This is a genomic window from Rhizobium mongolense USDA 1844 (assembly GCF_000419765.1).
GTDB lineage: Bacteria > Pseudomonadota > Alphaproteobacteria > Rhizobiales > Rhizobiaceae > Rhizobium > Rhizobium mongolense.
In genome coordinates, this window is sequence record NZ_ATTQ01000009.1 from 54,469 (window position 1) to 110,076 (window position 55,608).

Here is a 55,608-nt window from a genome sequence, read left to right on the forward strand (position 1 = left end):
CATCTGCACGGCTTGCTTGGCACCCTTGATCGTAACCTTGTTGAACAATATCGTATTCGGCTTGCAGGCCAGGTTCGGGGCGATGACCGCCAGAAGTGACGTAAACCCGTCCTTGTTGTTCGTGAGCGCATTGCAAAATGCCGTTTCCACGGCGCTTCCACGCGGTCCGATCAGGAGATCGATATGCGCGACTTCATTTCCCTCGCCAACGAGTGACTCACCAACCATTACCTTGCTAATCTTTGCCACGGCCAATTCCTCCCTTGTACCGTATGGTCAAAAAAGTTTCGTCCAAAGAAGCCGTACCACACGAGACACGACGCTCGATGGACAGCTATCCTTGTTCGCAGCACCCTTGACTGGGTCGGTTGGCCAGATAGCAGCGAGTAAGATTTATTCGCCGGCCAAATTCAAACATCTAAGCTGCGATTATGCAAGCCGAACTTCATGTTGCAGACAAAAAGCGTCGCAACCGTGAGATCGGCGGAGGTCCCGGGGTTGATATCCCTGTCCTTCAGCCGCCTGTCGAAGTCCAGCAGAATCTCTTCCCGGCTCGGCAAGCGCGTCTCATCCATCACCCGGCAGCGTATTGTGTCTGCCTCTTTCGCAATTTCGGCAGAGAGGTCGGTCCCGTGTTTGCGCCCGATATGACTGTCGGGAAACGAGGACAGGAAGTAAAGATAGACGAAGATTGTCGGCCACATGTCCTCTTCGCCGCGGGCGGCCGCTTCTCTCCACGCCGACAGGCCGCCGTTGAAGATGTCTTCAAAGCCGTTCGTATATTGTCGGGCGATCATGTCGCGGTCGGCCGCCATGGCCATGGCGTTGACGAGAGACACCGTCGGCTCGTCTCTGACGTCATGTTCTTCGGCGCTGCCGAGCCCTCCCGGGTTGGTGAGGCGGATTGCGGCGAAGACGTCGCGGGCATCGCCCGCATCCATGTCATCCAATGTCTGCGTGAGGTCCTTGCGTAAATCCCAAGACGTGCTCTCGGCCGCCTTGGCAAGCGGCGCGCAAAGCAGGAGGATGCCGAGATTGGTGTTCGTTCCCACGCTTTCGCGGGTGGCGGTTACCGCACGCAAAACACGCTGACCGACCGATGCAAGCGGTTCGGTGACCGATAGCGAGCTGACGGCCGCACTTTGGAGGAATTGATCCGCCGTCATCCGGTGGCCGTCTGCGAAGCGATGCACGTTGCCCGGCTTCAAGGCATCGATCTCGGTGCGGCAGGCGTCGAGGTAGGCTGCCATGATCTCTTGCCGCGTCAGCGTCATGCTGCAGGCCTTTCCTTTACGTCCGGGCTGAGAAGCGCGACCATTGCCTGAGCGATGCAATCGGCGACGCGGACGGGGACAACGGTTTGCAGGCCGGTCCAAGCCGGCATGCTGTTGACTTCCAGTACGAGAAGATTGCCTTCGCATCCCTGTACGATATCGATGCCCGCAAAGTCGGTTGCAACAGCGGCGGCAGCGGCAAGCGCAAGTTCGGCAAGCTTCGGGCGCAGCGGCCCGACGACCGGCTCGGCTTTCGCGCCGCGGGCGATATTGGTGATCCAGCCGTCGGCGCAACGGCCCATCATGCCGAGAATTTCACCATTGCTGACGAATATCCGGTAATCGCGATAGGGCGGTCCGGCACGCAGTACAAGGCGCTGCAGGTAATAGACATTGTCGACCTCGTCCGGGTCAGGCAGATCGTCGATCGAACGAATGAGCCTTATTCCGCGTCCCTGCGATCCAAAGAGCGGTTTCAGTACCAGGAGGCCATGCGGCACCTCGCGCTTAACGACGGTCCTGGCATTGGCGGGACCTTCCACTGCGAACGTTTCCGGCGTTGGCACTCCGGCCGCCGCAAGAAGAAACGTCGTCGTCGATTTGTCGACGCAACGCTCGATTGCTTTGGCGGAGTTCCAGACCGGCACGCCAAGCTGGGTCAGCGCGTGCAAGATGCCGAGACGGCGTGTGATCGCTTCGAAGCTGCCGCCGGAGATGGAGCGGACGATCACACCGGCCGGAAGGGCTCCATCAAGCGTCGGGATGGCAATGCCTGATGGATACCGGGTATCGAACGCGATATCGGCAAGCGGGCAGAATATCGTCTCCGCGCCGAGTTTTCCGAAGGCGCGACGCAACTGTCTCACCTGGCGGTCTGGTTTGTCGGAAAGAATGAGAATTTTGTCTGAAATCACCGTCTGATCAACCAAGGGATTGCTCCAGCATTTCTCTGTTCCATTCACCGGCGCGGAAGGTGTCGCCTGTCTCGACAGCCGTAACGATCACTTCGGCCGGGCTGAAGAGATGCGGATCAATCGCGTAGAAGTCGCCGTTGAATTTCTTGAAGATTTCCGCAAAAGGCTGCCCGTAGTCGCGTGACCTGCAGCTCGGCAGCTCTTCGGCGAGCGCGCGCGCGTCTGCCGCGCTGCCTAGGACGAACAGCTGCACCAATCCGCCATAGATGATGGCATCGTTCGTCCGCCCCATGGCCTGCAGGAAGTCCGGATGAGGCGCTGGAACCGGCGCGCATCCCGTTCCGTCGACAATCGCGTCCAACGGAAAATTGAGGCTGTGGGCCTTGTGAAGAGCGACCTCCAGTGAGCGCCCGATAATCTGAACCGAGCCTGCAAGACTTTGCGTCGGCGCATAGATGAAGGTCAAAGCGTCAGGGCCCAGTCCTGTCGCCTTTGATACCTTCTCGACAACGGCTGGCGGCGGAGCCTTGTCCGTTTCAAGAAGAAGAACTGACGTCGAAGCATCGGTTTCGCTATAGGCAATTTCCTCGAAAAGCGGCTCCACGCGCGCCAGCAGACGCGCAGGGCCCGAGCCCATGGCGAAATATTTCTCGTGCGAAAGCCGCCAACCCGCATACTGGCTGCCGAGGCAGGCAAGAACCGGTTGGGAGGAATGGACGGTAACGCTCAACGGCCACTTTTCGTTATGACGATCGAGCCCCATCGAGACCGTTCCCAGGCCACCCATGCAGATTTCCGCCATCCGCAGACCCACTTCGAGGCCCCCGGGGCTTGCCGCGCCGGCGTCGATGAGATGCTCTCCAAGAGAGCCGCGGCCATATGCGACGCCAAATCTTTCGTCGTCGGCAATGATCTGATCGATGATCCGTTGCGCATTCCTGTTGAGATGGGCCATTCCGTTCTTCATTGGAATTCCTCCTTCCAATGCTGCGCTACTTGGTTGACACGGCGTTTGACAGCGCGCTCTGCTGCGGAGGCGGATCGGGCATGCGCCAAGACAGTGCAAACCGGATCGCCGGGGCTGAGCGCCGAACCCGGCCTTTGATGGTCGGCCGTCAGGTTCGGCCATTTGACATCGGGAAAACAGGAGATGGAACGAGACGTGTAGGCAATCGCCGCAGCCGCAGCCCCGCGATAGACTGGCACGTCGATCCTTTCCCCGCGCACGGCGCGCAGATGCTCAATGAGGAGGGGTACGTTGTCGGTGTCGAAGATATCCAGCGTTGCGCCAGGCCGTGGGTTGATTTCGATGAGATGAAGCCCCTCCGGCCCATCTATGAAATCGGCGCTGCAAAGACCCACAAGGCTGCAGTGGCGCGTCAGCTTGTCGAGCCAGGAACCGATTTGCATTTTCTTTTGCCGGTCAAATCGCATGAGACGGACGGCGCCGCCATAACGAAATGGTGACGTTGGCGAAGGCGAAGACCATTGCCGGCTGACGCCGATGATGCGGGCGGCACCATTTTGGGCCAGGAAAAGAGCCGAGATGCTGCGGCCGGACATGCGCTGCTGATAATAGTAGCCTGGTTCGGCAGGCATCGTTGCGACCGGTCTGACATGCGATCCGCCGGCGCCGCCGCCAAGCTTCGCGAGCCAGCCCTGCGGTTTTTCTGGTGATGAGAACTGGATCGCCGGATGCGGGATGCCCAGGTTTCGGCAAAGTTGGGACAGGTTGGCGGGGTCCTTGATCGCCCGCACGGTGTCGGCGCTGTTGCCGGCAAGCGGAAACACTCGAGCGAGTGCGTCGATGACGTCGGGCTGACGTTCGAAGCCGGAGCCGTAGACCAATGCGGCCGGTTCCTCGTCGCCCATAAGGCGCGACAATACGCCGATGATTTTCTCGCGGTCTATTCCCTCGCTAATACTGCCCGACAGGCGCGCCGTCCTCTCCGAAAGGGCGACCGTATCGCAATCGCAGAACAGATCGGCCACCAACGACCGATAGCCGGCACGGCGCGCTGCTGCGGCAAGTGACCGGCCGGAAATGGCCGCGATCAGAATCGCAGGACTATTTTTCGATGCTGCGGGCAAGGGTAAAAGCATCCTGAAAATCATAAATTACCGGTTTTTCAGCGCCGATCATCTGTTTGAACAGCCCCGATTGGGTCTTGTACTTGACATTGCCGATAGAAAGCGGACCGATGCCGACTGCGGCGGTTTGCCCGAGCGTGTCGGCTTTGGCATGGACGGCCAGACCCTCGATGCCTGCCGGCGGCACGGCGTTGACATCTGCCGCAACAAGCAGATTTGCCGCCTGGCGCAGTTGTTCGGCAGAGATCACTTGGACGCCAGCCTTGGCCGCGGCCAGCACCACTTCGGCCTGGCGCAACAATTCCGTCTTCCGGTCTTCCGTCGAACCGTCCGCCGCTGTCACAGTGACGCCGAAGCGAGCCTTGATGGCCTCGGCGATGGCTTCGACACGCGAAATTCCGTCGTGACCGACCAACGTGACGTCTGCGCCCTCCTTGGCTGAGATCACGGCGGTACAGTAGCCGACGACGCCGGTCGCGCCGAAAATGCTCACTTTCGTTCCGGCCAGCTCACGATTGTGCAGTTTTCCAAGTGTTTTCTCGACTCTGGCGACCATCGCTGCGGCGGTGGTAAACGAGCCGGCAGGATCGGCGAAGACAGAAACCTCGAAAGGGGGCACCATTGCCTGCTTTGCGGCATCGATCATGTCGAGTGCCAGGATCGTATCACGCCCGGCAATAAAAATGCCGGTGGCAACGCCTGCATCCGGCGGACGTGAGAAGACCGCATCCTGGACAAGGCCGGCGATGTCGGCGAGCGCCACGTCCGTGTAAGGAACGACATGGTCATAGCCCGCATCAAGGGCCATATTGACGTCGAACGGGCTCATCTGCCTCAATGGTGTAAGCATATGGAGAATGGTTTTCCGGCTCATTTGGCTCGCCTTCTCTAGTATGTTTCCCGACCCAGTTCGAACTGCTGCGGGGCCCTCGTTCGCGCGATCTGCGCCCCCTCATTTCTGCCGGCGACGATGCGGATTGTCGTTTGCGTGTCCATTAGCGCGGCGGAAGCGACGATCCGCTCGGCAGTCGCCTGAGATGAGGCAAAGGCAAATCCGGTCGGTCCCCAGGAACTTTGCCCGATGCCGACGGCTCCGCATTCGGCAAGCCTTGCGAGCGTTCTTTCGACCGCCGGACTGGTAAAACGGCCGCCTTGCGCCGGTGCAAAATAATCGCCCAGCGTTTGCTGGATTGCCGTCACCGCATTGCCGAAAGTCGCAATGTCCTTTTCGATCGCGGCGGGCATGATCTCCATCAGCACATGGCGGCAGATCGAAGCCGAGCCGGCTGCAGGAAACGGCGCCAGCGCGCGGAATGCCTTGATTTCGGCGTCTCCGTGAATTCCGTGGGCACGGCTGTCCAGAACGAGAATGATGCGCCACTCGCTCGGAAACGGAATGCGGGAAATGACGGTCGGGGTCAGATCGTCCCTGGCCTTGCCCGCATCGAAGATAAGACCGCCTTCCTCGAAGGCCGCGATGCCGATTCCCGATCGTGCGCCGCGCCCCAGGAAGGCCGCATCTTCGCGGATGTGGAACGGCAAATCATGCAAGCTTCGAAGCGCTGCGGAAACGGCGAGCGCCAGCTGGGTTCCAGACCCCAACCCGGCATGGGCCGGGATTGTCTCTCGAACCATCACCCGGTGATGGCCTGAAAGCTTGAGACGAGACCGCAGGGCCGTAAGGTGAGCAAAAAGCCGGGCGCTCTCGGGTCCATGGACGCTGGTCTCGGCTGCCCGCGAGATCTCCAGCCGCGTCGATATGCCGTCCAGCGGCAAACCGATACTGCCGAAACGCGAGCTGTCCTTGCCAGGGATGTCCAGGAATCCGAGGTGCAAGCGTCCAGGAACTTGAATGGAGACGGAGTCCGACATCGGTTCTATTTCTGAACTTTTTGATAATCGGGCCCTGAGTTATGTTATCGTATTTTACTACCAGCGCAAGTCTGGGTGACGAACCGGGAGAAAAGAACCAAAGGAGCAGCCGCGATGAGCGAGGAGACGGAACGGAAGCGGGAGCGCGTTTATTCCGAGGACGAAATCGTTTCGAAGCTGCAGGCGGAGCTTCCGCTTTGGCGCTACGAAAACGGCTGGATTCGCCGCAGATACAAAACGCACAATTGGAAATCCACCCTTATGGTCATCAACACGGTTGGACACCTGGCAGAGGCGGCCTGGCACCATCCCGATCTCAAGGCATCCTATGCGTGGGTGGAGGTGTTGTTGATGAACCATGCCGCCAAAGGCGTGACCGACAAGGATTTCGAACTCGCCAAAAAGATTGAGGACGTCGTCCAATGGCAGCCCGGTAAGGCGGACGGTGCTCTCGAAGGCACGCCCAATGCCGATCAGCGATTTGCTTACCTGAAATATGATAGCTGAGCCGTATTTTTCGTCGGATGGACTTCACATTTGACGAAGAACAGATAAATTCACGACGGCACCAGAAAGTTTCGGAGTGTGATGGTTGCATGGATCGGCAGCCAAACAGTTCCTTTGCCAACTGCAATTGAGCAGGTGGCAAAGCTTCTGGCAAAGAGCCGCTGCCCGGTATTTTCCATTGAATCGGATGTCCATGGCTCCCGCAGCCTGATTGCGCTGGCGGAGCGGGTCGGGGCGACCTATGACCACGTGAATGGCCGAAACCTTCTTCATGAAGTGGCACTTCACACGGATATCGGCGGTTTTTTCGCAACGGCGACGGAAGTGCGGCGCCGCGCCGACCTGATCATCATCGTGGGCGACATTGCCGCGGCTCATCACGATCTCATTTTATCGCTTGCGTCAACGGCGGCGGATCTTTCGTCGTCAAGCCGAAGGCGTTGGCTTCACATCAAAGGCAAGGCGCCGGCAGCCGCTGGCGAACCTCTGCGGCGTTTGAAGGCGATCGAAGTGGGCTCGTCCGATTTTCCCATCGATGCCGTGCTCGGAAGCCTCAGGGCGATGCTGGCTGGAAGAAAAACATCCGCCCCTCTCGCCAATATCGATGCCTTCTTAAGCGAAATGGCGAGCGCGCGTTTTCCCGTCTTCGTCTTCTCCCATCTCAACGACCCGGCCAGTCTGGTGATGCTGCAAGGCATGCTGGCAGACATTAACAGAGCCCGGCGGGCGACGGCTCTTTTCCTGCCGTCCGACGACGACGCCTGGGGCATGGTCTTGGCATCGACCTGGATGACGGGCTTTGCGCCGCGAACAAGCTTTTCGACCGGCTCACCCGTCCATGACCCGTGGCTTTTCGACATCGAACGGATGATTGCAGATAAGGAGGCGGATCTGCATATGTGGGTATCGGAGCGTGACGAGGCGCGTCCGCCGAAACGCAGCCGAGTGCCCACCGTCGCGCTGGTGAGGAGTGAACGGCCCGCCGCCGGCGCGTTGGTCACCGTTCGTATCGGCAAGGCTGGTCTTGACCATGACGGCGTCGTCTATTCGAGCCGCATCGGAACCCTAAGATCCGTTGCCGCAACGGCGCCTTCGGCTCTCCCCAGCATTTACGCAATCGTCGGGCAACTCGAGCATGCCCTGCAGGGAGAGGGGTTGCCGTCATGATGATCCGTCTTGCAGGTGGGGAAGTGGTGGATCCGGTCAATGGTCCGACCGGCAATCGCGACGTCTGGATCAAGGATGGCGTCATCATCGAAAAGCCGGTCTCAAAGAGGGCCGACAAAACCTATGACGTTTCCGGCTGCCTCGTCATGGCCGGTGCAATAGACATCCACTCGCATATCGGCGGCGGCAACGTCAATACGGCCCGACTTCTGTTGCCCGAACAACATGCCGCGCACCTCAAACGGCCGTTGCACACGCCGCTTTCAAACGCCGGGTGGTCTACTTTCAACACGGGATGCCTTTACGCTCAGATGGGTTTTACCACCGTGGTAGAGCCAGCCATGTCGCCTTCGAACGCGCTTCATACCCATATGGAGCTTGCCGACATCCCGATCATCGACAAGGCAACGCTTGCAATCCTCGGCAATGACGATTTCCTTCTGTCGATGATCAGGGACAACGCCTCGTCGGCGATGATCGACGATTACGTGGGTTGGACCGTTTCGACGGCAAGATCGCTCGGCGTGAAGGTGATCAATGCAGGCGCAGCCGCCGCCTTCAAGGAAAACATCCGCAGCTTCGCCTTCGACGACGTCGTGCCATCCTACGGTGTCACTTCCCGCAAGATCGTCGAGACGCTGCAGTCCGCCGTCGGCCGTCTGGGCATTCCTCACCCTCTCCATGTCCATGCCAATAACCTTGGCATCGCCGGTAACGCCGTAACGGCTGCTGAGACAATTCGCGCCTCGCAAGGCCAACCAATCCATCTCGCGCACCTGCAGTTTTATGGTTACGGCACCGAAGGCAAACGCGGCTTTTCCTCCGAGGCTGCCCGTCTTGCCGATCTGGTCAACAGCACGGAAAACGTGACGATCGACGTCGGCCAGGTGATGTTCGGCCAGACGGTGACAATCTCATCCGACGTCATAAGGCAGTATTCCGGAATGCGAACGGCAAGTCCGAAAAAGTCCATTCTCTTCGACGGCGACGGAAACGGCGGCGGCATTGTCCCCTATCGCTATCGCAAGGACTACTATGGTTCGCTGCAATGGGCGGTGGGGCTCGAGCTGTTCTTGCTGATCAACGACCCATGGCGGGTTTTCTTCACCACCGACCATCCGAACGGCGCCCCCTTCACGGCCTATCCGGAATTGTTCGAGTTGCTGATGCGTCGCGATGTCCGCAATGCCAAGATGGACGAGCTCGACCGCTCTGCGCTGGAACTTACCACACTCGCCTCGATCTCCCGCGAATATACGCTTGAGGAGGTTGCGGTCATGACGCGAGCAGCGCCGGCGAGGCTGCTTGGCCTCGATGACCGTGGGCACCTCGGCCCCGGCGCAATCGCGGATATCGCCGTCTACCGGAAAGGGCAGGATGTCCAAAGGATGTTCCGCGATGCGGCTCTGGTGTTCAAGAACGGCGACCTGGTCGTCGAGGACGGCGTCGTCACGCACTATCGTTGGGGAAAGACGGTGCATCTCAATTTACCGCCCGACAAGGGCATCACCAAGCGCATGCAAGCCTATCACGAAAATCGCTACGGGCTGTCGCTCGACTGGTTCACCTTTCCGGATTCAGCGATTTGTCGCGAAAACCCTTTTGCGGAGGTCGCATGCAGGAGCTGATCCGCAACGGCATTGAGATCGACGACACGTTTGCCGAGGCATTCGGAATGCGTGCGACCGCAATCATCATCACCGCGCCGAGCCTGAAGTGGGCGCGCCAGGCGGCGACCACCATGACGGGCTTTGCGACCTCCGTCATCGGCTGTGGTTGCGAGGCGGCGATCGACATCGATATTTCGGCGTCCGAGACGCCGGATGGGCGTCCGGGCTGCCGCGTGATGATCTTTGCAATGGGGACGGACGAATTGCAGAAGCAGTTGAAAACCAGGCTCGGTCAATGCGTTCTGACCTCACCCGGCAGCGCCTGTTTTTCCGGGCTCGAAGGCAGCGCCTCGCTCGATCTCGGATCATCCCTGCGCTATTTCGGTGACGGATGGCAGATCTCCAAGAAGTTCGGCGGCAAGCATTATTGGCGGGTGCCGGTCATGGATGGCGAATTTCTGTGCGAGGCGAAGACCGGTTTGACGAAAGAGGCGGTTGGCGGCGGAAACCTCTTCCTGCTCGCCACAGACGGCGAAAAGGCGCTGGCGGCCGCCGAGCGCGCCGTGGCGGCGATTGAGAAGGTTCCCGGCGCAATCATGCCTTTCCCCGGCGGCATCGTGCGCTCCGGCTCGAAAATCGGCGGCAAGTACAAGGGCATGATGGCTTCGACCAACGATGCCTATGCGCCCACACTACGGGGGGTGACCAAGAGTGCGCTCGGTCCCGACATCAATGCAATCCTTGAAATCGTCATCGACGGGGAGACGAGCGAGGCGGTGGCTGCGGCGATGCGTGCCGGGCTGAAGGCGGTCATCAATTTCGGGCCGAGGCGCGGCGCTTTGCGCATCAGCGCGGGAAACTATGGCGGCAAACTGGGCAAGTTCCATTATCATCTGAGGGATCTCCTGCCATGAAGCCGCTGACCTTCACCCTTCGCTCCGAACCGGATGAAAGGCTCGATCTGTCCGGCTTGACGCCCCAAAAGCTCAACGGCATGCAGCCTGCCGACATCGCCAGATTGCCGATCGGAACGAGCCGGCGTCCCGCCACGGTGGGCGATGTCTTCAAGGTGGCGGGCAGAGATATCTCGAGCATCGTGTTTTCAGGAGGCAGCGGGCGCTTTGACCTCGTCGGAGCGGAGATGACGACTGGACAGATCCGCGTCGAGGGCGATGTCGGCGCCCGCGCCGGTCGCCGGATGGCCGGCGGCCTCCTGAAGATCGAAGGAAAGGCCGGTTTGCAGGCGGGATCGGGGATGAGGAACGGGCGCATCGAGATCGCCGGTGATGCAGGCGACGGCCTTGGCGGGCCGATGGCGGGAGAGATCCATGGCATGACGGGCGGCCTCGTGATTGTTGGCGGCAAGGCTGGCCATCGCCCCGGCGAGAAAATGCGGCGAGGCATCATCGCGCTTTTGAAAGGATGCGGCGATTACGCCGGTCTCGGCATGACCGCCGGGACGATCGTTGCGATCGGACGCGTCGGTCTTTATCCCGGCCACTTGATGAAGCGCGGCTCGCTTCTGTTCGACCGGCGACCGGCGGCTCTTTCGCCGACGTTCATCGATTGCGGCCGCGTTGAAATCGTCTTTCCGGCGCTGTTCGACCGCTACCTGATGGAAGACAAAATCCTCGACCGGCCGCTGCTCGGCACAAAACCTTTCCGTTTCGGCGGCGACAATGCGGTCTTGGGCAAGGGCGAAATCATGTTTCCGCGAGGTTGAGCCGTGGCCGTCCGGTTTAAGATCGACCGAAGATCTTCAATCGGATTGCTGCAACATCGGGTAAAGCTTGTCGAAAAAGGGCAGGCATTGGGCTCCCCGCTCACGCAGGAACACCTGAAAGGCACTCATCGCCGGGGAGACGGTTCTGTCCGTCCGCGTGACCGAAAACCATTGCCTGCGGATCGGCATGCCGATGACGTCGAGGGTGACGAGCTTGCCGAACTCCAGTTCCATGGCGATGGTATGGGCCGAAATGAAAGCGATGCCAAGGCCCGCCATGACGGCCTGTTTGATCGTCTCGTTCGACGACATCTCGGTTCCCAGATCATCGAGCCTGCCAGGAATCTCGCCGAGAAAGATTTCCAGCGATATGCGCGTGCCCGAACCGGGTTCTCGGACAAGAAAATGTTCCCTTGCGATCTCCTCTTTGGTGATGTCCCGTTGTCCTGCCAAGGGATGGTCGGGCGATGCGACCATCACCAGCGGATGGTCGCCGAATCCCACCGAGTGCAACGGCATGTCCTTGGGCGGACGGCCCATCAGGGCGATGTCGACGTCATGGTTTTTAAGCTTTGTAATGATTTCTGCCCGGTTGCCGATTGCGAGCGAAACGGCGATCCCGGGATGGCTCTTGCGGAAGGTCGCCATCATGTTCGGCGCGAAGTATTTTGCGGTCGAGACGACGCCGAGGGCGAGGGTGCCGGTGCGCACCCCCTTGATGGCATCGACTTCGTCGTCCAGCTGGCGCAGCCTTTCTTCGATCATCTGGGCGGCATCGATGAAAGCAAGGCCTGCCGCCGTTGGACGGATTCCGTCGTTTGTCCGGTCGAAAAGGATGATGCCGGCATCCTCCTCAATCTGCTTGAGCTGGATGGTGACGGCCGAGGGGGTGAGGCCGAGCGCATTGGCGGCCCGCACGATCGTTCCGTGCCGCGCGATCTCCTGCGTTGCACGCAAATGTCGAAGCGTCAGGTTCTTCATCAGCGCAGCTTAAATTTTTTTAGCTAACTAGTAAATACAATAAATTTTACTTAGCTCGAAATTCCTGTTTCGATGTTGCCATGCCCGGGCAGTGAGGAGCGGGCGGGGAGGTAGGCTATGACTTCGTCGACGCTAGACGCCTTTTTGAATTCCCATATCGGCAGGGGTGGGCCGGATTGCGAAGCTGCCGCCGTCACGATCCGGCAGCTGGCTGCCGCAGCGGTCACGCTCTACAGCACGATCAATCAGGCTGCGCCCGGCAAGGCCTTTTCCAGAGAACGCGGGCATTGTGGTCCAGGCGGCGACATAACAAAGGATCTCGACGTCCTGGCTGACGCCCTCTTCATCGACGCGATGCGAGGAGCGCCTGTCTGCCTCTACGCCTCCGAGGAGCTCGAAGACGCAGCGCTCCTCGACCCGAAAGCTCCGCTTGCAGTCGCCATCGATCCGTTGGACGGCTCCTCGAACATCGACATAAACGTCTCCATCGGGACGATCTTCTCCATCCTCCCAGCGGCTGGTGATCCGGTCGGCGAGCCTAACGCCTCCTTCTTCCAACGGGGAGACGCCCAGCTCGCCGCCGGCTTTTTCATCTACGGTCCGCAGCTTGCGCTGGTTCTCAGCCTCGGCAGCGGCACCCACGTCTTCGTCTTTTCCTCGGCTGGCGGCGTATTCATTCAAGCCCACGAAAGCGTGGTCGTTCCACCCAGGACCCAGGAATTCGCGATCAATGCCTCCAACTATCGTCATTGGGACGAGGCCGTCAGGCTTTATGTCGATGATTGCCTGAAGGGGACGGAAGGGCCGCGTGAAAAAGAATTCAACATGCGGTGGATCGCGGCCGTTGCCGCCGATGCCTATCGCATCCTCATGCGCGGCGGCGTTTACCTCTATCCCGGCGACACGCGCAGGGGTTATGGCGAGGGCCGGCTGCGGCTGGTCTACGAGGCCAATCCCATCGCTTTGCTTATTGAGCAGGCCGGCGGGGCCGCCACCGACACGATCAGCCGTATTCTGGACCTCACGCCCACGTCACTGCACCAGCGCGTTCCGCTGGTCTTCGGCTCGGCGCGGGAGGTCATGCGCATTGGGCGTTACCACACCGAGCCGAGCAATATTGCCGAGCGAGCGCCGCTCTTCAGCAATCGCGGTCTCTTCAGGGCCTGATCGGAGAACAAGACATGTCGGCAAGGCATCCCATCATTTCGATTACCGGATCGTCGGGCGCTGGAACCACGTCGGTCAAGCGGATTTTCGAGCAGATCTTCAGGCGCGAGAAAATCGAAGCGGCCTTCATCGAGGGAGACGCATTTCACCGCTACGACCGGCAGGCCATGAAGGAAAAGGTGGCCGAGGAGGAACGGAACGGCAATCCGAATTTCACCCATTTCAACGCAGAGGCCAACGAACTGGAGACGCTCGAAGCCGTTTTCGAGGAATATGGTCGCAGCGGCACGGGCCACACAAGGACCTATATCCATGATGAACAGGAGGCCGCGCGCTTTGACGTCCCGCCGGGCAGCTTCACGCCATGGCGCGATTTTCCGAAAAGCGACCTGCTCTTTTATGAAGGGCTGCACGGATGCGCGGTGACGGACAAGGTCAATCTCGCCCGTCACGCCGACCTGAAGATCGGCGTCGTGCCTGTCATCAATCTCGAATGGATCCAGAAGATCCACCGTGATCGCGAAGCGCGCGGCTATTCCACGGAAGCGGTCATGGACGTCATCTTACGGCGCATGCCCGACTATGTACGCTACATCACGCCGCAGTTCACGCTGACCGATATCAACTTCCAGCGGGTCCCGATCGTCGACACATCCAACCCGTTCATCGCGCGCTGGATCCCGACGCCTGACGAATCGATGCTCGTCATCCGCTTCGCAAGACCGCGCGGCATCGATTTCCCCTATCTGCTGTCGATGATCCACGACTCGTTCATGTCGCGCGCCAATTCCATCGTGGTGCCGGGAAACAAGCTCGATCTCGCCATGCAGCTGATCCTGACACCCCTGATCATGCAACTGATCGAACGCAAAAACCGCGCCTCATGAGGATGAAAGCGATGAACACGCAACTCCAGCCGCAGGGCATTATCGAACCCGCTATCGTAACGGAACAAGACATGGCCGATGCCATCAGGGCGCTTGCCATGGATGGCGTTCAAAAAGCCAATTCCGGCCATCCTGGCATGCCGATGGGCATGGCCGACGTCGCAACGGTGCTGTTCAACCGCTTCATCAAGATCGATCCCTCGCACCCCGATTGGCCCGATCGCGATCGCTTCGTTCTTTCGGCCGGTCACGGTTCGATGCTGCAATATGCGCTTCACTACCTGATCGGCTATGAGGATATGACGGTTGAGGAGCTGCAGCGGTTCCGCCAGCTAGGCGCCAGGACTGCCGGGCATCCCGAGTATGGTCATGCCCTCGGCATCGAGACGACCACGGGTCCATTGGGCCAGGGTATCGCAACGGCGGTCGGCATGGCGCTTGCCGAGCGCATGTCCAATGCGCGCTATGGCGACGGGCTCGTTGATCACTATACCTATGTCATTGCCGGTGACGGATGCCTGCAGGAGGGCATCAGCCATGAAGCGATCGACCTTGCCGGCCATTTGAAGCTGTCGCGGCTGATCGTGTTCTGGGACAACAACTCCATCTCGATCGACGGTCCCACCAGCCTCTCGACCTCGATGAACCAGCTGGCACGCTTCCAGGCGGCGGGCTTCGACGTGCAGGAGATCGACGGGCACGATTTCGATGCGATCGGCCGGGCGATTTCCCGGGCAAGGGTTTCGAACAAGCCGTCGCTCGTCTCCTGCCGTACCATCATCGGAAAGGGCGCTCCAAATCTTCAGGGGTCGGAGAAGACGCATGGAGCGCCGCTCGGCGAAGCCGAAGTCGCCGCGGCAAGACACACCTTGAAATGGAGCGCGGCGCCGTTTGAGGTTCCTGAGGCTATTTTGGAACGCTGGAGCGATGCTGCCGCACGCGGGGCAGCCGAGCGGGTCAAATGGCTCAACCGCGTTGCTTCAGCTCCCGAAGGCACCGCCTTCCTGAGCACCGTAGACCGTGAGATCGACACATCACTCTTCGATGAACTTGCCGAGTTTCGTCGAACGCATCAGGCCAAGGCGACCAAGGTCGCCACGCGCAAGGCCTCGGAAATGGTTCTTGGCATCATCAACGCCGCGACGGATTTGACGATCGGCGGCTCGGCGGACCTAACCCATTCCAACCTAACACTGACCGCGGGAATGGAGCCGATCAAGCCGGGAAGTTACGCCGGCCGCTATATCCACTATGGCATTCGCGAACACGCAATGTCGGCTGCGATGAACGGCCTTGCCCTGCATGGCGGGTTCATTCCCTATGGCGGCACCTTTCTTGCCTTCTCCGACTACGCGCGCGGCGCCATCCGCCTCTCGGCACTCATGGGGCAGCAGGTCATCTACGTCATGACGCATGACTCGATCGGCCTTGGAGAAGACGGGCCGACCCATCAGCCGATCGAGCATCTGGCAATGCTGCGCGCGACACCCAACCTGAACGTCTATCGTCCGTGCGACATCGTCGAGACGGCCGAATGCTGGGAACAGGCCCTCAAGGACCACAATCGTCCGAGCCTGCTTGTGCTGTCGCGGCAGAACCTGCCGATGTGTCGCCCGGCCAACAGCGAAGAAAACCGTTCTGCGCGCGGAGCCTACATCCTGCGCGCGACCTCGGAACCATCTTCCGTCACGCTCCTCGCGACCGGTTCCGAGGTCGAAATTGCCTGCGTTGCTGCCGACATGCTTTCAGCTGAACACGGCATCGGGGCGAGGGTGGTGTCCATGCCGTGCTGGGAGCTATTCGAACAACAACCGTGCGAATACCGGGAGGCAGTGCTCGGAACTGCTCCGCGGATCGGCATCGAAGCGGCGGCGCGGCTCGGTTGGGACCGATACCTTGGAGACGGTGGCATTTTCATCGGCATGGAGGGCTTCGGTGCCAGCGCTCCTGCCGCCGCACTCTATGACCATTTCGGCATCACCCCTGGGGCCGTCGTGGAGGCGGCGCTGAGACTTGCGGCCTGAGGTCGGATCAGGCCAGCCGGACAGTTCAACGTGAAAGGAGCAGGCTGATGGCCCGCATCGCATTACGCCAGCTGCTCGATCATGCAGCGGAATACGGTTATGGCGTTCCCGCCTTCAACATCAACAATATGGAGCAGGGGCTTGCGGTTATGGAGGCTGCTGCTGCCTGTGACGCTCCCGTTATTCTCCAGGCCTCCAAGGGTGCCCGTGCCTATGCAAAGGACATCATGCTGGCGCGCATGATCGAGGCGCTTTCGGAGATTTATCCGGCCATTCCCATCTGCGTCCATCAGGACCATGGCAGCGACGAAGCGACCTGCATGACGGCGATACGCCACGGCTTCACTTCGGTGATGATGGATGGCTCTCTCGAAGCGGATGCCAAAACACCTTCGTCTTATGAGTATAATGTCGCAATCACCGAACGGGTCACGCGCATTGCCCATTGGCTGGGCGTGTCCGTCGAAGGGGAGCTGGGTGTTCTCGGTTCGCTGGAGAGCGGCACCGGAGCTGCCGAGGACGGTCATGGCGCTGTAGGTGCTCTATCACATGAGCAGCTTCTGACGGACCCTGACCAGGCCGTCGATTTCGTCGCGCGCACCGGTGTCGATGCGCTGGCGATCGCCTGCGGCACGTCTCATGGGGCCTACAAGTTCACCCGGGCGCCGGACGGCGACATTCTGGCGATGAGCGTCATCCAGGCAATTCACCTCAAGCTGCCGAACACGCATCTTGTCATGCACGGTTCATCCTCGGTCCCGCAGGAGATGCAGGACGTCATCAACCGCTTCGGAGGACGGATGCCGCAGACCTACGGCGTGCCCATCGAGGAGATCGAGCGCGGCATCCGTCATGGGGTCCGCAAGGTCAACATCGATACCGACTGTCGCATGGCGATGGCGGGGCAGTTTCGCAAGATCGCCGCAGAGCATCCGGAAGAATTCGATCCGCGAAAATTCCTGAAACCGGCAATGGATGCCTTGCGCAATCTCTGCCGTGACCGCTTCGAACGTTTCGGCACGGCGGGCAACGCCTCAAGGATCAAGGTTATTGCCTTAGATGAGATGGCGAGACGCTATGCCGCCGGCGAACTCGATCCGAAAGCCACAGCAGCCAAAGCCGCCTGATCGGCGATCCAGAAGACAACGAGAGGACCAAGTCATGGCCAATAAATCGCAAACCGTCACAGGTGCGGAACGCTACAGAGCTGGCGTGATGGAATACAAGAAAATGGGCTACTGGGAGCCTGATTACGAGCCGAAGGATACCGATATCATCGCGCTCTTCCGCATCACGCCGCAGGACGGCGTCGATCCAGTCGAGGCTGCCGCAGCCGTCGCGGGTGAATCCTCCACCGCCACCTGGACGGTCGTGTGGACCGACCGGCTGACGGCAACCGAGAAATATCGCGCAAAGGCCTACAGGCTCGATCCTGTGCCGAATGCGCAAGGCCAGTATTTCGCTTATATCGCCTATGACCTCGACCTGTTCGAGCCAGGCTCGATTGCCAACATGAGCGCATCGATCATCGGCAACGTCTTCGGCTTCAAGCCGCTGAAGGCATTGCGATTGGAGGACATGCGGTTTCCGGTCGCCTATGTGAAGACTTTTCAAGGGCCTGCGACCGGCATCGTCGTCGAGCGCGAGCGGTTGGACAAGTTCGGTCGCCCGCTGCTTGGCGCGACCGTGAAACCGAAGCTTGGCCTTTCGGGGCGCAACTACGGTCGCGTGGTCTATGAAGCGCTGAAGGGCGGGTTGGATTTCACAAAGGATGACGAGAACATCAACTCGCAGCCTTTCATGCATTGGCGCGAACGTTTCCTCTACTGCATGGAGGCGGTCAACAAGGCCCAGGCCGAGACCGGCGAAATCAAGGGAACATATTTGAACGTCACGGCAGCCACCATGGAGGACATGTACGAGCGGGCTGAATTTGCCAGGGAGCTTGGATCCGTCATCGTAATGATCGACCTCGTCATCGGCTACACGGCGATCCAATCCATGGCAAAATGGGCGCGTCGCAACGACATGATCTTGCACCTTCATCGCGCCGGGCACTCGACCTATACGCGCCAGAAGACACATGGCGTGTCCTTCCGGGTGATCGCAAAGTGGATGCGCCTTGCAGGCGTCGACCACATTCACGCCGGAACCGTTGTTGGCAAATTGGAAGGCGATCCCGCAACGACACGCGGCTACTACGACGTCTGCCGCGAAGGCTTCAATCCGATGCGTTTGGAGAACGGCATCTTCTTCGACCAGGATTGGGCCTCTCTCAACCGCATGATGCCCGTTGCTTCCGGCGGCATCCACGCAGGACAGATGCATCAGCTCCTGGACCTTCTTGGTGAAGATGTCGTGCTGCAGTTCGGCGGCGGCACCATTGGGCATCCGATGGGCATTGCCGCCGGCGCCACGGCCAACCGCGTTGCGCTCGAATGCATGGTGCTCGCCCGCAACGAGGGGAGGGACATCGTGCACGAGGGACCAGAGATCCTGCGCGAGGCGGCGCGCCACTGCCAGCCATTGCAGCAGGCCCTCGACGTCTGGAAGGACGTAACCTTCAACTACACCTCGACCGACACGCCGGATTTCGTGCCGACGGCCACAGCAGCAGAATAGGAGACCTCACATGCATATCACTCAGGGAGCATTCTCGTTCCTGCCGCCGCTGACGGACGAGCAGATCGCCCGCCAGGCGCAATACTGCATCGACAAAGGCTGGGCGACGAGCCTCGAATTCACCGATGATCCCCATCCCCGCAACACCTATTGGGACATGTGGGGTCATCCGATGTTCGACAATGCGGACGCGGCCGCGTTGATAATGGAGCTGCACGAGTGCCGGAAGGTCTATGGCGACCGCTATATCCGCCTCGTCGCATTCGACAGCAGCCACGGATGGGAGTCCGTTCGCCTCTCCTTCATCGTCAATCGTCCTGCGGAAGAGCCGGGATTCCGGCTTGAGCGGCAGGAGGCGGCCGGCAGACGGCTCCATTACACCACGCGTTCTTATGCGGCAGACCGGCCGGCGGGAGAACGTTATGGCTGATGCGGTCCCCATGAGGCCCAAGATCGATGGCGAAGAGCCATCAGCCATCGATCTGCGGGCGGAATATGTCGAGTCCGGCGTCAAGGAGCTTCTTGACGAGCTGGACAATTCTCTCATCGGCCTTGCACCGGTCAAGCAGCGGATCAAGGAGACTGCGGCCCTGCTGTTGGTTGAACGCGCGCGCAAGCGTCTCGGTCTCGCTCATGAAACGCCGACGTTGCACATGAGCTTCAGCGGCAATCCCGGGACTGGGAAAACGACTGTCGCATTGCGCATGGCCGATCTGCTCCATCGCCTCGGCTACATCCGAAAGGGGCATCTGGTATCGGTGACGCGCGACGACTTGGTGGGGCAATATATCGGCCACACGGCGCCGAAGACGAAGGAGATCCTGAAAAAGGCGATGGGTGGTGTCCTCTTCATCGACGAGGCCTATTATCTCTACAGGCAGGAAAACGAGCGCGACTACGGCCAGGAAGCGATCGAGATCCTCCTGCAGGTCATGGAGCACCAGCGTGAGGATTTCGTCGTCATACTGGCCGGTTATGCCGACCGGATGGAGCGCTTCTTCGAAAGCAATCCAGGCTTTCGCTCGCGTATCGCTCATCATATCGACTTTCCAGATTACACCGACACCGAACTGCTGCGGATCGCCGAGGCGACGCTTAACAAGCAGAACTACCGTCTCGACGCCAAGGCCCGGGCCGCCATGGAAGAATATATCGCCCTTCGGCGCCGCCAACCGCATTTTGCCAATGCGCGCTCCATCCGCAACGCCCTCGATCGCGCGCGCCTGCGTCAGGCAAACCGGCTGTTCGAGACTTCCGCCGGCCCGATTGATGCCAAGGTGTTGTCCACCATCGTTGCCGAAGACATTAAGGCCAGTCGCGTCTTCAACAGCGCAGCAAGACAAGAGGAGGCCACCTCATGAGCCGCAAAACGATCATTGCTCCGTCCATCCTTTCGGCAGATTTTTCCCGGTTGGGCGATGAGGTGGAGGAGGTCGTCAAGGCGGGCGCAGACTGGATCCATCTCGATGTCATGGATGGCCATTTCGTGCCCAACATCACCTTCGGGCCGCCGGTCGTCAAATCGATCCGCAACCGGACGGACGCCGTGTTCGACTGTCATCTCATGATTGCGCCGGTCGATCCCTATCTCGCCGCCTTCGCCGATGCCGGCTGCGATTACATGACGGTCCATGCGGAGGCCGGGCCCCACCTCGACCGAACGCTTCAGGCGATTCGCAATCTCGGCAAGAAGGCAGGCGTTGCGCTCAATCCGTCGACGCCCGAAAGCGTGATCGAATACGTGCTCGACCGGCTGGACCTCGTCCTGCTGATGACCGTCAATCCCGGCTTCGGCGGTCAGGCCTTCATTCCGGCGGTCGCCGAAAAGGTGCGCCGTGTGGCCGCGTTGATCGGTTATCGTCCGATCCATGTCGAAGTCGATGGCGGCATTACGGCCGAAACCGCGCCGCTGATCGCTGCTGCCGGTGCCGACGTCCTGGTTTCGGGCTCGGCCATATTCGCAGGCAATGACGCGTCGGCCTATGCGGGCAATATCCAAGCGATTCGCCGACAGGCAGACAAGGCGCTGGCGCAGCAGGCAGCGTAAGGCGAGCAAGCCAAGAGGATGATGAGACCGCCGGCGACAGCCGGCGGTCTTCGCCTTTATTGCTTCTTCTGGAATTGCTCGAGATAGGCGAGGAGATTGGCGATGTCGGCATCGTCCTTCAGGCCGGCAAAAGCCATCTTGGTGCCCTTCACCTTCGCCTTCGGATTGTGGAGATAGTCGCGCAACGATGCCTCGTCCCACTTCAGGCCGGCCTTGCCCGCATCGGTCATTGCCTTGGAATAAGAAAACCCGGGATGCGAGCCGGCAGCCCTGCCGATCACTCCGTTCAAAGATGGGCCGACCTTGTTCTGGTCAGTGTCGGCACTGTGACAGATCTTGCACTTGTTGAACACCGTAGCGCCTGCGTTGGCATCTCCCTCCTGAGCATTGACCCCGCAGGCAGAAAAGATCGCAACTGATACACCGATCAGAAGGATATGATAGTTCATGATATTTCCTCATTTCGCCAAGGGTGCCCTTTGACGAAGGCAGGCGCTGCTGTTCCTCCACCGGCGCCAGCCATTTTGGATCGCATGGCCTTCGCCATGGTGGCGGCAGACTCGCGATCCGGCAAAAAGTTACCTGCCAGCGAATGTAAGTCAACCCGTTGATAGGCCATTGAACCCTGATCGTTCGCGCAGGACGGACGTCGCGATTGACGGGCCGGGGTGAAGCTCTTAGCCTCTTCATACCCTTAGCTCTTCCAGCACCGCGGGGCGCGGCTGGTTGGCGGTCGCAGCTGCGGCGCCTGAGAGGAAAAAATGGTTGCGGCGAGGCGTCGTTGGTCGAAAGGTGCGACATGTTATTTATCGAACTCGTCCTGACAATTTGTGTTGCGGACAGGCCCTCGAGCTGCCGGGACGAACATCTTCATTTCGAAAACAGGGGAAGCTTGATGGCCTGCATGGTCCAGGCGCCTCCTGAGATTGCCAGGTGGTCCGAGGAGCATCCGAACTTGCGCGTCGTGAGATGGCGGTGCGAATATCCACCGAAGGGTACAGCGATCTAAGAGGAAAATCCGACAATCGGCCACGATTGGGGCATCCGCTGGAAAGGCGCAAAAAACGTCGCGCAGGGGAGGGCTCCTTTCGGGACCGGACCATGCATAGAAACCTGCGGCTGCCGGGAAAAGAAGGGTTGCGCATTGGTGGGTTTTCGGCTCTTCCTCCTGGAGGACGGCTGAGAATATGTGAGCCTGGCCCCACTCAAAACCGCGCATGCGAGACCCTCGATCCAGCTGTTCGACGCCCTCGTCTGCCTTGAGGCGAGCGAAAGCAACTTTTTCAGCCGTCGCTCCCGAGGCCTGTGTTGATGGCGAGGCACGGTTTCGCGATGCAGTGATGCTGACCGATCGGATCGTCGTTTTCTCGCCGCCAGTTTCATGTCCCGGCTTCGCCATCGCGCCTTCACCGAATTCAGTTGTATTGAGAATGGGAAGAGCGCATGGTCCGTTCGTCAGCGGTCTTTATTAAGGGGCTGCTGATCGTGGGCCGCCACACCCTAGCCTTCCAAAGGAGGACAGAATGTCTTCCGTGCTCGATTTTTCATACATGTCTTCATCCGAGCTCAACATGTTTCGGGCGCCACTCCAATAGGCTGGCCGGCCCATGGAGCTCCTACGCGGGACCTCCAAATACTTGTCGCGGGATCGTTCAACGAGGACAGCGAAATCGTCGTATCGGAATGTTGTGGATCTGTCCTCACACATCAATTCTAACTTCAAAAAGGATCGCACCAATGGCTAAAGGACAAGTTAGAGGCAACCGCGAAACGCGCAAACCGAAACAGCAGAAGTCGCCGATAAAGGTGGAGAGTACGTTCGCCAATCAGATCAAGGCCGCAACGAAAAGCACCCCACAGGGCGGCAAACATAAGAGCTGAACGCGATAGGAGAGCGAGCCGTGCCGCTCGCCAGTCTTCCACCGAGCGGTCACGAAAGGCAATGTTCCAGAAAGTCAGGAGGTGCAACAACGATGCCTCTTCACGCCATCTATCGGTTTGGCTACCCTCTGTTTCTCAATCAGATCGGCGGTCGTGATAGGGTTGCGCGATACGGGCAGAGCCAATTGGGCATCAAAACTCTGGCGCCAACAATGATGGACGCGATGTTTTCCACTCCATAGCTGACCATCTTATTGCGATGAGCGTCGAGGTGCCTTCTTCAAGGCATCGAGCAAGGCGGACATGCCATCGTTTGCCGCCAGTGCCAGCATATGATTGTCGGCAAGATCCAAGACGGCGACAATCGCCTCACGCTCGTTCCAGCCGACGGCAACGGCGGCCGCTATCAGGTCGAGGAAGGCGAACTGCAACGCCTCCTGGCAGCGTATGTGCCTTTCGAGATTGTCGTCGGTAGCGAACGGCCGTGGGATATCGCGCATAGACCGATAGTGTCCGATTCCCTTTGGCGAGACTACGGCATTTTAACAATTGCTGATGAAGTCCACAGGATGCAGGAGCCGCATCAATCTGCTCTCCTTCGATGGTCATGCTTGCCCGAGATCAGCTACCGCCGGCCGGCATTGTTCGTGCAGAAGAAGTGAGGGCTCGAACCTTTTTCCAAGCGCGAGGGTTCTTAGGCGGCTTAGCGTAGCCTTCCCCTGAAGTTATCGTTCGGCGCAGTGTTGGCAACTCAAGGTGGTTTCACTTGCCACCAAACTACCATCCAGTGGCAGCTAGAGCTCCCGGCGGTTTTTAGGCGGCAGCGTCTTTGGGTCTCGGGCCAGGCGTGTGGGAGACTATGTCAGAAGCGCCACACAGCAGTTCAAAAACATATGCGTGTACGGCGAAATCTTGCGCTCTGACCGCGAAAGGTTCCGGCTCGGTCCAGGAACCGAGATTCGCTTCAAAAGCATCGTATGTCTGCTTCGGCCTGGGCTCTTCTCAGCTCCGCCGTCGCAGCCTTTGCGGGAGCGCTTTCGCGGAATAACGCGCCGTTTTCTCCGGTGAGGAGCCCCATTTGCTTAAAGGTGGAGGCCGTCTCGTAGCGTTCGTAGGGCAGAATGGATTCGATGACGTCGATCGAACACGAGCAACGGTCGAGGATCGCCCGATTTTCTCCGTTCGCCTTCATGCAGGCATAGACATATTCTGCAACGACGTTGGTCGGATAGCGTGTTCCCGCCGCCACCGGATGCGTGAAGCTGATTGCTGCAATTGCGAAGGTCACGATCCCAAGAGTCTTAAGCGCAGTCATGGCGGTTCCTTTCATGCAGCGCAGTTTTTTGCCTGGCGAAGATGATGTGCAGTGTTATTATAGCATAATTTCAATGACGTCGATACATTTGAAGTAGTTTTACAGTAACCTGACGATATTAATATTGCATCGCACAAGACTAATGCTGCAATGCAGCGAACATTGCTAACAAACACGCTTGCAGAAAGCAAATCTATCTCTTATGGTCTATTTGTTTCCGGCTTCAAGGACGTTACCGTCAAGGGAGTGGTGACTGTCTTCGTAGGCCAAGCGGGTGGGCGGTAACGGTGCCCTCCGCGCGCCTGGCTTAGGTCGTGACACGCTGCCGGAAATACTTCCCACACGCTGAACCGATGACGCGGGTCGCTGAACAGGCGCCGTTTTAACTCGTCATCCTTGCGAACTTAGGGAGGACTAAATGCGTGTACGTGCAAACTTCATAAAATCGGCATTGGTGACGACTGCGGTATCTTTGTCATTGGCGGGAGGAGTTACTGCCAACGACGAGGTCCAAAAATTGATCTCCGATTCCAAAAACTGGGCGATTCCGACGGGTGACTATGCCAATACCCGGTTTTCGAAATTGAACCAGATCAACAAGGACAATGTGAAGAAACTCCAGGTCAAATGGACATTCTCGACCGGCGTGCTACGCGGTCATGAAGGTGGACCTCTGGTGATCGGCGACGTGATGTATGTCCATGCGCCGTTCCCAAATACCGTTTATGCTCTCGATCTCAACAATGACGGCAAGATCCTCTGGAAGTATGAGCCCAAGCAGGATGCGAACGTCATCCCGATCATGTGCTGCGACACGGTCAATCGTGGCGTTGCCTATGGCGATGGCAAGGTCATCCTCAACCAGGCAGACACGACAGTCGTTGCGCTCGACGCCAAGACCGGCAAGGTCATGTGGTCGGTGAAGAACGGCGAGGATACGGCCGGCGGCAAGGGAGAGAGCGGAACGAGCGCACCCATGGTCTTCAAGGACAAGGTGCTGGTCGGCATATCGGGCGGCGAGTTCGGTGTGCGTGGCCATGTGACCGCCTATAATCTGAAGGACGGTTCGGTTGCCTGGAAGGCATATTCGACCGGTCCTGACGCGGAAACCTTGATGGATGGGGAAAAGACCACTCATCTCGGCAAGCCGGTCGGCAAGGATTCGGGCGTCAGCAGCTGGGAAGGCGAGCAGTGGAAGCAGGGTGGCGGAACGACCTGGGGCTGGTATGCCTTCGATCCGAAGCTCAACCTGGTCTACTACGGGACCGGCAACCCGTCGACCTGGAACCCGGTTCAGCGACCGGGCGACAATAAATGGTCGATGACCATATTCGCACGTGATGCGGATACAGGCATGGCCAAGTGGGTCTACCAGATGACCCCGCATGACGAATGGGACTTCGATGGCGTCAACGAGATGATCCTCGTCGACGGCATGGACATCAGCGGCCAGAAACGCGACGTGCTGGTGCACTTCGATCGCAACGGCTTCGCCTATACGATGGATCGCGGAAACGGCGAGTTGCTCGTTGCCAAGAAATACGATCCGGCCGTCAACTGGGCGACGGAAGTCGTCATGGATCCGAAGAGCAAGGAGTATGGCCGCCCGCAGGTGGTTGCCAAGTACTCGACGCAGCAGAACGGCGAGGACACCAATACGACGGGCGTCTGCCCGGCCGCACTTGGAACGAAAGACCAGCAGCCAGCCACTTACTCGCCGAAGACCGGGTTGTTCTACGTGCCGACCAACCATGTCTGCATGGACTATGAGCCTTACCAGGTCGGCTATACCGCCGGTCAGCCCTATGTAGGGGCAACGGTATCGATGTACCCGGCTCCCAACAGCCATGGCGGCATGGGTAACTTCATCGCCTGGGATGCCGCCAAGGGTGAGATCGTCTGGTCGAAGCCCGAGCAGTTCTCTGTGTGGTCGGGTGCACTGTCGACCGATGGCGACGTCATCTTCTACGGCACGCTGGAAGGCTACATCAAGGCTGTCGATAAGGACGGTAAGGAACTCTACAAGTTCAAGACCCCGTCCGGCATTATCGGCAACATCAACACCTTCGAGCACAAGGGCAAGCAGTATGTTGCCGTGCTGTCGGGTGTTGGCGGATGGGCCGGCATCGGACTTGCCGGTGGTCTTTTGGGTGCGGAAGGTGCTGCAGCCTGGCAGCAGGCCGTTGCCGGTCAGAAGGCTCCGACCGAGGAAGAAAAGTCGATCTCGACGGCAGGTCTCGGCGCTGTCGGCGGCTATGCCGCTCTTGCCGACTACACGACGCTGGGCGGTCAGCTCACCGTCTTCGGTCTCCCGGATTGATCTGCGGGAACCCATAGCACGCCGACCTCTTGGTTGAGGCGGCTGGTAGAGAAGCGAGGGCCCGGAGGACCGGGATTTCCCCGGCGGGCCCTCGAATTCGCCACGCAAACCACAACTCTCCTGTCAACGCCGCATCGCGACAGCAAGGCTGTATTGGTGGCGAATGAGAAAGAGGTCCGAATGTCAGTGCGCAAAACAGTCTTAGTGCTTGCGATGTCTCTTATTGGTTCCAGCGTCATCCTTGCCGCCGACGACAAGCAGAAAGCCGCAGCCGTCAGCGATCAGGATGGCAAATATGTCGATGCGGAAGGCAATCCAACATTCAAGATCCAGGATGACGGGACGGTCGACTGGTATACCTTCAGCGGCTACCGGCGCTATCATTCGGACTGTCATGTCTGCCATGGACCGGACGGCGTCGGCTCGAGCTATGCGCCTGCGCTCGCCAACACCATGAAAAACATGGACTACGGAACCTTCCTGTCGATCGTCGCGGAAGGTCGCAAGAATGTCGGCGGCGGCAAGGAAAACGTCATGCCGGCGTTCGGCGAAAACAAGAACGTCTACTGCTACCTCGACGACATCTACGTCTATCTGCGCGCGCGGGCCGTCGGCGACGCGCCGCGCGGTCGTCCGCCCAAGAAGGCTGACAAGCCGCAAGCGGCGAAAGACCACGAAAAATCCTGTATGGGGAGCTGATCTAATGTCGCCAGGCAAATTGTGCGGTCGTCATGTTCTGTTTGTGGTCGCGGTCGTTGCCGCGATCCCGACTGCGGTATTTGCGCAAGGTGCCGGGATCGGCGCGGCGGGCGAACTGGTCGATCCGGACGTGCTGCGCGTTTGTGCCGATCCCTCAAACATGCCGTTTACGGATGAAAGCGGCGAAGGCTTCGAAAACAAGCTGGCTGAACTGGTGGCTGCCAAAACCCAACGCAAATCGGTCTCCTATACCTGGTATCCGATGGCGACCGGCTTTGTCCGCAATACGCTGAGAGCCAACCGGTGCGATGTCATCATGGGTTATGCCCAAGGCGACGAACTGGTGCAGAACACCAACGCCTATTACCGATCCACCTATGTCATGATCTTCAAGAAGAGTAGCGGTCTGGAAGGCTTGGAAAGCCTCGAGGATCCCAAAATGGCCGACAAGCGGATCGGGATCGTCGCGGGAACGCCGCCGAGCGCCAACCTGGCGAGGGCCAAGCTGATGCGCAACGCCAAGCCCTACCCGTTGATGGTGGATACGCGCTCGACACCGTCCATGGCCGAGGTCATGTTGAAGGACCTTGAAAAGGACGTCATCGACGTCGCTATCCTCTGGGGACCGATGGCCGGCTATTACGTCAAGGAGATTAATCCGGACCTTGTCGTCGTGCCGCTTCTCAAAGAAAAGGCCGGTCGTATGTCCTATCGCATCACCATGGGCGTGCGTCCGTCCGATCAGGAGTGGAAACGGACGCTGAACAAGGTGATCCGGGAGAACCAATCGGAAATAAATCGGATTCTGCTGCAATATCAGGTCCCGCTCATCGACGAAGCCGGTAACCAGATCAAGGGCTAGCAGCGACGGCATTCGGATTTTCTGCAAAATGGCAGGTGCGAATGTCGTTGAGATTTCAGAGCTTGCGCCGAAGGCGCACGATGCCGGGAGGAGATCAATGGTTGATCTCGGGCAGAGTAAAGAGGAGAAGCTTATGAAGAAAAGCTGGAAGAAGCCGACGACATGCGTCGTGTGCGTCGGAATGGAAATGTCACGTTACCGTTCCGCCGAACTCAAGGCTAAGAAATAAGCGCATCTACCGCTCCATGCGGCTTGTCTGCGTGGAGCGGCTGCCGTCGGAAGGAAGCACCATCACATGCGGCTGAAGATCCTCGGCTCCGCGGCAGGAGGCGGATTCCCACAATGGAACTGCAACTATCGGCTGAGCCGCGCCGTCCGCAACGGTGAAGGCGGGTTTCGGCGCCGGACCCAATCGAGTCTTGGCGTATCCGCCGATGGCAAGGACTGGATTGTCTTCAACGCATCCCCGGACATTCGCGAACAGATTGCCGCCGCTCCGGAGCTGCAGCCGATGGAGGAGGGCCCCTTGCGGGCTTCGCCCATCCAGGCTGTTGTCCTGACCAATGCCGATGTCGACCATATAGCCGGACTATTGAGCCTGCGCGAGCGGCATTGCTTTGTCATTTATGCAACCGCCCGGGTGCTTCGGGTGATCGAGGAAAACAGCATTTTCAATGTTCTCGACAGGCAACTGGTCGAACGCCGGGAACTTTTGCTCAACGTGCCGACCCCCCTTGCGGACTGGCAGGGCAAGCCGACATCCATCGTGGTCGAAGCCTTTCCAGTTCCGGGCAAGATTGCGCTGTTTCTTGAAGATGCGGGCCGGGCGCAGGAGCGGTTCGGCACGCAAGAGGGCGATACAGTAGGGGTGCGTATTGTTCAGGAGGGCTGTCATTCCTCGACGTTGTATATTCCTGGTTGTGCGAGCGTCGACGCCGACCTGAAAAAGACGATTGCCGCGGCGTCGTGTCTGCTGTTCGACGGTACGGTCTACACGGATGATGAGATGCTGAGTGCCGGCGTCGGGACCAAGACCGGTCGGCGCATGGGACATCTGCACATCGCCGGCGCCGACGGCTCCATGGCCCTACTTGCCGATGTCGCGCCAGCGCGCTGCGTCTATGTTCATATCAATAATACCAATCCGATCCTTGATGAGCGCTCTCCCGAAGCAGCAGCTGTGAGGGCAGGGGGATGGGAGATCGGCTACGACGGGATGGAGATCGACATATGAGCGAGTTTGCAGACGCGGCGCGAAACGGATTGACGCCCGCCGCACTCGAAGCAACCCTGCGTCAGGTGGGAGAGGAGCGATACCACAACAAGCACCCGTTCCATCACCGAATGATGGCAGGCGCATTGACCAAGGCCGAGCTTCAGGCATGGGCGCTCAACCGGTACTGTTATCAGGCCATGATCCCGCGCAAGGACGCGATGATTGTCAGCCGCGCGGAGGACCCGGAATTGCGCGCGGAATGGCGCCGAAGGATCGAAGATCATGATGGGGTAACCGGTTGGGATGGCGGCATCGCTCGCTGGCTCAAGCTGGCAAGCGGGCTGGGGCTCAACGAGGAGCTGGTGAAGAGCGAGCGCCGCGCTCTGCCCGCGACCCGCTTTGCCGTGGGAGCTTATTTGTCCTTCTGCACCAATCGCAGTCTTTTAGAAGCCGTCGCCTCGTCCCTGACGGAGTTGTTCGCCCCTGTGATCATCGGCGAGCGCGTCCCGGCCATGCTGGCAAAATACAGCTACGTGACCGAAGATATCCTGGCCTATTTCACACCGAGGCTGAAGCAGGCGCCACGTGATTCTGACTTTGCGCTCGCCTATGTCCTTGCGCATGCGACGGAGCCGGAAAAGCAGCAGGACGTCATAAATGCCCTTATTTTCAAATGCGATATCCTGTGGGCAATGCTCGATGCGCTCGACTATGCCTATCGAGACGGCGGCAACATTCCGCCGGGCGCTTTCGTGCCGGAGGCAAGATGATGCAGACCCGCCGCCAGCGGACCGTTTTGTCCGCACAGTCAAAGCCGCATCTGAAGCGTCACGTCCGGCTGCAGTTTGATCCGGTGCGCAGCGCCTGGGCGGTCTTGTCGCCGGAAAAGGTTTTCTGGCCGGATGAGGTCAGTCTTGATATCCTGAGACTGTGTGATGGCCAGCATACGGTGCCGCAAATCGTCGACGAGCTTGCCGGACAATACGATGCGCCTCGCCAGGACATTGCTCCCGATGTCGAAGAATTCCTGCAGGAATGGTCCGACAGATTTCTGGTGACGCTATGAATGAAAGACTTCTGCCGCCAATCAGCATGCTGGCCGAGCTTACGCATCGCTGTCCCCTGCAATGCGTCTACTGTTCCAACCCGCTCGAATTGTTGAAGGCGGACAGGGAGCTTTCGACAGACGCATGGCTCGCTCTCTTCGAAGAGGCAGCCGATCTTGGGGTCCTACAGGTTCATCTGTCCGGTGGAGAGCCGACCGTTAGGTCGGATCTCGAACAGCTTGTAGGCTGTCTGACCAGACGTGGCGTTTACACCAATCTCATTACGGCAGGGGTCGGGATACCGGAAGGGCGGCTCGAGGCGCTGCAGGAGGTGGGTCTCGACCATGTGCAGTTAAGCATTCAGGGTGCAAACGCGCCGACGACCGAGAAAATCGGCAATCACCGTGGCGCGCACGAGAAGAAGCTTGAGACTGCAAGGCGGGTCGTGGAGCTCGGCCTGCCGCTGACGATCAATGCTCCGATCCATCGCCACAACATAGAGGAAGTGCCGGCTTTCATCGAACTTGCCCTTTCGGTTGGGGCAGAGAGATTGGAGATCGCCAATGTGCAGTACGGAGGCTGGGCTCTTCTTAACCGCAATGCCCTCATGCCCGATCGCGCCGCGGTGGAGCGCCAGGTGGAGATTGTCGAAGAAGCCCAGTCGCGGCTGCAGGGAGTTCTCGCGATCGACTTCGTCGCTCCCGATTATTTCGCGATCTATCCGAAGCCCTGTATGGGCGGCTGGGCGCGTGATGCGTTCATGGTCGCCCCGGATGGCACGGCACTTCCCTGCCACGCGGCTGCAACCATCTCGTCCTTGCATTTCGAACGGTTCGGAGAATGGAGCCTGACGGATATCTGGCTTGATTCTCCGGCTTTCAATGCATTTCGCGGCGACGAGTGGATGCTTGAACCCTGCAGGAGCTGCGAGCGGCGTGACATCGATTGGGGCGGATGCAGATGCCAGGCAATGGCTATAGCGGGCGATGCCGCAGCGACGGATCCCGCTTGCGTCAAGTCACCCCTCCATAGCCGTATGGCAATGCTGATCAGCCAAGCCAATTCCGCTCCTTCGTCCAGCGCCGACAATTTCCAGTATCGCCGCATCGGACGGACTTGGTAGCCTGGCCGGGTTATCATCATTCGCGTGCCGGCAGCCGCCACGACCGCCGAGCCTACGGGTCGTAAGATCAAGGCTTGCGGATTTCGTTGCCGCGCCGGTCGCTCCGGCCGCGGCAGTTCTGTGAGGGCTGCTCGTCCCGGAGCTAGCCCATGGCATGGCGAATGGTTTTCGACAGTCGCAGCAGGAAGGCGGGTCTCGAAGAGGCGACAAGCTTCCACGACAAGAGCGCCTTTGCCATGCCCCGGGGAAGTAGGCCGACGGAGAGAAACCAGGCCGCCAGGACGGCACGGCGTCTGAGCGAGACATTCATTTCCAGGCTCGCCACGGCACCTGCAGCGCCGAGAGTGAGCCGTGAATCATCGGGAACGGGATGCCGTTGGCGGTCTATGCAAAGCGATGCCAAGCGCTCTTCGAGATGCACCGTATCATGAAGACTGACGTCCGGCGGCACCGTCAAACCGACATCGGCGGCCTGATCGGACAAGGCTTCCATCCGGCGGAAGTCGTGCTCCACCCGCCAGCGTGCCCGCTGGCCAAGTTTTTCTGCAAAGACGGAATGATTGGCGCCATGCATGCGGTAGGCGCCAAGGCAGGAATCGATCGACGTCACCTTTCCGTGGAGAGGCGCGACAGTGACCAGGTATCCGTCCGCCCCCTGGCGAAAGTCCATCTCGGGGATAGGCATGATCGCCTCCAAAGCCGAACGCCTGAAGGCCAGCCCGCTTGTCACGGTGGTTTGATAGCGTCCCTTCTGCAACAGCTGGGGGGTGACATCACCTGAATCGAAGGGGAACTCCTGAGGTGGAAACACATCCTTGACGCGTTGGCGCTCGTCGACAATGTGCAATCTGAATTGCGCCTGGGCGGTATCGCCGTCGCAAGCCTCGATTATCTCCGACACGGCGTTGGGATAAAGATAGTCGTCGGCGTCGAGAAACAGAACGATCTGGCCTCGGCTGACTGCAAATCCTGTGTTGAACGCAGCCGCATGACCGCCATTGCTCTCTCTTAAGAGGGCTGTGATCCTGGATCCATATGACGCAATCACACAAGCGCTGTCGTCAGCCGATGCGTCGTCTACAACGATGACCTCTACGTTGTCATGGCTTTGTTCCAGCGCGCTATCGATGCAACGCTTTAAGAAGCGCGCGTAGTTGTAGTTCGCAATGATGATCGAAACTGAAACGTCATCTTGGATGGAATGCATCGCATTGAACCTCGCACTTCTGCTTTGGTCGCGGCGAACCTTCTCATTCAGGTCCTGATGGTAATGTCCGTCTGGGTAAGAACGGCTTTAAAGCTGAAAAAAGCCGCTGCACTGACACGCCGGCCACGCAGCCTGCGGAGATCTTGTTTGATCAGTCGGTGCGTTCCCCAGCCTGCGCAGCTTTGTGGCTTTTGAAAGGCCATAGCGATGAAAGCTCCGTCAGGCAGGAGAAGAGCGAGTGCCCTGGCTGGCGTTTGCAGGATAGGTCACTGCACCGGCGCATGGTGCCGCGTCAACGCTTTGCGGAATTCATCGACCGCCAATTAGAATGCGCGGCCGGCCGCTTTGCCGTTTTCAATCCGCGTGACGCAGCCTGTCACTTTCGCGAGCAATAGGTCGACGTCGATGGGTTTCGTCAGATAGTTCACCGCGCTTCTCGAAGACCGCGAAGCCGCAGCGCGTGACGCCGTTTGCAGAAACGTTTGCAGGTCGGGCGAAGCTTGAGCTATCCGTCGATGTCGTTTCATATATAAGCTCGCCGGCGTGACCAAGGCGGCAGGGAGGCGGCCTATGAACCTTAGACATCAGATTGTGGCGTTGGCCATCATCCCATTGATCCTGGCCATCCTGATCGTCACAGCGTTCATCACGTGGCAATCGGCGACGCTTGTGCGAAGCAGCATCGACACGTTTGAGCGAAACATGCTCAAGGCCAAGGAAACGGAACTCCTCAATCTGACTAATCTTGCCCTCTCTGCCATTCATGACATCTACGAAGCCGCCGGTCCGGAGGACGAAGTAGCAAAGGAGAAGGTTCGCGCCATCCTGACCGCTCTCGACTACGGCAAGGACGGCTACTTCTTTGTCTATGACTACGACGGCAACAATGTCGTGCATCCGCGCCAGGCGTTCCGGCCGGGGCACAATTGGCTCAACCTGACGGATTCCGATGGCGACAAGGTTGTTGCCAATCTCATCGAGAAGGCCAAGGAGGGCGGCGGCCTTCACCAATACAAGTGGCAGAAACCCTCCTCCGGAGAGGTGGCCGACAAACTGTCCTTCGCCGTCGGCCTCGACAAATGGAAGTGGATGCTTGGAACGGGCGTCTATCTTGATGACGTCTTTGCACAGACCGCCGCCGCAAATGCCGATTTTCGCGCCAATGTCCGCAAGACATTTCTGATCATTGCCCTGATTGCCGTACCGGCGGTTCTCATCGTCTTTGCCACCGGCATGCTGCTGACATTGAGAGAGCGCCGCCTTGCCGATAGCAAGCTTAAACAGCTCGCACAGCGCATCATCGACACGCAGGAAGAGGAAAGGGCCCGCCTTGCCCGTGAACTGCATGACGGGATATCGCAGAACCTCATCGGCGTCCGCTATGCGATCGATCTGGCGAGCCGCAAGGTCGCAAGCCAGGCCGAAGATGCCGCCCGTGCAATCGATCGCGGGGCGCAGGCGCTTAACGGGGCGATCAAGGAGGTCCGGCGCCTGTCCCATGACCTGCGTCCGCGAGCGCTTGACGATCTTGGCCTGAGACCGGCGCTCAAGGCGCTTTGCGATAATTTCTCGGAGCGTACGGCCATCGATACGCATCTTGAGGCGCTGACCTTCAAGAATATGCTGAAGCCTGAGGCGAGCACGGCGCTCTACCGTGTTGCGCAGGAGGCATTGAACAATGTAGAGCGGCATTCCGGAGCAACGCGTGTCGACATCAGGATTTGGAGCGTTGGGGGCCGCGTCCGCATGACGATCTCCGACAACGGCAACGGTTTCGATGAAAACATCGCCGAAGGGAAGAAAGCGCTCGGCGGCGGGCTCGGACTGCGCAATATGCAGGAGCGCCTGGCCCATTTCGGCGGCCTGCTGCTGATGAAGACGACACCGGCAGGCACGATCCTGACAGCGATGCTTCCAAGGTCGGCAACGGTGAACCGCGCGCAAGGCAGGCAAGCAGCATGAGCGGCAGGAAAAGTATCAAGGTTCTTTTGATCGACAATCATCCCCTGGTTCTGGACGGGTTAGGGGCGGTGCTGGAAACCTATGAACACCTCGAGATTGTCGGGACCGCCGGATTGGCACGCGCAGGGCTCGAGATTGCGCTGAGGGAAAGGCCAGCTGTCGTGTTGATGGATATCAATATGCCGCAGCTCAGCGGAATCGATGCCATCGAGCTCTTCAAGGAACAACTGCCGGAGACACGGATCCTGATGCTGTCGATGCACGACAGTCGCGAATATATTTCCACCTCCGTGCTGCACGGAGCCTCCGGTTACATTCTCAAGGATGTCTCCACCGACGAGATCATCGCTGCAATCGAAGCCGTGGCAAACGGCAAAACCTACTTCTCTTCCGGTGTCTCGGATGTTCTGCTCGAGCGCAAGGAGACGCCGGATGCGCTTCCTCTGACGACGCGCGAGCATGATGTTTTATTGTTGCTGGCGGCAGGAAAGAGCAACCGTGATATTGCCCAGACACTCGGTATCTCGGCTGCAACAGTCGAGACGCATCGCAAGAACATCAAGAAGAAGCTCAACATTACGACGACGGCTGGATTGACCCGCTATGCTATCGAGAACGGATTGACCTGGGGCGACAGTTAAGCGGCCCACGCGTACTGTAGGACCGCGTAGTTTGCCGGTTTTCGTTCTTGTTGCCAAAATCTCCGCGCAATTCCAGTCATCCGGTGGTCGCGCTGCGCAAAGCGGGGTGACGACTGGGAGGGCCACCCTAATCACCCGTCGGTTGAAAGGGCTCGCCTTCGCTTCCACATTACAAGCCCTTCGAAGGGGTCATGCCCATAAAAAGTGAAGCATTGACCGGTTTGAAGAAATAGCTGCCCTTGAGGAACTCGCCTAGACTTCAACTTAGCGGCTACGACGCCCTGGCGAAACAGCAAGCGCGTGGGCGCGCTTAGCAGCCAGCCAAGGCAGGCTGGCGGGAAATGCTCACGTCCAGCGTTCGATGCATGACTGATTGCTGTGTGCTCGATCACGGATTGAGCGTCAAAGCAGAATAAATCGCATCTACCCACTTCTGGGTAGACGCGAGTATTTTACGCTTTCTGCCATCTTGCCAGACGAAAACCGCAGCCATAGGACTTCACCACGGCTGGCCCAAAGCGAGCCGTTGGGAGGATTTCAATTGCATTACGCCTGCTTCCGTTCAGTCGGAAAAGCCGTCGCGACAGCCTGAGCCAGGTTCGCCCCAGCGATCGACTGACAAGCTCGCCTTCCACGCCGACAACTGCAACTTGGCGCCACATCTGGCGCCCGAGAGGTATCCGACATGGAAAAATCACGGAACAAAGCAGCGCTCTGGCTGCTCGTCATTCCCTATATCGGCCTGCTCTGGCCGCCCCTCTACAATATCCGCGAGCCGGCACTCTTCGGATTTCCATTCTTCTATTGGTACCAGCTTCTCTGGGTGCCGATCACCGCCACGCTGACCTGGATCGCCTATCGGAGCACGCGCAATGACGACTGATATCGACAGCACGGCGCTCGGCGTCTTCCTCTTCTTCTTCGCACTCGTCACGATCCTGGGCTTCGTCGCCTCCCGCTGGCGTAAGCCTGAAACGCTTGCCCATATCGACGAGTGGGGCCTGGGTGGTCGCAGCTTCGGCACATGGATCACCTGGTTCCTGGTCGGCGGCGACTTCTACACGGCCTATACGGTGATCGCCGTTCCGGCACTCGTTTACACGGTCGGTGCCTACGGCTTCTTCGCGCTGCCCTATACCATCGTCGTCTATCCCTTCGTCTTCATGGTCATGCCCATTCTCTGGAAACGGGCCAGGGATTTCGGCTATGTGACGGCCGGCGACGTCGTGCACGGTCAATACGGTTCGCGCGGCCTCGAACTCGCCGTCGCAGCAACCGGCGTCATCGCCACCATGCCCTATATTGCGCTCCAGCTCGTCGGCATGACAGCGGTGCTCAAGGCGCTCGGCCTGCATGGCGAACTGCCGCTGGCGATCGCCTTCACCGTGCTTGCGCTTTACACCTATTCCGCCGGCCTGCGTGCCCCGGCGCTGATCGCCTTCGTCAAGGACATCATGATCTATATCGTGGTCATCGCAGCCGTGGCGCTCATTCCCTCGAAGCTCGGCGGCTATGCCAACGTATTTGCCTCGGCCGATGCGGCTTTCCAGGTCAAGGGAAAGGGGGATCTCCTGCTCGCCGGCAACCAGTATGTCGCCTATGCGACGCTGGCCTTTGGCTCGGCGCTCGCCGCCTTCATGTATCCGCATACGCTGACGGGTATCTTCGCCTCGAACAGCGGCAAGACGATCCGCAAGAATGCCGTCTTGCTGCCGGCCTATACGCTGCTGCTCGGTCTTCTCGCGCTGCTCGGATATATGGGCCATGCCGCCGGGCTGAAGCTCGAAAACGCCAATGACGTGGTGCCGGTCTTGTTCAAGACGCTGTTCTCGGGATGGTTCTCCGGCTTCGCCTTCGCAGCGATCGCAATCGGTGCCCTCGTTCCGGCGGCGGTGATGAGCATCGGCGCCGCCAACCTCTTCACCCGCAATTTCTGGAAGGCTTATGTCAACCCGAATGTCAGCGACGCGGGTGAAGCCAAGGTCGCCAAACTGACCTCGCTCGTCGTCAAGGTCGGCGCACTGCTGGTCATCATCTTCCTGCCGACGCAGTTTGCACTCGACCTGCAATTGCTTGGCGGCATCTGGATCCTGCAGACGCTGCCGGCCCTGGTCTTCGGCCTCTATACCAACTGGTTCCGTGCGCCGGGCCTACTCGCCGGCTGGTTCGTCGGCTTCATCGGCGGCACCTTCCTCGTCTGGGATGCCGGCTGGAAACCGTTGCACCTGATTAGCCTCGGTGGAGAACCGTTCACCATCTATACCGGTCTTCTTGCCCTTGCGGCAAACATCGCCGTCGCGGTGGCTGTCAATGCAGTCGTGCCGGCAAGGACCCCGGCGCGGGCGTGAATCAAGAACAGCGGAGGACTGCGGCAATGCGGTCCTCCGGACGAGACGTCGTGGTGTGGTTCTTTTGTGATAGAAAACGCATGAGGAGCGGAAAGCGTGCGATCGCCTCGGGCCGGCCGGCCACGAAGACCGAGTATCGTGCCGGATCGGTGCGAAGCGCCGCCTATCGCGAGCGACCGGCGATGATTTCATCAGTGTTTGCCAAGGCCCTTCGAACCGCACTGCGGGCGGTATGCGGCCGTTGCAATCGAATGCTTCTCTCGATGCGTTCATGAAGCTTCTGCGTATGCCGCAGGCTGCTGCCCTCTCGCGCGACATGGGCAAGAAGATGATTGAGGGCGGATTCGATCAGAACGCCCAAGGGAACGAGTAGGTCGTTGCCGGAGGCGCGCAAGATCGCGATATGAAACCGAGCGTCGGACTCAGTTCGCTGCTGGAGCGATGTCGCCCGAGCCATTTCATGAAGGGCCCGGCTGATCTCAATCATCTGCTCTTCGGTTCGCCGCTCGGCGGCCAGCGCCGTCGCCTCCGGCTCGATCATGTGGCGAAGCTCCTGCACCGCCCTTAAGAAGGGCTCGCGGTCAGGTGATGCCGCATACCAGCCCAAGACGTCGCGGTCCAAGAGGTTCCAGCGCTCTTTGGGCTCCACCCAGCTGCCGATTTTCGGGCGCGAGGCGAGCAGGCCCTTTGCCATCAGCATCTTGATCGCCTCGCGCACGGCCGATCGGCTGACATTGAACATTTCGGACCATTTCGCCTCGTTCGGCAGAATGGTTCCGGGCGGATAATCGCCACGCACGATCCGAAGCCCGATCTCGCCGGCCACCGAAACATGCACGCTTCCGCCGGCCATGCGGGGGACGGTCGGGTCAGAGCGCTTTGTTGTTTTCCTGTCCGGCATCTGATTCAATCGCCTCAGCACTTCATGATCCCCAGCACGGACTAGGTCAAATGTTGCCGCAATGACAAGAGACGTCAGCGAGCCTTCACCTTGAGATGATCGGGAGAGCCGGAGCGCCCAGTGGTTTTGGGCGCTCCGAACCACGCGTTATTTCTGGATGCAGGTGTCGACTGTGTCCTTGGTGCATTCGTCGAGCCCGGTGAACACCGGATCCTCAACCGGCTTTCCGGCGATCAGGTCCATCATCACGGAGGGTGCCTTGTAGCCCATTTCGAAAGGACGCTGGCCGACCAGCGCGGTGACAAGCCCCTCCTTGGCTATCGCCACTTCGTCGCCGATCGTGTCGGCGGCGCCGATGACGAACTCGTTCTTGGCGATCTTGTCGGCGATCGGCTTGAACAGGTCGCGGTAGGGCTGGGGCGCGCCGAAGAGCGGCCAGCCGCCCATGATGCCGAAGCCGGCAAGGTCGGGATTGGCGGCGAGGATGTCAGTCATCGCCTGCACGCCCTTGGCGCCGTCGTCATTGGTGAACACTGGGCAGCCGGCGACCTCGGTCCAGCCGCCTTCGCCCTTGAGCTCGGTCAGTCCTTCCTTGCCCGACAGCGAATCGCGCCAGCCCTGTGCGCGACGCAGAATATTGTCGGCGCCGGGATTGCCCTGGATCGAGCAGACCTTGCCACCATCGGGCTTGGCCTCTTTCATGTAGTCGCCGATGCGCTTGCCCATCAGATAGTTGTCGGTGCCGAGATAGGTCTTTCGCAGAGCGGCGTCTTCCTTGGCGAGGTCGGCGTCGAGCGTCATCACCGGAACGCTCGGATTGGCTGTCTTGAGTGTCTGGGCGATGAGCTTGGCGTTCGACGGCGAGATGGCGATTGCAGCCGTGTCGGCCTTGCCCAGCATGTCCTGGACGATCTGGGCCTCGCCGGCTTCATCGGATGTCGATGCCGGGCCGGTGTAGAAGCACTCATATTCCGAGTCTGGATTTTCCTTGTTCCATTTCTGGCAACCCTGGTTGATCGCTTCGAAGAACGGGTTGTCGAGTCCTTTCACGACGATGACGAGCTGCTTCTTGGCAAGCGCCGGGCCGGCGGTGAGTGCCAAGGCCGTGAATGCAAGTAGTAATGCCTTCCTCATGGTTTCCTCCCTTGAAACAGACGGGCGCGACGCGACCGCCATACGAAATCAACCCGGGTACCAGACAATGCGAGGGTCATCCTGAGAACGCTCGTATTGCCAGGCCGAGTCGATAAGCCTTTCCAGATCGTAGCTGGGCTGCCAATCCAGCAGGTATTTGGCCTTGCTGTTGTCCATCCAATTCGAGTGGTATTGGCTTGGGATGTCGACAGCCTCAAGGTTTCGCGTGTGCGCCAGATAGGCTGCGACTTCGCCATAGTCGACCGGCCGGTCCATGCAGATATTGAAGAGCTGGCGCTTTGCGCGGGGATTGTCGATCGCTGCCAGAATGGCCGATACTAGATCGTCAACATGCACGAAATTACGCTTTAGCGGACGTCCGTCGGCGTCGCGCAGCAGCGGCACTGTGCCGGCTTCCACATAACGTCTCGCATCGTCTTGCGGCACGAGCGCCTTCCAGTCGGGGCCGCCGAAAACATCATCGCCGAAGGACAGCGTATATTTGAAATCATCCTTTTCCATGATCCACGGTGCGCGAAGGCAGCAGCTGTTGATGCCGTACTGGATGGCGAACTGGTCAAGCATCACCTCCTCGAGAACCTTGGAAAGCGCGTAACTTCCAGGATAAGCGCAATGCGGCGTGTCCTCGGTGATCGGTCCGTCGTGACGATAGTAGAAATGGCCGATACCGGCATCACCGCCGATGAGGATGAACTGCTGTGCAGTAGCGCTCATCCGGAAGGCTTCGAGTAACCAGAAAAGACCCTTGACGGTTACGTCCATGACGGCGGCAGGCGTTTCCTTGCAAGTGGCAAGATGCAGAACGTGGGTCACGTCTTTCATTGCGGCTGCCGCGACATACTGGTCGGCGATCGAGCCCTTTGTGACTTCGACACGGCTGGTCTCAGGAAGCAAACGATGATGGCAAAGCGCGCGGATGCGTGCTTTCGAAAATCTCGGATCGTCAAGCAGCCCAGCAATGAAGCGCCGCCCGACCTTGCCCGTCGCACCGGTAACAAGGATCAGCATGCTCTCTCTCCCAGTAACAGCTAATATCCGCCCGCTTCGCACGTCAACGGGTATTTGTCATACAAAACAGATTTTTGTGATGTCTGCTTGATTCGCCGGACAATTGATTGACGCTTTCGCAAGGTTTTGCGTAAATGCGATGGAATCGCCTTTCTGGGAGGACATCGGCAAGGCGAGATTGCGGCATCCATCCCTTGGACGACATCTAAGGGCAATGAGGAAGCCTGAGAGGTTTTGGGAGGGTAGCAGGCTGGTGGCGGTTCTCGAACTCACCAACATCTCCAAACATTTTGGCGCCATCCAGGCAGTCAACGACGTTTCGCTTTCGCTGGAGGCGGGACAGGTCGTCGGTCTCATGGGCGATAACGGCGCCGGAAAGTCGACACTGGTCAAGATGATTGCCGGCAACTTCCGGCCGAGCGAGGGCACCATGCGCCTCGACGGCGCGGAAATCGTCATGCACCGGCCGGTGGAGGCGCGCCAGCACGGCATCGAGATCGTTCACCAGGATCTTGCACTGTGCAATAATCTGACGGCAGCGGCGAACGTGTTCCTCGGACGCGAGTTGCGGCGCGGCATCGGCCCGCTGAAAGTCCTGGACTACAAGACCATGTATCGGCGTGCCGGCGAGATTTTCAGGGAGCTGAAGTCGGAGACGCGGCCCCGAGACCTCGTAAGGCAGATGTCAGGCGGCCAACGGCAGGCGGTGGCGATTGCGCGCACCATGCTGTCGGAGGCAAAGATCGTGCTGATGGACGAGCCGACTGCGGCAATTTCCGTTCGCCAGGTGGCGGAGGTCCTCAATCTGATCCGCGAACTGCGTGACCGCGGCATTGCCGTTGTTTTGATCAGCCATCGCATGCCGGACGTCTTTACGGTTGCCGACCGCGTCATCGTGTTGCGGCGAGGCAGAAAAGTTGCCGACAAGCCGATTACGGCAAGTTCGCCAGAAGAAGTCACAGGTCTTATCACCGGCGCGATCGAACAGGTGTGATCGCGCTGCTTGGATAGTGGAAGAAATGAAGGTCGATGATGGCTGTTACTCTTGACCAGACAATTGCACAGAAGCAGCGGAACTGGCTTGCATCGATCGTGGGCGGGCAAACCTTCTGGGTCCTGATCGCAGTCATCCTCGCCTGTCTTTTCCTGTCTGCTGCAACCGACTCCTTCGCCACGGCGAAGAACCTCTACAATATCACCCGCAACGTCACATTCGTTGCGATCATTGCGCTCGGCATGACGCTGGTGATCATCACCGGCGGCATCGATTTGTCCGTCGGATCGGTGCTCTGCCTGTGCAGCATGGTCCTGGCGGTGGTCATGCATGCCGGCTACAGCATCGAAGTCGGTATTGCCGCGTCGATCGGCACCGCCCTGGTCATCGGGGCATTCAACGGGGTGTTGATCGCCTATCTCGACTTCCCGCCTTTCGTCGTGACGCTCGGCATGCTGTCGATTGCGCGCAGTCTTGCGATGGTCGCATCAAACAATACCGTGGTCTTCCAATTCGGGCCGGATCACGACACGCTTCTGGCGCTCGGTGGCGGCGCGTGGTTTCTCGGCATCGCCAACCCGGTGCTCTACATGATCATTCTGGCGCTGCTGACCGGTTTCGTGCTGCGCTGGACGAGGTTCGGACGTTATGTTTTTGCCATCGGCGGCAATGAGCATGCCGCAACGTTGACCGGGGTTCCGGTACGCAGGATCAAGGTGGCAGTTTATATGATTTCCGCCCTGTCGGCGGGGGTTGCCGGCATTGTTCAAACCGGCTGGCTCGGCGCCGTCACCACCAATATCGGTGCCGGAATGGAACTTCAGGTCATCGCAGCCGCCGTTATTGGTGGCGCCAATCTGGCAGGCGGCGTCGGTACCGCTCTCGGCGCGTTGGTCGGAGCAGCTTTGATCGAAGTGATCCGCAACAGTCTCGGCCTGCTCGGCATCAACGCTTTTTGGCAAGGGACCTTCATTGGCGGCGCCATCGTGCTTGCTGTGCTTTTCGACCGGATCCGGAACTTCCGGCAGAGCGAATAGAGGTCTTGCTTAGATCCTTGCGAGAGTTCGACGACTGTCGACACGCAGTGCCAGTGGACAGTGATGCCAGGCTCTCCATGGAGAAATCCGAAAGTCGGCACCAATAGACCTGCCTGCGGTCAGATGGGCGCGCGCCGAAGGTGGGAGCTTTGCGGCTTGACGGGTCGACCTCAACCGACCGGTCCGCTCATCTCGTAACGGGAAGACATGTTATCGCCTACAAACCACGGATTCTGCGATGATGAAATTGCCTTTGACAACGATCGTCATTCTGGCGCTGCCTGTATCAGAAGTCGCCCGGGCAGATACGCTTCAGCTGTCGGAGATTGATCGCAAGACTGAGGCCCACATTCGGAGCGGCAACACCGGGCGGAATGTTCAATGTTTCGCTTACATACTGAAGGACTTTGAGGAGCGAAAAATCCGCAAATCAGACATCTATGTCACATTCGACGATCCGAATATTGACGGTATTGGCGTCGCAATAGCCGAAACCGACGAGAACTACACTTGCGAAGCCGGTGAACTGCGAGCCTGGGAAGCGGGTGAGTACCAGGCTGTGAAGGCATTTTAGCAGGAGTTTCAGGCAAAATATCTCTCGCTCCGGATCTCTTGTTCTCGTTCCCGGAATGCAGGCAGAGGTATTCATTCAGGCCAACGAACGCACTGCGCCTTCCTATTTTGTGAAACCGCTCGAGCAGATCAATCGCGCCTTCTGCGAGGAATTAAGCGTGAGTTGGTGGGCTAGTCGGAGTGGGAGACATAAAGAAAGCGCGGCTCGCTATTGCCAGCAATCACGACGGCTGACAGGCGTCCTGTGCGATAGGCCCCCGTATCGATCGCTATGCGGTTCGAATGGATCTCCGGAAGTTCTGATCTCGTGATCGTGTGACCATGCACTACGACCTTTTCCAGTGGGTCTGAGACATCGAGGAAGCGTTCGCGTATTTCGCGAAGATCCTGCTCGTCCTGGTCGGCAAGGGGCTTCTTCGGGTCGATCCCGGCATGGACGAGGCAGTAGCCATTCACGATGACCATGTCTGCGGCTCGATTGAGCAGTGCCAGATGATGCGCATATCGGGGAAGCAGCAGGTCCGGCAGCTCTCCTGCCCAGCCCGGCATGCGGTGACTGTAAGACCGAAGGGTCGACTTTCCGCCCAGGCCTGACAGCCAATGATCAAGCGCCGGATCGCCGAGATGGTTAGTCAAAGCCTCGCGAAACAGATAGTCGTGATTTCCGAGAATGAATTGCGATCCCTCACGTTGCTGAAGCGTCGCATGCACAATTTCCATCGCTCGCCGGCTGTCCGGCCCTCTGTCGACGATATCGCCAAGGAATACGACCCGCGGCTCCGCGCCGCATCTCTGCGCATCTTCGTCAATTGTCGCTAACAGAACCTCAAGCAAGCTGGCCATCCCATGAACATCGCCAATGGCATAAACGGGACGAGATACAGAACTGGCTAATTCGACGATTTTCATAGGCATACTCAGACGCAGTACAAGCAATACTCTTCCTTCATCTGCGATGATGCAGCTCTGCTGACAAGGGACGGAGCTCGGCAAGTGCTTGTTGTGGTGTATGAAACGTCAATCCTTTGCCCGCTGTCTGCTAGACGTCGCATCGAAGGACAGTTTTATACGGGCGCTCAATTGATCCGGTTACTCTTGGTCTGCTGCATCGGCCTGAAAGCAGATTCGGCTCTTCCGGCTTGTGCTGCCCCGTGACGAGCCATATTTTAGAGGAATGCCAGGCCCCCATGAAAGCGGTGACGCTTTCGTGCGCGTAGATCTTGCTCATCAGGAACGAAAGCATGAACATCGACAGAATTTTGCGGTCCGTTGTGGCCGTACGTTCTTCAATTCCGGAAGATGCCTTTACGGCCATGACGCTCGGTACCCAAAGGGAGGGAAGCGGCGTGGTGATCCGGGAAAATGGGCTGGTGGTCACGATCGGCTACCTGATCACCGAGGCCGAGGAAGTTTGGCTGACGCGCAATGACGGGTATGTCGTTCCTGCGCATGCGCTTGCCTATGATCAGGAAACCGGCTTCGGTCTGGTGCAGGCGCTTGGGTCGCTTGGCGTTCCCGCATTGGATCTTGGGGATGCTGCCGAAGCGAAGGTCGGCGATCCGGTCATGCTTGCTGACGGTATCGGTCAGTTCGTGCAGGCTACGATTGTCGCCAAGCAGGAATTCGCCGGCTATTGGGAATACCTGCTCGAAGAGGCGATATTCATCGCGCCTGCACACCCTTCCTGGGGAGGCGCGGCACTCATCGGCTCCGACGGCAAACTTCTGGGCATTGGCTCGCTGCGCCTGCAAATGAGCCAAAGGGGACAGAGCGCGGACATCAACATGGTCGTGCCGATCAACCTGCTGCCACCCATTCTTGATGATCTGCTCACGCGCGGCCAAGTGAACAAGCCGCCGCGTCCCTGGCTCGGGGCTTTCTCTGCCGAAAGTAATGGCGACGTGGTGGTCATGAGCGTGGCTGAAGGAGGTCCGGCGGCTCAAGGGGGCCTGCGTGAGGGAGATATCATCTCGGAGATACGGGATGGGGAGGTCGCCGGTCTTGCCGACTTTTACCGCAAGCTATGGAGGAGCGGCCCCGCCGGCGTGGAGATCCCCATGAGGATATTGCGCGACGGCCGCGAGGCGTGGCTGCGTATCAAGTCGGCCGACCGCAACAGCTTTCTTCGAAAGCCGCAGCTGCAGTAGTGAAGCTGCGCTTGACTCATGAAGGGATCGGTGACCTATATGGTAAATCGGTTTACTAAAGCGGTTTACAAGGCGATGGCGAATGAGCGTGTCACCAGTCTGAAGGATGTCGCCGGTGCTGCCGGCGTTTCCGTGACGACGGTCTCGCGGCTGCTGAATGGTTCGCTCGAGCTTCCACACGAGACGAAGAAGAGGATCGAGGATGCGATCCGTGATCTCAACTATCAGCCCAATCCGCATGCCCGGCGCCTAAGCCGCGGGCGCTCGGATACGATCGGTCTCGTGGTGCCCGACATTGCCAATCCGTTCTTCGCAACGCTTGTGGCGGCGGTGGAGGAGGAGGCCGATCGCCGCGGGCTTGCCGTCTCGCTCTACGCGACGCTGAACCGCTCTGGCCGCGAGGTCGCCTATCTTCAGCTTATTGAGCGCAACCACGTCGATGGATTGATCTTCGTCACCAATCATCCGGATGACGGGCAACTCGGGGCGCTCATCAACCGCACCGGCAAGGTTGTCGTTGTGGATGAAGACGTCCCGGATGCGCTGGCACCGAAACTCTTCTGCGACAACGACAGGGGCGGCTATCTGGCGGGAATGCACCTTGCGGAGATGGGGCATCGCCGCGTGCTTTTCATCGGCGGGCCCGAACGGATGATCAGCGCACAGCGCCGTTTCCAAGGGCTCGAAAGGGCGATGGACGAACTGTGGGGTGCCGATGCCGTGCTGCTTAACTACAAGGGCGAATACACCGTCGCCTTCGGGCGGGACGCCGCCAAGCGCTTCATAGCCGAGGGCATGCCCGCCAGCGCGATCTTCGCGAGTTCGGATGAAATCGCGATCGGTCTCATTGAAGTCTTGCGCAGCCAAGGCATTTCGATCCCGCAGGAAGTGTCGGTCGTTGGCTTCGACGACGTCGGGCCGCTGCATCTTTTTGCGCCTCCGCTGACGGCCATCCGCCAGCCCGTTCGGCAGATCGGCCAGCGCGCGCTGTCGTTGCTTCTTGAGACAAACTGGCAGGAGCGTACCCCATCCACTGTGGAAGAGCTCCTGCCGGTCGAAATCGTCGTGCGGAATTCCGTTGCGCCGCCGGCGAATCCAAAAACCGCAATGGACAAAAAAAGAACCAGAGGATGAGAACATGACCCGGACTATCAAACGCAGAACATTTACAGCCGCTCTCGGCTTCACCGCATTGGCAACCGCCTCGCTCGCAGGCTTGGGCGCAAGTGCGCAGGAAAAGACCTTTGCGCTGGTGCAGATCAACCAGCAGGCATTGTTTTTCAACCAGATGAACGAGGGTGCCCAGAAGGCGGCCGATGCAGCAGGCGTAAAACTCGTGATCTTCAATGCCAACAACGATCCGGCTGCCCAAAACAGCGCGATCGAGACCTATATCCAGCAGAAAGTCGCCGGTCTTGCCGTCGTTGCCATCGATGTCAACGGCATCATGCCGGCCGTCAAGCAGGCGGCAGACGCCGGTATCCCCGTGGTCGCGATCGATGCAATCCTCCCTGAAGGCCCCCAGAAGGCGCAGATCGGCGTCGACAACGCCAAGGCCGGCGCTGATATGGGCAAATTCTTCCTCGACTATGTCAAGGCGAACATGGACGGCAAGGCAAAGGTCGGTGTCGTCGGTGCGCTGAACTCGTTCATCCAGAACGTCCGCCAGGAGGGCTTTGAAAAGACGCTCGAAGGTGTCTCCGGCATCGAGAAGGCCGGCGTCGTCGATGGTCAGAACATTCAGGACAATGCGCTTGCCGCCGCCGAGAACCTGATCACCGGCAATCCGGATATGACCGCCGTCTATGCGACCGGGGAACCGGCGCTGATGGGAGCCATCGCCGCTGTCGAAAGCCAGGGCAAGCAGGATGCCATCAAGGTGTTCGGTTGGGACCTCACTGCCCAGGCGATCGCCGGCATCGACGCCGGTTACGTTGCTGCCGTGATACAGCAGGATCCGGCCGCCATGGGTGCTGCGGCCGTCGACGCGCTGAAGAAGCTCTCGGATGGCGGTTCGGTCGATAAGAACATCGCGGTTCCCGTGACCATCGTCACCAAGGAGAACGTGGAACCATACAGGGCCGTTTTTAAATGATCAGCCACGGACAGCACCCAAGCGCTGTCTCCGGAACCGGGGGAGCCATGCTCTCCCGGCAATCCGGGGCGGCAAAACGGCCGCGCATATCGCTTCGCGATATCCGCAAGACCTTCGGCTCGCACCAGGCGCTGCGCGGCGTCGACCTTGACCTCTACCCCGGGGAGTGCCTCGGCCTTGTAGGCGACAATGCGGCAGGTAAGTCAACGCTTACTAAAATTATCTCCGGCACCTATATACCCGACGGTGGAACGATCTTGATCGATGGAGAGGAGGTGCGTTTTTCCGGTCCCGCCGAGGCCCGCTCGCGCAATATAGAGATGGTCTTCCAGGACCTGAGCCTCTGCGATCATATCGATGTGGTCGGCAATCTCTTTCTCGGCCGCGAAATCACCAAGGGACCTTTCCTCGATCGTGCGACCATGCTTGCCGAGGCGCGCAAAATGCTCGATGCGCTGGAAATTCGCATCCCACGGCTGACTGCAAAGGTCGAAAAGCTTTCCGGTGGCCAGCGCCAGGCCATTGCAATTGCGCGGGCCGCCTCCTTCAGTCCCAAGGTTCTGATCATGGACGAGCCGACATCGGCACTTGCCGTTGCCGAGGTGGAAGCCGTTCTCTCGCTGATCAACCGCGTCAAGGCAAAGGGCGTTTCCGTCGTTCTCATCACTCATCGCCTGCAGGACCTCTTCCGGGTCTGCGACCGGATTGCCGTCATGTACGAAGGCACCAAAGTCGCCGAGCGCGAGATCGGCAAGACCGATCTGGAGGATCTCGTGAAGCTCATCGTCGGAGGAGAAAGGCAGTGACAGTCTATACCGAACGCGCCAAGGGCTCGCCGCTTGCCGACTTCTTTGCCGAGCATGCCCAGGTCCTGTCGATCGCCTTTTTCTTCCTCGCCTGTGTGGCCTTCTTTGCAGTCACGACCGATACGTTCATGACCGTTGGAAATCTTCTGAATGTCATACGGCAGGCGGCGCCGATTCTTATTGTCGCCGTCGCGATGACCCTGGTCATCGTCACCGGCGGTATCGATCTGTCGGTCGGGTCGCAGGTGGCGCTCGTCAACGCCGTGGCGGCGATCATTCTCGCCATGGGTTACCCCTGGCCGATCGTTGTCGCGGGGATGCTGGCCTTCGGGGCGCTGATGGGCATAGCGCAGGGATGGTTCGTTGCCTATCAGGGAATCCCGGCCTTCATCGTCACGCTGGCGGGACTTTCGATCCTGCGCGGCCTGGCGCTTTATCTGACGCAGGGCTATTCGATCCCGATCAAGGACGTGCCGGGTTTCTTCTGGCTGGGACGCGGCCAGTTTATCGGATTGCCGGTCCCGGCGCTGATCGCCGTTCTCGTTGCCGCCATCGGCTATGTGGTGATCTCCTCGACCAAATATGGACGGCAGGTCGTGGCCGTCGGCTCCAACATGGAAGCAGCACGCCGCGTCGGCATGCCGGCGCAGTGGATCATTGCCTCGGTCTATCTCGTTTCCGGCGTGGCCTCGGCGCTGGCCGGGCTGTTGATTGCGGCGCGTCTTGGTTCCGGTTCGTCAAACGCAGCCGTCGGTTTCGAACTGCAGGTCGTTGCGGCCGTGGTGCTCGGCGGCACGTCGCTGATGGGTGGCCGCGGCACGATCCTCGGCACGGTGCTCGGAACGCTGACGATCGCGGTGATCGGCAATGGGCTCATCCTGATGCACATCTCGCCGTTCTTCACCCAGATCGTGACCGGTGTAATCATCCTCCTGGCGATCTGGCTCAATACCCGCATCTTCACCACCAGTTTCCGTTTCGGCAGCAAGAAGAAGGGCTGAGTGATGGCAGGTGAACTCTCCGAAGGCCATATCCGATCCGGCAAGGTGATGACCGTTGCCGGGCCGGTTCCAGCTGATACGCTCGGCGTCACGCTGATGCACGAGCATGTCCTCAACGACTGCCGTTGCTGGTGGCATCCACCAAAGACGCCGGAGCGGCAATATCTTGCCGAAGGTTTCGTTTGCATGGAGATTCTCGGTGAGCTCCGCCAGGACCCGTTCGTCAACAAGCACAACATAGCGTTGGACGACGAGCCGCTGGCGATCGCCGAACTTAAGGATTTCGCGAGGGAAGGCGGCATGACGGTCGTCGAGCCGACGTGCCAGGGCATCGGCCGCAACCCGCTGGCGCTCAGGCGCATTGCCAAGGCAGCGGGACTCAATATCGTGATGGGTGCGGGCTATTACCTCGCCTCGTCGCATCCGGCCAAGGTTGCTGGCATGAGTGTCGCAGAGATTGCCGATGAGATCGTCTGCGAGGCTCTTGAGGGGGCTCAAGGCACGGATGTGAAGATCGGTCTGATCGGCGAGATTGGTGTCTCTTCCGACTTCACCGCGCAGGAGGAAAAGTCGCTGCGCGGCGCAACCCAAGCACACCGCCGCACAGGTCTGCCGCTGATGGTCCATTTGCCCGGCTGGTTCCGGCTCGGCCACAAGGTGCTCGACATCGTGGCCAAGGAGGGTGGCGATCTCCGACACACCGTTCTCTGCCACATGAATCCCTCGCATGAGGATCTCAACTATCAGGGCGAGATCGCTTCGCGCGGCGCGTTCCTCGAATACGACATGATCGGCATGGATTTCTTCTATGCCGACCAGCAGGTGCAGTGCCCGAGCGACGAGGAGGCTGCACGCGCCATCGTCAAGCTCGTCGAGATGGGACACGCTGGCCGTATCCTGCTGTCGCACGACGTTTTCCTGAAGATGATGCTGACGAAATACGGCGGCAACGGCTATGCCTACGTCCTCAGGCATTTCCTCCCGCGCCTCAAACGCCACGGTCTCAATGACCAGATCATCGGCCAAATGATGCGCGACAATCCACGGTCGGTCTTCCAGGCTGCTGCCTGACGGCTGGATTTCATCAGAGAAACGGTAAGGACAATGACAAAGAAAGTACTCCTCGTCGGTGAAAGCTGGGTCAGTTCGGCCACCCACTACAAGGGCTTCGACCAGTTCGGCAGCGTCACTTTCCATTTGGGCGCCGAGCCGCTGGTCAAGGCGCTTCAGGGTAGCGAATTCGAACTGACCTACATGCCGGCGCACGAGGCGGTGGAAAAATTTCCCTTCGGCATGGCCGGGCTTGACGCCTATGACGCGGTCATCCTGTCAGACATCGGCGCGAACTCGCTGCTCCTGCCGCCGGCGGTGTGGCTCCAGTCGAAGACGGTGCCGAATCGGCTGAAGCTCATCAAGGCCTGGGTCGAGAAGGGCGGCGCGCTGTTGATGGTCGGCGGCTACTTCTCGTTTCAGGGGATCGACGGCAAGGCGCGCTGGCGCCGCACGCCGGTCGAAGACGTCTTGCCCGTCACCTGCCTTCCCTATGACGACCGCGTTGAAATGCCGGAAGGATCGACGGCCGTCGTCGTGAAGCCGGAACATCCGGTCATGGCCGGGCTTGACGGCGAATGGCCGCTGCTTCTCGGCGTCAACGAAGTGGAACTGCGCGACCGTGCCGATATCGAGGTGCTTGCCCGCCTGCCGGAGGATCAGGGGAGCCATCCGTTGCTGGTGCTGGGTTCGCATGGCAAGGGCCGCACGGCCGCCTGGACCTCCGATATCGGTCCTCACTGGCTGTCGCCGGCTTTTTGCGAGTGGGAAGGGTATGGACGCTTGTGGACCAATCTCCTTGCCTGGATGACCGAGGCGCGCTGAAGCTCAGGCGGCGAGGATGGCATGGAGTTCGGCCTTGGTGGGAAACGCAGATCGGGTGCCTCGCCGGCTGACAGTTAAGGCAGCAGCAGTGGTCGCGTGGCGTATGGCGCGGGCGTCAAGCGGCACGCCGCGCAAGGCACAAGAGGCGAGTGCCGTGCCCATGAAGGTGTCGCCGGCGCCCGTCGTATCGATGGCGGTGACGGCGGCCGCCGGGATCTTAAGGGTGCCTGCCCGGCTTGCGAGCATTGCGCCTTCGCCGCCGAGTGTCAGGACAGCATGTTTGACCCCCGCAGAGATCAGGGTCGACGCGGCAGCTTGGCCGCCGCTTCCAGTCAAGCTCTCGGCTTCGCCTTTGTTCAGAAAGGCGATGTCGATGAGCGGCCAGAGATCGGCGAAGAAGCGACGAAGGGGCGAGGGATTGAAGGCGGTCACCAGCTGTCGGCGCCTGGCTTCTTCAAGGATGCCGCGGGTAACGTCATCGGAAAGGTTGCCCTGCAGGACAACGAGATCGCCAGCGGTACTTTCGGCAAGCGGCCGAATTGCTTCCGAAAGGGTCAGCGAACCGGCAGAATCCGTGGTCGTGACGATGGCATTTTCGCCATCGGGGGTGGTGAAGATGATAGAGAAATCGCTCGCCTTTCCGGAGAGCCGGACCAGTCGCGCGTCGACCGGTTCTTCGGCCAACTGGCTGCGAATGATTTCAGCGCGAAAATCATCGCCGACGGCTGCAACAAGGATGGAGGTAAGACCGGCACGGCCCATCACCACGGCCTGGTTCGCGCCTTTGCCGCCAAGGTCACGGGTTTCCTCGTGACCGAGAATTGAGGCGCCTGCCTCGGGCATGGCCGATACGGAAATGGTTTCGTCCACTGTTACGTTGCCGATGACATAAGCACGCATGACTGGCTTTCGAAAGGGAAACAGATGCAGGAAATATCCGACAAGACCTCAAGCGCCATACGGGAAATATTCGGGACTGACAAGGCGCTGATCGGCATGATCCATTGCCCCGCCTTTCCCGGCGCACCGCGTTACCGCGGCAAAGAGATGAACGCAATCTATGACACTTGCCTGCGCGACGCCGAGGCCCTGATGGAGGGCGGTATGCACGGGCTGATTATCGAAAATCACGGCGACATCCCGTTCTCGAAGCCGGAGGATATCGGCCCGGAGACCGCGGCTTTCATGTCGGTCGTCACCGATCGCATCGCACGGGCCGTTGATGTCCCCCTCGGGATCAACGTCCTTGCGAATGCGCCGATCCCATCATTCGCCATCGCCATGGCCGGCGGCGCAAAGTTCATCCGGGTCAACCAGTGGGCCAACGCCTATGTCGCGAATGAGGGCTTCATGGAAGGCCGCGCGGCGCAGGCGATGCGCTACCGGTCGATGCTGAGAGCCGAGCACATTAGGGTTTTCGCCGACAGCCATGTCAAGCATGGCGCACACGCCATCACCGCCGACCGCACGATCGAGGAACTGACCCGCGACCTTGCTTTCTTCGACGCCGATGCCGTGATCGCCACGGGACAGCGCACAGGCAACACGGCGAGCATCGAGGAGATTGAGGAAATCGGCGCAGCGACACATCTGCCCTTGCTGGTCGGTTCCGGCGTCAGCAAGGAGAATATCGTCAAAATCTTGAAGCGCACCAACGGCGTCATCGTCGCCTCCTCGCTGAAGCACGGAGGCGTGTGGTGGAACCCGGTCGACATCGAGCGCGTCAAGGCCTTCGTTGCAGCCGCCGGACCGGCTTTGAAAGGATGAACGGCATGCTGGAGAGCATGTCGGATCAGCTCATCCGGGAAAACCGGTCCATCTTCGAGGCTATGGTCAGTCATCGCTTTGTCGAGGACATCAAGGCGGGCCGCCTGTCGAAGGAAGTCTTCGACAGGTACCTCGTTTACGAGGGTGCCTTTGTCGAAACGGCCATCTGCATCTTCGCCTATGCAACGGCCAAGGCAGAGACCATTGCGCAGAAGCGATGGCTGATCGGTGTGCTGGACGCGCTCGCCAATCAGCAGATTGCCTATTTCGAGAAGACCTTCGCCGCACGCGGGATCGATCCCACAGCCTTCGATGTCGATCGGCCAGAGGTGGCGGACTTCCGCAACGGCATGCTGGAGATCGCAAGATCCGGAGGCTTCCTCGACACGATCGCCGCCATGTTTGCTGCTGAATGGATGTATTGGACCTGGTCGCGTCAGGCGGCCGAATGCCGGATCGACGATCCATTGCTCAAGGAATGGGTGGACCTCCACGCCCACGAGGATTTTGCCGCCCAGGCGCGCTGGCTTAAGGCGGAGCTCGACCTTGCTGCTGATCCGCTTAATCCCGCCGAGCGGTCGCGGCTCAGCAGCATCTTCGGCCGGGTCCAGCAGCTGGAGATCGGTTTTCACGACGCGCCCTATCGATAGCGGAGAATACCTGCGACACAGGCGGTTGGCATCGCCGGCGAGGGCCCCGTGAGACGGCTCGTAGCGGCGAGGCGGTCGCCGGACAAAAGAAGGAGCTGCCGGGTTGCGCAGGGCTGCATAGGCTCGACGGCGTCCTTGCCTGAAGGCTGCTCTAAGCCTTCGGGAAGCAGCTGGCGGGCTTAGACGCGCCATACTGGGCTTCCGATATCACAACAAGTTCGGTCTGTCGGTGGCGATCGAAGGCACTCCAGGAAGCGCTTCGCAAGCCTAAGGCGGCGGCAGGCGAGATTACTAGACAGGCCGAGCGTGGCGGTGTCTTTCACCGTGACCGGGCCGTATCTCGAAGCGCTACTGCCAACGGCTACCGATAATCCTCAAGACAAAGCTGCGGAAAAGCCAGCGGCCGGGGAACAATACCGCTGCCTTCAGGTTGATCTTGCTTCAACACAAAAGCCCCAGAGGCTGCGCGTGAGCCAGCAGGATGAAAGGAGAAGCGCCATGGCACTGACCCTGATGAGCCCGGCATTCACACAGGATAATCCCATTCCCAAGAAATATGCGCGCTCCGGCGAAAATCTGTTTCCGCCTCTCAAGTGGGGCGGGGCTCCGCAAGGAACGAGAAGCTTTGCCTTGATCGTCGAAGACCCGGACGCGCCGCGCGGCACCTTCCGCCATTGCGGCATTGCCAATATCCCGTCCGATTGGGATGCTCTGGCCGAAAGCGCCGATACCGCACCGGAAAACGCGCCACGCTTTTACAGGAATGATTTCGGCAATGCGCGCTATGACGGTCCGCAGCCGCCACGGGGCGACCAGGCGCATCACTATATCTTCCGCCTTGCCGCGCTCGACGTCCCGAGGCTTTCGGTTCCCGGTGACGCCGGAATCGTTTCGATGTGGAACGAGGCAAGGAAACATATGCTCGACGAGGCAAGCATTACCGGGACCTATCAGAGCTGAGCTGATTTCATTTGATCCGACTTGGCAAGTGCTGATCGCACAGCGCAATGCGTCCCCGAGGTTCCGGCGAGAAGGGCGGCAGCCCGTGTTCCGCGCTATCTTACGCCGACGCTGTCGGGCCACAAAGCCTGAATCTCCTTGGGCAGTGCGTCGCGCACCTTCGCCGATTGGCCGAGATCGATATGACGGGCAAGAACGTGGAAAACCGATTTCGCCGCATCGGCGGGATCGACCGGACGAATGGATTTTAGCCCTTCGGCGACACGCTCGAGGAATTCATCGCGTGAACGCATCTTGTCCGGCATCTGGGAAGGTCGATACTGATCGTAATAGATGCCACGAACGATGAGCGGCAGTTCTGCGCCGAGATGGGCCGCAAGGTCCGGCGAGAGCCTGTCGCGCAAGGCCCTCAGGACGGCGCCCAGAATATGCCATGCGACGTGCCGGTCGGGGCCATGGTCGGCCATGATTTCGTTCAGCCAGATATTGGTAGTTTGCAGTGTCTTGTCGAAGACATCGAGACCGGTGGTGCTCATATTGACACCCTCCTTTGCAAGGGGCCGGTCGAAGCCCGGACATCCTTCTCAAAGAGCACAACTGCAATTGGCTGCAATTGTTTCGTCATTCGCAAAGAAAACGGCCGTGAACGTCTATGTGCGGGTATTTGCCTGGCGTGAGCGTCCAGATTGCTGACAGGGACGTTAATCGATGACGCTTGGAACATTGCCGAGCCAGATACGTTGGACTTCTGTAGAAATCCATACAAGGCGGAGGATAAAAATCATGAAAGTGAGCGAAGTGATGACGCGCGACGTCCGGCTCATCAGGCCGGGTGACACGATACAGGAAGCGGCAAGGATCATGGCCGAACTCGACGCCGGCGTTGTGCCCGTCGAGGATAATGACCGGCTCGTTGGCATGCTGACGGATCGCGACATCGCGGTACGCGCCATTGCTCAGGGGCAGGGACCTGAGGCGAAGGTCGGCGATATCATGACGTCCGAAGTCAGATACTGCTTTGATGATCAGGACACCGACGAGGTCTGCAAGAACCTTGCCGATCAACAGATCAGGCGCATTCCGGTGGTCAATCGGGACAAGCGGCTGGTCGGCATATTGTCGCTGGGCGATCT

58 protein-coding genes and 1 pseudogene (2 of these 59 cut by a window edge) are annotated in these 55,608 nt (G+C 59.5%); 40 read left to right on the plus strand and 19 right to left on the minus strand.

The window, feature by feature from the left end:
* The 7 genes from fae to A3C3_RS38725 form a co-directional block, all read right to left on the minus strand.
* Positions 1–249, minus strand: the beginning of a protein-coding gene (gene fae / locus A3C3_RS0118565; protein ID WP_022716082.1) for a formaldehyde-activating enzyme. Its footprint begins 258 nt before the window's first position; the window shows 249 of its 507 coding nt (coding positions 1–249); it begins with the start codon at positions 247–249; its stop codon lies beyond the left edge, outside the window.
* A 161-nt stretch (positions 250–410) separates the two neighbouring features.
* The gene (locus A3C3_RS0118570; protein WP_022716083.1) at positions 411–1,274 is read right to left on the minus strand and encodes a triphosphoribosyl-dephospho-CoA synthase; all 864 of its coding nucleotides are present in this window, start codon (positions 1,272–1,274) and stop codon (positions 411–413) included.
* Positions 1,271–2,203 carry an ATP-grasp domain-containing protein gene (locus tag A3C3_RS0118575; protein ID WP_022716084.1) on the minus strand — a complete coding sequence of 311 codons (933 nt, stop codon included), beginning with the start codon at positions 2,201–2,203 and terminating at the stop codon, positions 1,271–1,273. The genes A3C3_RS0118570 and A3C3_RS0118575 overlap by 4 nt, the downstream gene beginning before the upstream one ends.
* Positions 2,196–3,155 carry a methenyltetrahydromethanopterin cyclohydrolase gene (mch, locus tag A3C3_RS0118580; protein ID WP_022716085.1) on the minus strand — a complete coding sequence of 320 codons (960 nt, stop codon included), beginning with the start codon at positions 3,153–3,155 and terminating at the stop codon, positions 2,196–2,198. The genes A3C3_RS0118575 and mch overlap by 8 nt, the downstream gene beginning before the upstream one ends.
* Positions 3,152–4,279, minus strand: coding sequence for an ATP-grasp domain-containing protein (locus A3C3_RS0118585; RefSeq protein WP_233450557.1), 1,128 nt, complete (start codon positions 4,277–4,279; stop codon positions 3,152–3,154). Before A3C3_RS0118585 ends, mch begins: the two co-directional genes overlap by 4 nt.
* Positions 4,257–5,153, minus strand: a complete 897-nt coding sequence (locus A3C3_RS0118590) for an NAD(P)-dependent methylenetetrahydromethanopterin dehydrogenase (protein ID WP_022716087.1) — start codon at positions 5,151–5,153, stop codon at positions 4,257–4,259. The genes A3C3_RS0118585 and A3C3_RS0118590 overlap by 23 nt, the downstream gene beginning before the upstream one ends.
* A 14-nt stretch (positions 5,154–5,167) precedes the next feature.
* The gene (locus tag A3C3_RS38725; protein WP_022716088.1) at positions 5,168–6,151 is read right to left on the minus strand and encodes a beta-ribofuranosylaminobenzene 5'-phosphate synthase family protein; all 984 of its coding nucleotides are present in this window, start codon (positions 6,149–6,151) and stop codon (positions 5,168–5,170) included.
* 114 nt (positions 6,152–6,265) lie between these two features.
* Between A3C3_RS38725 and A3C3_RS0118600 the strand changes: the two genes are divergently transcribed.
* The 5 genes from A3C3_RS0118600 to A3C3_RS0118620 all read left to right on the plus strand — a co-directional run bounded on the left by A3C3_RS0118600 (position 6,266) and on the right by A3C3_RS0118620 (position 11,158).
* Positions 6,266–6,658 (plus strand): 4a-hydroxytetrahydrobiopterin dehydratase, encoded by a 393-nt coding sequence (locus tag A3C3_RS0118600; RefSeq protein ID WP_022716089.1) that lies wholly within the window; start codon positions 6,266–6,268, stop codon positions 6,656–6,658.
* Between the two features lie 135 nt (positions 6,659–6,793).
* Positions 6,794–7,825, plus strand: a complete 1,032-nt coding sequence (locus tag A3C3_RS38730) for a molybdopterin-binding domain-containing protein (RefSeq protein WP_156890789.1) — start codon at positions 6,794–6,796, stop codon at positions 7,823–7,825.
* Positions 7,822–9,453 carry a formylmethanofuran dehydrogenase subunit A gene (locus tag A3C3_RS0118610; RefSeq protein ID WP_022716091.1) on the plus strand — a complete coding sequence of 544 codons (1,632 nt, stop codon included), beginning with the start codon at positions 7,822–7,824 and terminating at the stop codon, positions 9,451–9,453. Before A3C3_RS38730 ends, A3C3_RS0118610 begins: the two co-directional genes overlap by 4 nt.
* Positions 9,441–10,349 (plus strand): formylmethanofuran--tetrahydromethanopterin N-formyltransferase, encoded by a 909-nt coding sequence (gene fhcD / locus A3C3_RS0118615; RefSeq protein WP_022716092.1) that lies wholly within the window; start codon positions 9,441–9,443, stop codon positions 10,347–10,349. The genes A3C3_RS0118610 and fhcD overlap by 13 nt, the downstream gene beginning before the upstream one ends.
* On the plus strand, positions 10,346–11,158 hold the full coding sequence (locus tag A3C3_RS0118620) for a formylmethanofuran dehydrogenase subunit C (protein WP_022716093.1): 813 nt from the start codon (positions 10,346–10,348) through the stop codon (positions 11,156–11,158). The genes fhcD and A3C3_RS0118620 overlap by 4 nt, the downstream gene beginning before the upstream one ends.
* 36 nt (positions 11,159–11,194) lie before the next feature.
* Here A3C3_RS0118620 and A3C3_RS0118625 read toward each other — a convergent pair whose 3' ends face one another.
* Positions 11,195–12,139: a LysR family transcriptional regulator gene (locus A3C3_RS0118625; RefSeq protein WP_022716094.1), complete on the minus strand. Its 945-nt coding sequence runs from the start codon at positions 12,137–12,139 to the stop codon at positions 11,195–11,197.
* Between the two features lie 117 nt (positions 12,140–12,256).
* On the opposite strand from A3C3_RS0118625, the gene A3C3_RS0118630 reads away from it, so the two are divergent.
* Genes A3C3_RS0118630 through rpe form a run of 8 tightly spaced genes read left to right on the plus strand, consistent with a single transcriptional unit; the run spans position 12,257 to position 20,886 of the window.
* The gene (locus tag A3C3_RS0118630) at positions 12,257–13,306 is read left to right on the plus strand and encodes a class 1 fructose-bisphosphatase (protein ID WP_022716095.1); all 1,050 of its coding nucleotides are present in this window, start codon (positions 12,257–12,259) and stop codon (positions 13,304–13,306) included.
* 14 nt (positions 13,307–13,320) lie between these two features.
* Entirely contained in the window at positions 13,321–14,193 is an 873-nt protein-coding gene (locus tag A3C3_RS0118635; RefSeq protein WP_022716096.1) for a phosphoribulokinase, read from the plus strand.
* A gap of 11 nt (positions 14,194–14,204) precedes the next feature.
* Positions 14,205–16,217, plus strand: coding sequence for a transketolase (gene tkt / locus A3C3_RS0118640; protein ID WP_028739774.1), 2,013 nt, complete (start codon positions 14,205–14,207; stop codon positions 16,215–16,217).
* A 47-nt stretch (positions 16,218–16,264) separates the two neighbouring features.
* The gene (fba, locus tag A3C3_RS0118645) at positions 16,265–17,344 is read left to right on the plus strand and encodes a class II fructose-bisphosphate aldolase (protein ID WP_022716098.1); all 1,080 of its coding nucleotides are present in this window, start codon (positions 16,265–16,267) and stop codon (positions 17,342–17,344) included.
* Between the two features lie 34 nt (positions 17,345–17,378).
* On the plus strand, positions 17,379–18,839 hold the full coding sequence (locus tag A3C3_RS0118650; RefSeq protein ID WP_022716099.1) for a form I ribulose bisphosphate carboxylase large subunit: 1,461 nt from the start codon (positions 17,379–17,381) through the stop codon (positions 18,837–18,839).
* Between the two features lie 10 nt (positions 18,840–18,849).
* On the plus strand, positions 18,850–19,269 hold the full coding sequence (locus tag A3C3_RS0118655; protein ID WP_022716100.1) for a ribulose bisphosphate carboxylase small subunit: 420 nt from the start codon (positions 18,850–18,852) through the stop codon (positions 19,267–19,269).
* Positions 19,262–20,200 (plus strand): CbbX protein, encoded by a 939-nt coding sequence (gene cbbX / locus A3C3_RS0118660; protein WP_022716101.1) that lies wholly within the window; start codon positions 19,262–19,264, stop codon positions 20,198–20,200. The genes A3C3_RS0118655 and cbbX overlap by 8 nt, the downstream gene beginning before the upstream one ends.
* Entirely contained in the window at positions 20,197–20,886 is a 690-nt protein-coding gene (rpe, locus tag A3C3_RS0118665) for a ribulose-phosphate 3-epimerase (protein WP_022716102.1), read from the plus strand. Before cbbX ends, rpe begins: the two co-directional genes overlap by 4 nt.
* 56 nt (positions 20,887–20,942) lie before the next feature.
* Here the strand turns inward: rpe and A3C3_RS0118670 are convergent, their stop codons facing one another.
* Complete coding sequence (locus tag A3C3_RS0118670) at positions 20,943–21,335, minus strand: c-type cytochrome (RefSeq protein ID WP_022716103.1); 393 nt, start codon at positions 21,333–21,335, stop codon at positions 20,943–20,945.
* A 1,288-nt stretch (positions 21,336–22,623) separates the two neighbouring features.
* Between A3C3_RS0118670 and A3C3_RS46145 the strand changes: the two genes are divergently transcribed.
* Positions 22,624–22,767, plus strand: coding sequence for a hypothetical protein (locus A3C3_RS46145; protein ID WP_167521920.1), 144 nt, complete (start codon positions 22,624–22,626; stop codon positions 22,765–22,767).
* Positions 22,768–23,018: 251 nt separating this feature from the next.
* Here the strand turns inward: A3C3_RS46145 and A3C3_RS0118685 are convergent, their stop codons facing one another.
* Positions 23,019–23,267 carry a hypothetical protein gene (locus tag A3C3_RS0118685; RefSeq protein ID WP_022716106.1) on the minus strand — a complete coding sequence of 83 codons (249 nt, stop codon included), beginning with the start codon at positions 23,265–23,267 and terminating at the stop codon, positions 23,019–23,021.
* Positions 23,268–23,731: 464 nt separating this feature from the next.
* Positions 23,732–24,082 (minus strand): hypothetical protein, encoded by a 351-nt coding sequence (locus A3C3_RS46150; RefSeq protein WP_051154493.1) that lies wholly within the window; start codon positions 24,080–24,082, stop codon positions 23,732–23,734.
* 418 nt (positions 24,083–24,500) lie between these two features.
* Between A3C3_RS46150 and A3C3_RS0118695 the strand changes: the two genes are divergently transcribed.
* The 8 genes from A3C3_RS0118695 (at position 24,501) to pqqE (ending at position 31,348) form a co-directional block, all read left to right on the plus strand.
* On the plus strand, positions 24,501–26,402 hold the full coding sequence (locus A3C3_RS0118695; RefSeq protein ID WP_033419712.1) for a methanol/ethanol family PQQ-dependent dehydrogenase: 1,902 nt from the start codon (positions 24,501–24,503) through the stop codon (positions 26,400–26,402).
* 213 nt (positions 26,403–26,615) lie between these two features.
* Complete coding sequence (locus tag A3C3_RS0118700; protein ID WP_051154494.1) at positions 26,616–27,101, plus strand: c-type cytochrome, methanol metabolism-related; 486 nt, start codon at positions 26,616–26,618, stop codon at positions 27,099–27,101.
* 4 nt (positions 27,102–27,105) lie between these two features.
* Positions 27,106–27,963 (plus strand): substrate-binding domain-containing protein, encoded by an 858-nt coding sequence (locus tag A3C3_RS0118705; RefSeq protein WP_022716110.1) that lies wholly within the window; start codon positions 27,106–27,108, stop codon positions 27,961–27,963.
* A 28-nt stretch (positions 27,964–27,991) separates the two neighbouring features.
* Complete coding sequence (locus A3C3_RS45340) at positions 27,992–28,192, plus strand: hypothetical protein (protein ID WP_145611638.1); 201 nt, start codon at positions 27,992–27,994, stop codon at positions 28,190–28,192.
* A 66-nt stretch (positions 28,193–28,258) separates the two neighbouring features.
* Complete coding sequence (gene pqqB, locus A3C3_RS0118715) at positions 28,259–29,197, plus strand: pyrroloquinoline quinone biosynthesis protein PqqB (RefSeq protein WP_022716112.1); 939 nt, start codon at positions 28,259–28,261, stop codon at positions 29,195–29,197.
* The gene (gene pqqC / locus A3C3_RS0118720; protein WP_022716113.1) at positions 29,194–29,949 is read left to right on the plus strand and encodes a pyrroloquinoline-quinone synthase PqqC; all 756 of its coding nucleotides are present in this window, start codon (positions 29,194–29,196) and stop codon (positions 29,947–29,949) included. Before pqqB ends, pqqC begins: the two co-directional genes overlap by 4 nt.
* The gene (gene pqqD, locus A3C3_RS0118725) at positions 29,946–30,245 is read left to right on the plus strand and encodes a pyrroloquinoline quinone biosynthesis peptide chaperone PqqD (RefSeq protein ID WP_022716114.1); all 300 of its coding nucleotides are present in this window, start codon (positions 29,946–29,948) and stop codon (positions 30,243–30,245) included. Before pqqC ends, pqqD begins: the two co-directional genes overlap by 4 nt.
* Positions 30,242–31,348, plus strand: a complete 1,107-nt coding sequence (pqqE, locus tag A3C3_RS0118730) for a pyrroloquinoline quinone biosynthesis protein PqqE (protein ID WP_022716115.1) — start codon at positions 30,242–30,244, stop codon at positions 31,346–31,348. The genes pqqD and pqqE overlap by 4 nt, the downstream gene beginning before the upstream one ends.
* Positions 31,349–31,490: 142 nt before the next feature.
* Here the strand turns inward: pqqE and A3C3_RS0118735 are convergent, their stop codons facing one another.
* Both A3C3_RS0118735 and A3C3_RS48200 read right to left on the minus strand, forming a co-directional pair.
* On the minus strand, positions 31,491–32,555 hold the full coding sequence (locus A3C3_RS0118735) for a glycosyltransferase family 2 protein (RefSeq protein ID WP_022716116.1): 1,065 nt from the start codon (positions 32,553–32,555) through the stop codon (positions 31,491–31,493).
* A 323-nt stretch (positions 32,556–32,878) separates the two neighbouring features.
* Positions 32,879–32,986 (minus strand): annotated as a pseudogene (locus A3C3_RS48200) (response regulator); the annotation flags it as partial.
* A 139-nt stretch (positions 32,987–33,125) separates the two neighbouring features.
* Here A3C3_RS48200 and mctS point away from each other — a divergent pair.
* The 4 genes from mctS to mctP all read left to right on the plus strand — a co-directional run bounded on the left by mctS (position 33,126) and on the right by mctP (position 37,506).
* Positions 33,126–34,517, plus strand: a complete 1,392-nt coding sequence (mctS, locus tag A3C3_RS0118745) for a two-component system sensor histidine kinase MctS (RefSeq protein ID WP_022716118.1) — start codon at positions 33,126–33,128, stop codon at positions 34,515–34,517.
* Positions 34,514–35,158, plus strand: a complete 645-nt coding sequence (gene mctR / locus A3C3_RS0118750; protein WP_022716119.1) for a two-component system response regulator MctR — start codon at positions 34,514–34,516, stop codon at positions 35,156–35,158. The genes mctS and mctR overlap by 4 nt, the downstream gene beginning before the upstream one ends.
* 685 nt (positions 35,159–35,843) lie before the next feature.
* The gene (locus tag A3C3_RS0118755) at positions 35,844–36,041 is read left to right on the plus strand and encodes a DUF3311 domain-containing protein (RefSeq protein ID WP_022716120.1); all 198 of its coding nucleotides are present in this window, start codon (positions 35,844–35,846) and stop codon (positions 36,039–36,041) included.
* The gene (gene mctP, locus A3C3_RS0118760; RefSeq protein ID WP_022716121.1) at positions 36,031–37,506 is read left to right on the plus strand and encodes a monocarboxylate uptake permease MctP; all 1,476 of its coding nucleotides are present in this window, start codon (positions 36,031–36,033) and stop codon (positions 37,504–37,506) included. The genes A3C3_RS0118755 and mctP overlap by 11 nt, the downstream gene beginning before the upstream one ends.
* Positions 37,507–37,669: 163 nt before the next feature.
* On the opposite strand, the gene A3C3_RS0118765 is transcribed toward mctP, so the two are convergent.
* From A3C3_RS0118765 to A3C3_RS0118775, 3 genes are all read right to left on the minus strand, one after another.
* Positions 37,670–38,407, minus strand: coding sequence for a FadR/GntR family transcriptional regulator (locus tag A3C3_RS0118765; RefSeq protein WP_051154489.1), 738 nt, complete (start codon positions 38,405–38,407; stop codon positions 37,670–37,672).
* A 147-nt stretch (positions 38,408–38,554) separates the two neighbouring features.
* Positions 38,555–39,541, minus strand: coding sequence for a sugar-binding protein (locus tag A3C3_RS0118770; protein ID WP_028739780.1), 987 nt, complete (start codon positions 39,539–39,541; stop codon positions 38,555–38,557).
* Between the two features lie 48 nt (positions 39,542–39,589).
* Positions 39,590–40,570, minus strand: a complete 981-nt coding sequence (locus A3C3_RS0118775) for an NAD-dependent epimerase/dehydratase family protein (protein WP_028739781.1) — start codon at positions 40,568–40,570, stop codon at positions 39,590–39,592.
* 253 nt (positions 40,571–40,823) lie between these two features.
* Here A3C3_RS0118775 and A3C3_RS0118780 point away from each other — a divergent pair, with 253 nt between their 5' ends.
* The 3 genes from A3C3_RS0118780 (at position 40,824) to A3C3_RS0118790 (ending at position 43,175) form a co-directional block, all read left to right on the plus strand.
* Entirely contained in the window at positions 40,824–41,564 is a 741-nt protein-coding gene (locus tag A3C3_RS0118780) for an ATP-binding cassette domain-containing protein (protein WP_022716123.1), read from the plus strand.
* 38 nt (positions 41,565–41,602) lie between these two features.
* A complete protein-coding gene (locus A3C3_RS0118785; RefSeq protein WP_028739783.1) occupies positions 41,603–42,601 on the plus strand; it encodes an ABC transporter permease in 999 nt (332 codons plus the stop codon).
* Between the two features lie 238 nt (positions 42,602–42,839).
* A complete protein-coding gene (locus A3C3_RS0118790; RefSeq protein ID WP_022716125.1) occupies positions 42,840–43,175 on the plus strand; it encodes a hypothetical protein in 336 nt (111 codons plus the stop codon).
* A 170-nt stretch (positions 43,176–43,345) separates the two neighbouring features.
* Here A3C3_RS0118790 and A3C3_RS38735 read toward each other — a convergent pair whose 3' ends face one another.
* Positions 43,346–44,089, minus strand: a complete 744-nt coding sequence (locus A3C3_RS38735; protein WP_084796982.1) for a metallophosphoesterase — start codon at positions 44,087–44,089, stop codon at positions 43,346–43,348.
* A 326-nt stretch (positions 44,090–44,415) separates the two neighbouring features.
* Between A3C3_RS38735 and A3C3_RS0118800 the strand changes: the two genes are divergently transcribed.
* The 7 genes from A3C3_RS0118800 (at position 44,416) to A3C3_RS0118830 (ending at position 51,098) form a co-directional block, all read left to right on the plus strand.
* Positions 44,416–45,321: a S1C family serine protease gene (locus A3C3_RS0118800; RefSeq protein WP_028739785.1), complete on the plus strand. Its 906-nt coding sequence runs from the start codon at positions 44,416–44,418 to the stop codon at positions 45,319–45,321.
* A 75-nt stretch (positions 45,322–45,396) separates the two neighbouring features.
* Positions 45,397–46,455, plus strand: a complete 1,059-nt coding sequence (locus A3C3_RS0118805; RefSeq protein WP_028739786.1) for a LacI family DNA-binding transcriptional regulator — start codon at positions 45,397–45,399, stop codon at positions 46,453–46,455.
* Between the two features lie 4 nt (positions 46,456–46,459).
* On the plus strand, positions 46,460–47,416 hold the full coding sequence (locus tag A3C3_RS0118810; protein WP_022716129.1) for a substrate-binding domain-containing protein: 957 nt from the start codon (positions 46,460–46,462) through the stop codon (positions 47,414–47,416).
* The gene (locus A3C3_RS0118815) at positions 47,413–48,222 is read left to right on the plus strand and encodes an ATP-binding cassette domain-containing protein (RefSeq protein ID WP_022716130.1); all 810 of its coding nucleotides are present in this window, start codon (positions 47,413–47,415) and stop codon (positions 48,220–48,222) included. The genes A3C3_RS0118810 and A3C3_RS0118815 overlap by 4 nt, the downstream gene beginning before the upstream one ends.
* Entirely contained in the window at positions 48,219–49,223 is a 1,005-nt protein-coding gene (locus tag A3C3_RS0118820) for an ABC transporter permease (RefSeq protein ID WP_022716131.1), read from the plus strand. Before A3C3_RS0118815 ends, A3C3_RS0118820 begins: the two co-directional genes overlap by 4 nt.
* 3 nt (positions 49,224–49,226) lie before the next feature.
* Entirely contained in the window at positions 49,227–50,294 is a 1,068-nt protein-coding gene (locus A3C3_RS0118825) for a phosphotriesterase family protein (protein ID WP_022716132.1), read from the plus strand.
* Between the two features lie 33 nt (positions 50,295–50,327).
* A complete protein-coding gene (locus tag A3C3_RS0118830) occupies positions 50,328–51,098 on the plus strand; it encodes a glutamine amidotransferase (RefSeq protein WP_022716133.1) in 771 nt (256 codons plus the stop codon).
* A gap of 3 nt (positions 51,099–51,101) precedes the next feature.
* Here A3C3_RS0118830 and A3C3_RS0118835 read toward each other — a convergent pair whose 3' ends face one another.
* The gene (locus A3C3_RS0118835; RefSeq protein ID WP_022716134.1) at positions 51,102–51,998 is read right to left on the minus strand and encodes a ribokinase; all 897 of its coding nucleotides are present in this window, start codon (positions 51,996–51,998) and stop codon (positions 51,102–51,104) included.
* Positions 51,999–52,022: 24 nt separating this feature from the next.
* Here A3C3_RS0118835 and A3C3_RS0118840 point away from each other — a divergent pair, with 24 nt between their 5' ends.
* The 3 genes from A3C3_RS0118840 (at position 52,023) to A3C3_RS0118850 (ending at position 54,475) form a co-directional block, all read left to right on the plus strand.
* Entirely contained in the window at positions 52,023–52,865 is an 843-nt protein-coding gene (locus A3C3_RS0118840) for a BtpA/SgcQ family protein (RefSeq protein WP_022716135.1), read from the plus strand.
* A gap of 5 nt (positions 52,866–52,870) precedes the next feature.
* Positions 52,871–53,515, plus strand: coding sequence for a TenA family protein (locus A3C3_RS0118845; protein WP_028739787.1), 645 nt, complete (start codon positions 52,871–52,873; stop codon positions 53,513–53,515).
* 498 nt (positions 53,516–54,013) lie between these two features.
* The gene (locus tag A3C3_RS0118850; protein ID WP_022716137.1) at positions 54,014–54,475 is read left to right on the plus strand and encodes a YbhB/YbcL family Raf kinase inhibitor-like protein; all 462 of its coding nucleotides are present in this window, start codon (positions 54,014–54,016) and stop codon (positions 54,473–54,475) included.
* Between the two features lie 95 nt (positions 54,476–54,570).
* On the opposite strand, the gene A3C3_RS0118855 is transcribed toward A3C3_RS0118850, so the two are convergent.
* On the minus strand, positions 54,571–55,011 hold the full coding sequence (locus A3C3_RS0118855) for a DUF2267 domain-containing protein (protein ID WP_022716138.1): 441 nt from the start codon (positions 55,009–55,011) through the stop codon (positions 54,571–54,573).
* 247 nt (positions 55,012–55,258) lie between these two features.
* On the opposite strand from A3C3_RS0118855, the gene A3C3_RS0118860 reads away from it, so the two are divergent.
* Positions 55,259–55,608 carry the 5' portion of a CBS domain-containing protein gene (locus tag A3C3_RS0118860; protein WP_022716139.1) on the plus strand. 94 nt of this gene lie beyond the right edge of the window, so 350 of the gene's 444 nt are visible here — the first part of the coding sequence; its start codon is at positions 55,259–55,261; the stop codon falls past the right edge of the window.

Coding starts and splice junctions, on each gene's coding strand:
- mctR (WP_022716119.1), top strand. CDS start 34,514: ATGAGCGGCAGGAAAAGTATCAAGGTTCTTTTGATCGACAATCATCCC.
- A3C3_RS38725 (WP_022716088.1), bottom strand. CDS start 6,151: ATGTCGGACTCCGTCTCCATTCAAGTTCCTGGACGCTTGCACCTCGGA.
- A3C3_RS0118685 (WP_022716106.1), bottom strand. CDS start 23,267: ATGCGCGATATCCCACGGCCGTTCGCTACCGACGACAATCTCGAAAGG.
- A3C3_RS0118695 (WP_033419712.1), top strand. CDS start 24,501: ATGCGTGTACGTGCAAACTTCATAAAATCGGCATTGGTGACGACTGCG.
- pqqC (WP_022716113.1), top strand. CDS start 29,194: ATGAGCGAGTTTGCAGACGCGGCGCGAAACGGATTGACGCCCGCCGCA.
- A3C3_RS0118630 (WP_022716095.1), top strand. CDS start 12,257: ATGACTTCGTCGACGCTAGACGCCTTTTTGAATTCCCATATCGGCAGG.
- A3C3_RS0118765 (WP_051154489.1), bottom strand. CDS start 38,407: ATGCCGGACAGGAAAACAACAAAGCGCTCTGACCCGACCGTCCCCCGC.
- A3C3_RS0118635 (WP_022716096.1), top strand. CDS start 13,321: ATGTCGGCAAGGCATCCCATCATTTCGATTACCGGATCGTCGGGCGCT.
- A3C3_RS0118610 (WP_022716091.1), top strand. CDS start 7,822: ATGATGATCCGTCTTGCAGGTGGGGAAGTGGTGGATCCGGTCAATGGT.
- A3C3_RS0118735 (WP_022716116.1), bottom strand. CDS start 32,555: ATGCATTCCATCCAAGATGACGTTTCAGTTTCGATCATCATTGCGAAC.
- A3C3_RS0118650 (WP_022716099.1), top strand. CDS start 17,379: ATGGCCAATAAATCGCAAACCGTCACAGGTGCGGAACGCTACAGAGCT.
- A3C3_RS0118845 (WP_028739787.1), top strand. CDS start 52,871: ATGCTGGAGAGCATGTCGGATCAGCTCATCCGGGAAAACCGGTCCATC.
- fhcD (WP_022716092.1), top strand. CDS start 9,441: ATGCAGGAGCTGATCCGCAACGGCATTGAGATCGACGACACGTTTGCC.
- A3C3_RS0118840 (WP_022716135.1), top strand. CDS start 52,023: ATGCAGGAAATATCCGACAAGACCTCAAGCGCCATACGGGAAATATTC.
- pqqE (WP_022716115.1), top strand. CDS start 30,242: ATGAATGAAAGACTTCTGCCGCCAATCAGCATGCTGGCCGAGCTTACG.
- A3C3_RS0118625 (WP_022716094.1), bottom strand. CDS start 12,139: ATGAAGAACCTGACGCTTCGACATTTGCGTGCAACGCAGGAGATCGCG.
- A3C3_RS46145 (WP_167521920.1), top strand. CDS start 22,624: ATGGCTAAAGGACAAGTTAGAGGCAACCGCGAAACGCGCAAACCGAAA.
- A3C3_RS0118705 (WP_022716110.1), top strand. CDS start 27,106: ATGTCGCCAGGCAAATTGTGCGGTCGTCATGTTCTGTTTGTGGTCGCG.
- A3C3_RS0118815 (WP_022716130.1), top strand. CDS start 47,413: ATGATCAGCCACGGACAGCACCCAAGCGCTGTCTCCGGAACCGGGGGA.
- A3C3_RS0118825 (WP_022716132.1), top strand. CDS start 49,227: ATGGCAGGTGAACTCTCCGAAGGCCATATCCGATCCGGCAAGGTGATG.
- A3C3_RS0118590 (WP_022716087.1), bottom strand. CDS start 5,153: ATGAGCCGGAAAACCATTCTCCATATGCTTACACCATTGAGGCAGATG.
- A3C3_RS0118570 (WP_022716083.1), bottom strand. CDS start 1,274: ATGACGCTGACGCGGCAAGAGATCATGGCAGCCTACCTCGACGCCTGC.
- A3C3_RS0118655 (WP_022716100.1), top strand. CDS start 18,850: ATGCATATCACTCAGGGAGCATTCTCGTTCCTGCCGCCGCTGACGGAC.
- tkt (WP_028739774.1), top strand. CDS start 14,205: ATGAACACGCAACTCCAGCCGCAGGGCATTATCGAACCCGCTATCGTA.
- A3C3_RS45340 (WP_145611638.1), top strand. CDS start 27,992: ATGGCAGGTGCGAATGTCGTTGAGATTTCAGAGCTTGCGCCGAAGGCG.
- A3C3_RS0118810 (WP_022716129.1), top strand. CDS start 46,460: ATGACCCGGACTATCAAACGCAGAACATTTACAGCCGCTCTCGGCTTC.
- A3C3_RS0118770 (WP_028739780.1), bottom strand. CDS start 39,541: ATGAGGAAGGCATTACTACTTGCATTCACGGCCTTGGCACTCACCGCC.
- mch (WP_022716085.1), bottom strand. CDS start 3,155: ATGAAGAACGGAATGGCCCATCTCAACAGGAATGCGCAACGGATCATC.
- A3C3_RS46150 (WP_051154493.1), bottom strand. CDS start 24,082: ATGACTGCGCTTAAGACTCTTGGGATCGTGACCTTCGCAATTGCAGCA.
- cbbX (WP_022716101.1), top strand. CDS start 19,262: ATGGCTGATGCGGTCCCCATGAGGCCCAAGATCGATGGCGAAGAGCCA.
- A3C3_RS0118805 (WP_028739786.1), top strand. CDS start 45,397: ATGGCGAATGAGCGTGTCACCAGTCTGAAGGATGTCGCCGGTGCTGCC.
- mctP (WP_022716121.1), top strand. CDS start 36,031: ATGACGACTGATATCGACAGCACGGCGCTCGGCGTCTTCCTCTTCTTC.
- pqqD (WP_022716114.1), top strand. CDS start 29,946: ATGATGCAGACCCGCCGCCAGCGGACCGTTTTGTCCGCACAGTCAAAG.
- pqqB (WP_022716112.1), top strand. CDS start 28,259: ATGCGGCTGAAGATCCTCGGCTCCGCGGCAGGAGGCGGATTCCCACAA.
- A3C3_RS0118850 (WP_022716137.1), top strand. CDS start 54,014: ATGGCACTGACCCTGATGAGCCCGGCATTCACACAGGATAATCCCATT.
- A3C3_RS0118830 (WP_022716133.1), top strand. CDS start 50,328: ATGACAAAGAAAGTACTCCTCGTCGGTGAAAGCTGGGTCAGTTCGGCC.
- A3C3_RS0118600 (WP_022716089.1), top strand. CDS start 6,266: ATGAGCGAGGAGACGGAACGGAAGCGGGAGCGCGTTTATTCCGAGGAC.
- mctS (WP_022716118.1), top strand. CDS start 33,126: ATGAACCTTAGACATCAGATTGTGGCGTTGGCCATCATCCCATTGATC.
- A3C3_RS0118755 (WP_022716120.1), top strand. CDS start 35,844: ATGGAAAAATCACGGAACAAAGCAGCGCTCTGGCTGCTCGTCATTCCC.
- A3C3_RS0118790 (WP_022716125.1), top strand. CDS start 42,840: ATGATGAAATTGCCTTTGACAACGATCGTCATTCTGGCGCTGCCTGTA.
- fba (WP_022716098.1), top strand. CDS start 16,265: ATGGCCCGCATCGCATTACGCCAGCTGCTCGATCATGCAGCGGAATAC.
- A3C3_RS0118700 (WP_051154494.1), top strand. CDS start 26,616: ATGTCTCTTATTGGTTCCAGCGTCATCCTTGCCGCCGACGACAAGCAG.
- A3C3_RS0118775 (WP_028739781.1), bottom strand. CDS start 40,570: ATGCTGATCCTTGTTACCGGTGCGACGGGCAAGGTCGGGCGGCGCTTC.
- A3C3_RS38735 (WP_084796982.1), bottom strand. CDS start 44,089: ATGCCTATGAAAATCGTCGAATTAGCCAGTTCTGTATCTCGTCCCGTT.
- A3C3_RS0118800 (WP_028739785.1), top strand. CDS start 44,416: ATGAACATCGACAGAATTTTGCGGTCCGTTGTGGCCGTACGTTCTTCA.
- rpe (WP_022716102.1), top strand. CDS start 20,197: ATGAGCCGCAAAACGATCATTGCTCCGTCCATCCTTTCGGCAGATTTT.
- A3C3_RS0118835 (WP_022716134.1), bottom strand. CDS start 51,998: ATGCGTGCTTATGTCATCGGCAACGTAACAGTGGACGAAACCATTTCC.
- A3C3_RS0118855 (WP_022716138.1), bottom strand. CDS start 55,011: ATGAGCACCACCGGTCTCGATGTCTTCGACAAGACACTGCAAACTACC.
- A3C3_RS0118620 (WP_022716093.1), top strand. CDS start 10,346: ATGAAGCCGCTGACCTTCACCCTTCGCTCCGAACCGGATGAAAGGCTC.
- A3C3_RS0118785 (WP_028739783.1), top strand. CDS start 41,603: ATGGCTGTTACTCTTGACCAGACAATTGCACAGAAGCAGCGGAACTGG.
- A3C3_RS0118670 (WP_022716103.1), bottom strand. CDS start 21,335: ATGAACTATCATATCCTTCTGATCGGTGTATCAGTTGCGATCTTTTCT.